This window comes from Paraburkholderia strydomiana, assembly GCF_046030495.1.
Lineage (GTDB): Bacteria > Pseudomonadota > Gammaproteobacteria > Burkholderiales > Burkholderiaceae > Paraburkholderia > Paraburkholderia strydomiana_A.
Genome location: NZ_JAQQCJ010000016.1, coordinates 1 through 55,879, shown reverse-complemented (window position 1 = coordinate 55,879; position 55,879 = coordinate 1). Strand labels below are relative to the sequence as shown.

General features: G+C 61.7%; 56 protein-coding genes and 1 other RNA gene. 30 read left to right on the top strand and 27 right to left on the bottom strand.

The features are described 5' to 3' along the window. Positions 1-267: 267 nt before the first annotated feature. The 10 genes from PQQ53_RS21405 (at position 268) to PQQ53_RS21360 (ending at position 8,319) form a co-directional block, all read left to right on the top strand. A complete protein-coding gene (locus PQQ53_RS21405; protein WP_408326010.1) occupies positions 268-1,407 on the top strand; it encodes a tyrosine-type recombinase/integrase in 1,140 nt (379 codons plus the stop codon). An 884-nt stretch (positions 1,408-2,291) separates the two neighbouring features. Next, positions 2,292-2,765 (top strand): hypothetical protein, encoded by a 474-nt coding sequence (locus PQQ53_RS21400; protein ID WP_408326007.1) that lies wholly within the window; start codon positions 2,292-2,294, stop codon positions 2,763-2,765. Between the two features lie 49 nt (positions 2,766-2,814). Continuing rightward, positions 2,815-3,030 (top strand): hypothetical protein, encoded by a 216-nt coding sequence (locus PQQ53_RS21395; RefSeq protein WP_408326006.1) that lies wholly within the window; start codon positions 2,815-2,817, stop codon positions 3,028-3,030. After that, a complete protein-coding gene (locus PQQ53_RS21390; protein WP_408326004.1) occupies positions 3,023-3,820 on the top strand; it encodes a hypothetical protein in 798 nt (265 codons plus the stop codon). The genes PQQ53_RS21395 and PQQ53_RS21390 overlap by 8 nt, the downstream gene beginning before the upstream one ends. 179 nt (positions 3,821-3,999) lie before the next feature. Further along, a complete protein-coding gene (locus PQQ53_RS21385; RefSeq protein ID WP_408326001.1) occupies positions 4,000-4,536 on the top strand; it encodes a hypothetical protein in 537 nt (178 codons plus the stop codon). Between the two features lie 609 nt (positions 4,537-5,145). Continuing rightward, positions 5,146-5,352 (top strand): helix-turn-helix transcriptional regulator, encoded by a 207-nt coding sequence (locus PQQ53_RS21380; protein WP_408325999.1) that lies wholly within the window; start codon positions 5,146-5,148, stop codon positions 5,350-5,352. Between the two features lie 165 nt (positions 5,353-5,517). Continuing rightward, positions 5,518-6,000: a hypothetical protein gene (locus PQQ53_RS21375; RefSeq protein WP_408325997.1), complete on the top strand. Its 483-nt coding sequence runs from the start codon at positions 5,518-5,520 to the stop codon at positions 5,998-6,000. Positions 6,001-6,063: 63 nt separating this feature from the next. After that, positions 6,064-6,396, top strand: coding sequence for a hypothetical protein (locus PQQ53_RS21370; protein ID WP_408325995.1), 333 nt, complete (start codon positions 6,064-6,066; stop codon positions 6,394-6,396). A 170-nt stretch (positions 6,397-6,566) separates the two neighbouring features. Further along, complete coding sequence (locus tag PQQ53_RS21365) at positions 6,567-6,809, top strand: hypothetical protein (protein ID WP_408325992.1); 243 nt, start codon at positions 6,567-6,569, stop codon at positions 6,807-6,809. A 388-nt stretch (positions 6,810-7,197) separates the two neighbouring features. Further along, on the top strand, positions 7,198-8,319 hold the full coding sequence (locus PQQ53_RS21360) for a hypothetical protein (RefSeq protein WP_408325990.1): 1,122 nt from the start codon (positions 7,198-7,200) through the stop codon (positions 8,317-8,319). Between the two features lie 142 nt (positions 8,320-8,461). Here the strand turns inward: PQQ53_RS21360 and PQQ53_RS21355 are convergent, their stop codons facing one another. Beyond that, positions 8,462-9,346: a DUF8164 family protein gene (locus tag PQQ53_RS21355; protein ID WP_408325987.1), complete on the bottom strand. Its 885-nt coding sequence runs from the start codon at positions 9,344-9,346 to the stop codon at positions 8,462-8,464. A gap of 63 nt (positions 9,347-9,409) precedes the next feature. Between PQQ53_RS21355 and PQQ53_RS21350 the strand changes: the two genes are divergently transcribed. The 4 genes from PQQ53_RS21350 (at position 9,410) to PQQ53_RS21335 (ending at position 11,400) form a co-directional block, all read left to right on the top strand. Continuing rightward, the gene (locus PQQ53_RS21350; RefSeq protein WP_408325984.1) at positions 9,410-9,661 is read left to right on the top strand and encodes a hypothetical protein; all 252 of its coding nucleotides are present in this window, start codon (positions 9,410-9,412) and stop codon (positions 9,659-9,661) included. A 296-nt stretch (positions 9,662-9,957) separates the two neighbouring features. Then, positions 9,958-10,212 (top strand): FHA domain-containing protein, encoded by a 255-nt coding sequence (locus tag PQQ53_RS21345; protein ID WP_408325982.1) that lies wholly within the window; start codon positions 9,958-9,960, stop codon positions 10,210-10,212. 173 nt (positions 10,213-10,385) lie between these two features. Further along, a complete protein-coding gene (locus PQQ53_RS21340) occupies positions 10,386-10,961 on the top strand; it encodes a recombinase family protein (RefSeq protein WP_408325980.1) in 576 nt (191 codons plus the stop codon). A 259-nt stretch (positions 10,962-11,220) separates the two neighbouring features. Beyond that, positions 11,221-11,400, top strand: coding sequence for a hypothetical protein (locus PQQ53_RS21335; RefSeq protein ID WP_408325978.1), 180 nt, complete (start codon positions 11,221-11,223; stop codon positions 11,398-11,400). A 114-nt stretch (positions 11,401-11,514) separates the two neighbouring features. On the opposite strand, the gene PQQ53_RS21330 is transcribed toward PQQ53_RS21335, so the two are convergent. After that, positions 11,515-11,946: a hypothetical protein gene (locus PQQ53_RS21330; protein WP_408325975.1), complete on the bottom strand. Its 432-nt coding sequence runs from the start codon at positions 11,944-11,946 to the stop codon at positions 11,515-11,517. A 206-nt stretch (positions 11,947-12,152) separates the two neighbouring features. Here PQQ53_RS21330 and PQQ53_RS21325 point away from each other — a divergent pair, with 206 nt between their 5' ends. Beyond that, entirely contained in the window at positions 12,153-12,356 is a 204-nt protein-coding gene (locus PQQ53_RS21325; protein ID WP_408325972.1) for a helix-turn-helix transcriptional regulator, read from the top strand. Next, positions 12,305-12,556 carry a helix-turn-helix transcriptional regulator gene (locus PQQ53_RS21320; RefSeq protein WP_408325970.1) on the top strand — a complete coding sequence of 84 codons (252 nt, stop codon included), beginning with the start codon at positions 12,305-12,307 and terminating at the stop codon, positions 12,554-12,556. The genes PQQ53_RS21325 and PQQ53_RS21320 overlap by 52 nt, the downstream gene beginning before the upstream one ends. Positions 12,557-12,777: 221 nt before the next feature. Here PQQ53_RS21320 and PQQ53_RS21315 read toward each other — a convergent pair whose 3' ends face one another. After that, a complete protein-coding gene (locus PQQ53_RS21315; RefSeq protein WP_408325967.1) occupies positions 12,778-13,914 on the bottom strand; it encodes an FRG domain-containing protein in 1,137 nt (378 codons plus the stop codon). 3 nt (positions 13,915-13,917) lie between these two features. Continuing rightward, positions 13,918-14,241, bottom strand: coding sequence for a hypothetical protein (locus PQQ53_RS21310; RefSeq protein ID WP_408325964.1), 324 nt, complete (start codon positions 14,239-14,241; stop codon positions 13,918-13,920). Positions 14,242-14,543: 302 nt separating this feature from the next. On the opposite strand from PQQ53_RS21310, the gene PQQ53_RS21305 reads away from it, so the two are divergent. Both PQQ53_RS21305 and PQQ53_RS21300 read left to right on the top strand, forming a co-directional pair. Beyond that, the gene (locus tag PQQ53_RS21305; RefSeq protein ID WP_007182106.1) at positions 14,544-15,170 is read left to right on the top strand and encodes a DUF47 domain-containing protein; all 627 of its coding nucleotides are present in this window, start codon (positions 14,544-14,546) and stop codon (positions 15,168-15,170) included. Then, on the top strand, positions 15,170-16,180 hold the full coding sequence (locus PQQ53_RS21300) for an inorganic phosphate transporter (RefSeq protein ID WP_408152546.1): 1,011 nt from the start codon (positions 15,170-15,172) through the stop codon (positions 16,178-16,180). The genes PQQ53_RS21305 and PQQ53_RS21300 overlap by 1 nt, the downstream gene beginning before the upstream one ends. A gap of 171 nt (positions 16,181-16,351) precedes the next feature. Here the strand turns inward: PQQ53_RS21300 and PQQ53_RS21295 are convergent, their stop codons facing one another. From PQQ53_RS21295 to PQQ53_RS21240, 12 genes are all read right to left on the bottom strand, one after another. Continuing rightward, positions 16,352-17,158, bottom strand: coding sequence for an SDR family oxidoreductase (locus PQQ53_RS21295; protein ID WP_408143245.1), 807 nt, complete (start codon positions 17,156-17,158; stop codon positions 16,352-16,354). A 119-nt stretch (positions 17,159-17,277) separates the two neighbouring features. Continuing rightward, the gene (locus PQQ53_RS21290; protein ID WP_408325962.1) at positions 17,278-18,525 is read right to left on the bottom strand and encodes an NlpC/P60 family protein; all 1,248 of its coding nucleotides are present in this window, start codon (positions 18,523-18,525) and stop codon (positions 17,278-17,280) included. 203 nt (positions 18,526-18,728) lie between these two features. Next, positions 18,729-20,582: a PhoH family protein gene (locus PQQ53_RS21285; protein WP_408325959.1), complete on the bottom strand. Its 1,854-nt coding sequence runs from the start codon at positions 20,580-20,582 to the stop codon at positions 18,729-18,731. Between the two features lie 347 nt (positions 20,583-20,929). After that, positions 20,930-21,391 (bottom strand): peroxiredoxin, encoded by a 462-nt coding sequence (locus tag PQQ53_RS21280; RefSeq protein WP_121318430.1) that lies wholly within the window; start codon positions 21,389-21,391, stop codon positions 20,930-20,932. A 163-nt stretch (positions 21,392-21,554) separates the two neighbouring features. After that, positions 21,555-22,448, bottom strand: coding sequence for a polysaccharide deacetylase family protein (locus PQQ53_RS21275; RefSeq protein ID WP_408325956.1), 894 nt, complete (start codon positions 22,446-22,448; stop codon positions 21,555-21,557). A 12-nt stretch (positions 22,449-22,460) separates the two neighbouring features. After that, entirely contained in the window at positions 22,461-23,507 is a 1,047-nt protein-coding gene (locus PQQ53_RS21270) for a bifunctional UDP-4-keto-pentose/UDP-xylose synthase (protein ID WP_408143159.1), read from the bottom strand. Beyond that, positions 23,504-24,439, bottom strand: coding sequence for a formyltransferase (locus tag PQQ53_RS21265; protein ID WP_408143161.1), 936 nt, complete (start codon positions 24,437-24,439; stop codon positions 23,504-23,506). The genes PQQ53_RS21270 and PQQ53_RS21265 overlap by 4 nt, the downstream gene beginning before the upstream one ends. Next, the gene (locus PQQ53_RS21260) at positions 24,436-25,479 is read right to left on the bottom strand and encodes a glycosyltransferase (protein WP_408143162.1); all 1,044 of its coding nucleotides are present in this window, start codon (positions 25,477-25,479) and stop codon (positions 24,436-24,438) included. The genes PQQ53_RS21265 and PQQ53_RS21260 overlap by 4 nt, the downstream gene beginning before the upstream one ends. Positions 25,480-25,485: 6 nt before the next feature. After that, positions 25,486-26,637, bottom strand: coding sequence for a DegT/DnrJ/EryC1/StrS family aminotransferase (locus PQQ53_RS21255; RefSeq protein ID WP_408143164.1), 1,152 nt, complete (start codon positions 26,635-26,637; stop codon positions 25,486-25,488). A 250-nt stretch (positions 26,638-26,887) separates the two neighbouring features. Continuing rightward, entirely contained in the window at positions 26,888-27,259 is a 372-nt protein-coding gene (locus tag PQQ53_RS21250; protein ID WP_408143166.1) for an SMR family transporter, read from the bottom strand. A gap of 25 nt (positions 27,260-27,284) precedes the next feature. Further along, the gene (locus tag PQQ53_RS21245; protein ID WP_408325953.1) at positions 27,285-29,006 is read right to left on the bottom strand and encodes a glycosyltransferase family 39 protein; all 1,722 of its coding nucleotides are present in this window, start codon (positions 29,004-29,006) and stop codon (positions 27,285-27,287) included. A gap of 394 nt (positions 29,007-29,400) precedes the next feature. Further along, on the bottom strand, positions 29,401-29,775 hold the full coding sequence (locus PQQ53_RS21240; RefSeq protein WP_408325951.1) for an Mth938-like domain-containing protein: 375 nt from the start codon (positions 29,773-29,775) through the stop codon (positions 29,401-29,403). A gap of 600 nt (positions 29,776-30,375) precedes the next feature. Between PQQ53_RS21240 and PQQ53_RS21235 the strand changes: the two genes are divergently transcribed. The 6 genes from PQQ53_RS21235 to moaE all read left to right on the top strand — a co-directional run bounded on the left by PQQ53_RS21235 (position 30,376) and on the right by moaE (position 36,870). Beyond that, complete coding sequence (locus PQQ53_RS21235) at positions 30,376-31,623, top strand: pyridoxal phosphate-dependent aminotransferase (protein WP_408152551.1); 1,248 nt, start codon at positions 30,376-30,378, stop codon at positions 31,621-31,623. A 91-nt stretch (positions 31,624-31,714) separates the two neighbouring features. After that, a complete protein-coding gene (locus PQQ53_RS21230; RefSeq protein ID WP_408152552.1) occupies positions 31,715-33,046 on the top strand; it encodes a homoserine dehydrogenase in 1,332 nt (443 codons plus the stop codon). 7 nt (positions 33,047-33,053) lie between these two features. Next, positions 33,054-34,505, top strand: a complete 1,452-nt coding sequence (thrC, locus tag PQQ53_RS21225; protein ID WP_408152553.1) for a threonine synthase — start codon at positions 33,054-33,056, stop codon at positions 34,503-34,505. A gap of 315 nt (positions 34,506-34,820) precedes the next feature. Beyond that, positions 34,821-36,059: a molybdopterin molybdotransferase MoeA gene (locus PQQ53_RS21220; RefSeq protein ID WP_408152554.1), complete on the top strand. Its 1,239-nt coding sequence runs from the start codon at positions 34,821-34,823 to the stop codon at positions 36,057-36,059. A gap of 34 nt (positions 36,060-36,093) precedes the next feature. Beyond that, on the top strand, positions 36,094-36,351 hold the full coding sequence (gene moaD / locus PQQ53_RS21215; protein WP_408143176.1) for a molybdopterin converting factor subunit 1: 258 nt from the start codon (positions 36,094-36,096) through the stop codon (positions 36,349-36,351). Positions 36,352-36,393: 42 nt separating this feature from the next. After that, positions 36,394-36,870, top strand: a complete 477-nt coding sequence (moaE, locus tag PQQ53_RS21210; RefSeq protein ID WP_408143178.1) for a molybdopterin synthase catalytic subunit MoaE — start codon at positions 36,394-36,396, stop codon at positions 36,868-36,870. 102 nt (positions 36,871-36,972) lie between these two features. Here moaE and PQQ53_RS21205 read toward each other — a convergent pair whose 3' ends face one another. Further along, the gene (locus PQQ53_RS21205) at positions 36,973-37,512 is read right to left on the bottom strand and encodes a group III truncated hemoglobin (RefSeq protein WP_408325948.1); all 540 of its coding nucleotides are present in this window, start codon (positions 37,510-37,512) and stop codon (positions 36,973-36,975) included. A 303-nt stretch (positions 37,513-37,815) separates the two neighbouring features. Between PQQ53_RS21205 and PQQ53_RS21200 the strand changes: the two genes are divergently transcribed. Beyond that, entirely contained in the window at positions 37,816-38,322 is a 507-nt protein-coding gene (locus PQQ53_RS21200) for an Rrf2 family transcriptional regulator (RefSeq protein ID WP_408143182.1), read from the top strand. A 120-nt stretch (positions 38,323-38,442) separates the two neighbouring features. Next, a complete protein-coding gene (clpB, locus tag PQQ53_RS21195) occupies positions 38,443-41,040 on the top strand; it encodes an ATP-dependent chaperone ClpB (protein ID WP_408143184.1) in 2,598 nt (865 codons plus the stop codon). Positions 41,041-41,189: 149 nt separating this feature from the next. On the opposite strand, the gene PQQ53_RS21190 is transcribed toward clpB, so the two are convergent. Then, positions 41,190-41,741 carry a YidB family protein gene (locus PQQ53_RS21190; RefSeq protein WP_408143186.1) on the bottom strand — a complete coding sequence of 184 codons (552 nt, stop codon included), beginning with the start codon at positions 41,739-41,741 and terminating at the stop codon, positions 41,190-41,192. 78 nt (positions 41,742-41,819) lie between these two features. Further along, positions 41,820-42,404, bottom strand: a complete 585-nt coding sequence (locus tag PQQ53_RS21185) for a ComEA family DNA-binding protein (protein WP_408326122.1) — start codon at positions 42,402-42,404, stop codon at positions 41,820-41,822. Positions 42,405-42,705: 301 nt separating this feature from the next. Here PQQ53_RS21185 and PQQ53_RS21180 point away from each other — a divergent pair, with 301 nt between their 5' ends. Both PQQ53_RS21180 and PQQ53_RS21175 read left to right on the top strand, forming a co-directional pair. After that, positions 42,706-43,203: a MerR family transcriptional regulator gene (locus tag PQQ53_RS21180; protein WP_408325945.1), complete on the top strand. Its 498-nt coding sequence runs from the start codon at positions 42,706-42,708 to the stop codon at positions 43,201-43,203. Beyond that, positions 43,155-43,589, top strand: coding sequence for a carboxymuconolactone decarboxylase family protein (locus PQQ53_RS21175; protein WP_408143190.1), 435 nt, complete (start codon positions 43,155-43,157; stop codon positions 43,587-43,589). The genes PQQ53_RS21180 and PQQ53_RS21175 overlap by 49 nt, the downstream gene beginning before the upstream one ends. Before the next feature lie 158 nt (positions 43,590-43,747). Here PQQ53_RS21175 and PQQ53_RS21170 read toward each other — a convergent pair whose 3' ends face one another. From PQQ53_RS21170 to trxA, 8 genes are all read right to left on the bottom strand, one after another. Then, a complete protein-coding gene (locus tag PQQ53_RS21170; RefSeq protein WP_408143191.1) occupies positions 43,748-45,127 on the bottom strand; it encodes an MATE family efflux transporter in 1,380 nt (459 codons plus the stop codon). Positions 45,128-45,129: 2 nt separating this feature from the next. Continuing rightward, entirely contained in the window at positions 45,130-46,887 is a 1,758-nt protein-coding gene (locus PQQ53_RS21165; RefSeq protein ID WP_408325942.1) for an ArnT family glycosyltransferase, read from the bottom strand. Positions 46,888-47,234: 347 nt separating this feature from the next. Next, positions 47,235-47,501 carry a type B 50S ribosomal protein L31 gene (locus PQQ53_RS21160; protein ID WP_168661969.1) on the bottom strand — a complete coding sequence of 89 codons (267 nt, stop codon included), beginning with the start codon at positions 47,499-47,501 and terminating at the stop codon, positions 47,235-47,237. 306 nt (positions 47,502-47,807) lie between these two features. Beyond that, complete coding sequence (locus PQQ53_RS21155) at positions 47,808-48,641, bottom strand: M90 family metallopeptidase (protein WP_408325940.1); 834 nt, start codon at positions 48,639-48,641, stop codon at positions 47,808-47,810. A 15-nt stretch (positions 48,642-48,656) separates the two neighbouring features. After that, positions 48,657-50,213, bottom strand: a complete 1,557-nt coding sequence (locus PQQ53_RS21150; protein WP_408143197.1) for an MFS transporter — start codon at positions 50,211-50,213, stop codon at positions 48,657-48,659. Beyond that, positions 50,210-50,746, bottom strand: coding sequence for a MerR family transcriptional regulator (locus PQQ53_RS21145; protein ID WP_408143198.1), 537 nt, complete (start codon positions 50,744-50,746; stop codon positions 50,210-50,212). Before PQQ53_RS21145 ends, PQQ53_RS21150 begins: the two co-directional genes overlap by 4 nt. 181 nt (positions 50,747-50,927) lie before the next feature. Further along, complete coding sequence (rho, locus tag PQQ53_RS21140) at positions 50,928-52,196, bottom strand: transcription termination factor Rho (protein ID WP_006048863.1); 1,269 nt, start codon at positions 52,194-52,196, stop codon at positions 50,928-50,930. 241 nt (positions 52,197-52,437) lie between these two features. Beyond that, positions 52,438-52,764 carry a thioredoxin TrxA gene (gene trxA, locus PQQ53_RS21135; RefSeq protein ID WP_006048864.1) on the bottom strand — a complete coding sequence of 109 codons (327 nt, stop codon included), beginning with the start codon at positions 52,762-52,764 and terminating at the stop codon, positions 52,438-52,440. Between the two features lie 441 nt (positions 52,765-53,205). On the opposite strand from trxA, the gene ffs reads away from it, so the two are divergent. Further along, positions 53,206-53,304, top strand: an RNA gene (gene ffs / locus PQQ53_RS21130) — signal recognition particle sRNA small type. A 239-nt stretch (positions 53,305-53,543) separates the two neighbouring features. After that, positions 53,544-55,879 (top strand): DNA polymerase III subunit gamma/tau (dnaX, locus tag PQQ53_RS21125; protein WP_408325937.1); only part of this gene is annotated, 2,336 nt, incomplete at its 3' end.

Below are 55,879 nucleotides of genomic sequence, written 5' to 3'. Positions count from 1 at the left end.
ACGGTACAATATGGCGGTTTTATGTCAGCCATTATGTGACCAATTTTCGGGATCCCAATGTTCGGTCGATTCATGCCCACCGAGGGCAAAAAATGGGGTTGCAGGCTGTTTCGATCGATGTCAAAAAATCCGGTAAGTGCTTGTAAACGCTGAATTTACTGTCTCTACCTGTTTCAGTACTTTTCTGAGTGTCTTTTCGTACAAAATTCGTACGGCCCAATTTTTCCTATATGATGGCCCGGTCCAAATACCCGGCTAGGGTCATTCATGACGACCAAAATCAAGATCGACAGCAAGACGGCCCGCGACAAACTCGCGCCGCGCCGGGAGCCGTACTTTGTCCGTCTATCGGCTGGCGTCTACTGCGGTTTCCGGAGGCTAGACTCCGGGGCTGGTACGTGGATAGGGCGGCGGCGCAACGATGCCGGAAAGCAGGAATTCAATTCATTCGGTCAGTTCGATACTTTTGATGCCGCCAGTAAGGCGGTAACGGAATGGGCGAACGGACTGAAAAGCGGCGTGCAGCACAAAAGCACGACCGTATCTGACGCCTGTCGTCTGTACGTGGCGAACCGGCGGAGCGAAAAAGGCGCAGCGAACGCGAACGACGCGGAGGGGCGCTTTAAGCGGCTGGTGTACGGCCACCGCATAGGCTCAATCGACCTGTCCAAGCTCCGCACGCTCGACGTTGAGAAGTGGCGCGACGAGCAATCCGCAATGGACGACGAAGCAGCCGACGAGGAAAGCGAGAAGCGCGCAAAGGATTCGGCTAACCGAAACCTTACGGCACTGAAAGCCGCCCTCAACTATGCGAAGAAACACCGGCTAGTCTCTACGGACATAGGCTGGAAGGAAGTAAACAAGCACAAGCAAGTAGGCGCGCGGCGCAACGGCTGGCTCCACGCGGAGGAGCGCAAGCGCCTACTTGATGCCATGCAGAACGATTTGCGAACGCTGTCGCTCGCGCTGCTGCACATTGGCGCACGGCCCGGTGAATTGGCGAACGCCGACGCGGCCGATTTTGACCGGAGTGCGGGAGTACTGAACTTGACCGGCAAGACGGGGCCACGCAAAGTCTATCTATCGTCAGCGGCGCTGGAGTTCTTTGCGGCGTTGACGAAAGACAAAATCGGAAATGCCCCCCTGTTGACGCAAGCTGACGGGCAGCGCTGGACGGCTCCCGCGTGGGGCGTGGCATTCAGAGAGGCGAGAGAGGCCGCTAAGCTCCCCGATGCGGTTCTCTACTGCATGCGCCATACCTACATAAGCGAAGCCATAGCGCGCGGTCTGGACGTCTTTACCGTGGCCAAGCTCACCGGCACTAGCGTTGCGATTATCCAATCGAACTATGGCGCGATTACGGACAACATCACCGAGCGGCTTAACCAGGTATCCGCGTTCCTCTGACGCTCGACGCTTGCTCGACCAAAACAGCCGTCCGCGTGCGGGCTTTTCGTATCTGCACAACGCACTCACCAAGAACAACCATGCTTGGCAAAATCGTAACCTGCTTCCATATCCCGTTTCTAACTTTCTTCTTGCTGCCTTCGCATCCGTCGCGGTCGGCTTTGCCGTTCGTGTGGCTGACGTTCATCGGGTCTGTCGTCATTGCTGTGGCGCTCTGTACGTATTGGCATCGCCGCGAGAAGGAGTCGCGTAGTTCTGATGCACACTAAATATTAGGGTTTGTCATAGGTATTGCGCTGTAACCTTTAACAGTCAGGGTTGTAGAGCGTTGCTGTACATTTTCTACGCTCAAATCGCGTTTCAGAGCGTTGCAGTGTGGCGGTCAAGGCGCTAATATCTTGTACATTGGGAGATTCGTACGGAAGGGCGGGGCCGAAAGGTTGCCGCCCTTCGTCGTTTACGGGCGCAAAACAGAGCACGCAGCACCCACACACAGAACCCGCCTAGTGCGGGTTTTTTTATGCCGTCAAAGCGGTTGCAAGCGCGTCTGGCTAAGCGCGTCGATATGACGAAGTCCGCTTTGCACGATCACTCGGACACTTTTTTATATCCCGCGAAAGCCCGCCAGTAACGGGATGGGGGGAATTTGGCGGTGCTAGGCAGAAGCTAATGCCAGGGTCAAAGCGTCCGACTAGACGAAAATTAGCCCTGTGGTTCGTTTTTCCACCGGCAACAAAGAGCAAAGAGAACCGTTGAGGGACGGTAAATGAAACTATGAGCAGATAAGGACTACTGAAAAGTAGTGAGAAACGATGACGAATACGGCAACGGGTGGATGCAGGGCGGGGCGGGGCGATAGGTTGTTCGCGACGGTGGAGCGGGGCTTGGAAAATATGTTCGAAACGATGGCGCTTTGCGATGCGATCAACGTTCCGGGATACGGCGAGTCTACGAGCCGTTGCACTGTGATTAACAAGGTATCGATGCAAGACCGCGTAATGGACGCGGTACACGTCACTCTAGCTACTCAGGCGGCGCTAAGTGAGGTCCAACACGCATGGGCTGTGAGCGCATACGATGGTGCTGGTAAGGCCCGCGAGCAGGCTACAGACACACTATGCGCGGCATTCGCCAGCTTGCACAAGAATGCGGACCTGTTGCGAGCCGTCATCGTGCGCGAGTTCGATCACGGCGAGACATGGTGTGAAAGCTTCCGCGAGATTGCGAAGCGCACAGGGCTATCGCACGTGACGGTAGGCAAGGTCGGCGAGCGCGTACGCGTTGCCGTTAGCGCGCTGCGTGTCGAAACGTTGGCAAGACTAAAAGACGCTTTCCAGGCTAAAGGCTGGTTGGCATGAAAGTACACGAACCCGCCTAATGCGGGTTTTTCAGTTTACGGGGTAGAGCATGACGAAGAAAACGAATTCGCCGCTAGTGACGCGCGAACCGGTAAAGGTGCGGGCGACTATAGAGCAAATCGCGCGGGACGCGGGGACTAGCACAAAAACCGTTGAGCGCTGCATTGCTAAGGCGGAAAGATCCGGATGGTTGGCCGTTAGCAAGATGATCGGCAAAGAGCGCGAATTTTCGCTGATGATTCCAGAGGGGTTCGCGCATGACTGATGAATGGGTAACACGTTGGGCATACGCCCAAGCGCTCAAACGCTCGCCGTTCAATGCGACGCAGCGGCATATTCTGCGAATCATTTCCGATTTTCAGAATGAGAAATACAAGCGCCTAGGGTTTGCAGGCCGCGAAACAATTGCGGCTGACGCGGGATGCGTTGAAAAGACGGTGGACCGTTGCGCCGCAGAAGCGAAAGAGGCGGGCTGGCTCGACTATTGGCCGAAAAATCCGAACAACCCAAAAAGCACCACAGAATACAGGCTGATGATTCCGAAAGGGGTAAAGGTGCCGGATAAAACCGATGATGATGAAGCGGATAGCGAAATGGGAGAAAGGGACTTTGTGACCCTTAGTAAGGGACATTGTGTCCAAGAGATAGGGACATTGAGTCCAGAGATAGGGTCACAAAGTCCCTCTAATATTGCTAGAAGGGTTGAAAGCAATGTTGTTGGCATTGCAGAAGTCACAACCCATTCATTCGCTATCGCTCATGAATCGTCTACGGTCGGAAAATCCGACGCTCCGACGATGATAGATGGAAGCGATCTAGGAATTAATGTGCGTTGCCTGGATTACTGCCGAACGCACGGCGTATCCGAACCCCGCGACCGATGGGAAGAATTTTGCAACATGGTTCTATTTCAACGCGAAGAACTTTTAGCGGAGCCGTACAGCGTAGCCACCAGCACAGCGTTTAGTAGCTGGCTCAAGGGGCGTAGGGAGTGGGCCAGAAGGTCAAGACCTTGGGTGTACGTGCAAGCGCAGACGCAAACCACAGTAGCGTGAACCGATTGTCCCTGTCGAGCCGCCGTTGATGGTTCGATACCGTCTTTGCGCGGCGTGCTGGGTTTACCTGACGTGCCGCCATAGTCACCGCGTCTCCATCTGGCTACCCGAGTGGCGACCGACCGACGCGAAGCCCGCTACAGAGCTATACGCGCTTTCGCGCAAACGACAAACACACCATGACAACGAAACAGACACTTACCGCAGGGCAAGCCGCAATGCTCGAAAAGCTCCGCGCACTGGATTTTGACCCTGACATGCCGATAGTTGACCGGACCACGCCTTGCCTACCATGGAAGGGAGCGAGCTTTTCAGATGGCTATCCGATGGGATGGCGCAACGGTTCCACCCGCCGTATGACGCGCGAGATTTATGCCATGAGCCGTTGCGTACCGACTGAAGCTCTAGACGGGCTGATTATCCGGCACTTCGTTTGCGATAACCCGAACTGCCACGAATTCACGCACCTAGCGGCAGGCACGACCACCGATAACATGGCGGACAGGGATAACGCAGGGCACACGGCGATAGGCGAGCGGCATGGTCTAGCCGTCCTGACCGCTGACTTAGTGCGCACCATACGGGCTATGTACGTTCCGAGAAGCCGCACGCATAGCGCGAAAGCGATAGCTAACACGCTGGGCTTTTCTCGCTCGACAGTGCGCGATGTGTTGATCGGGCGCACGTGGTCGCATGTGGATGCCGGGGCGGCGTGAGCGTTTTTTACGTACCGCGTCAGTATCGCGCGGCACGATCACGGCCAGATAAGGCGCTGACGCTCACCCAACTTGCCCACGTACGGCAAGTTTAACGAGGTCTAGGAAGTAGAGGGATTTACCAAATTAAGCTAACAAAATCGCCACAAGACAATGCAGTAAACGCTCGGCAGATTAACCGGACGGTACAAACGCTAGAAATGCGCGGAAATCGCGCTTGACGGTGTTGCATGTGGAAGGTACAATTTCTGTATTGGTGGATTATTGCGAAAGCAGTAGTGCCGCAAAGCAAAGCCGAACCCGAGAGGGCGCGGCTTTTTTCGTTTACGGGGAAAATTTGTTGGAAAGCGTTAGACGGCATCAAGACGGCTAGCGCGTGTTTGGCGTGAAGTGCATTGGTTTTGCCCCTGCTTGGGACTGTAGGCCGTTTGAGTCGAAAGATTCAGCGGCCTATTTTTTTGCTCGACGGTGGCGCATTCGAAATGTGCTGATGACTATTTGAACGGACGGACGGACGGAAGGAAGGGTTAGCGCTTGGCGACAGGCTCTAACCCTTCATTTCGTTAACCGGCTCGCTATACGGCGCGGCCATATATTGGAGTAACAAGCATGACAGAAGTTGAAAGCATCGCGCCTAAGCGGGTTCTAATCACTCTTGGCGAAGTAATCAAGCGCTTGGGCGTATCGCGCACAACCGTATGGCGACTTGTTAAGTCCGGAGACTTCGCCCCTGAATATCGCGTCAGTGCCGGAAAGAGCCATTTTGACGAAGCCGAATTAAACGCGTGGATTGACTCGCGCCGAGTATCCCTTTAAACCAAAGCAGCATAGACGGCATAACCGCCGTAACCCGCCGCACCATCCGCACCGCCTCACCAATCCCCACGCATCAATCGTACACGCGAGCCGCCAAAGGCACGCTATTCACGTTTCACCACACCTCCGCGCATACAAACGCGCATCACGTAAGGGCTTCGCACAATGTCTGAACAACACAATGCAATCACCGCCGCCGACAAGGCAGCAGCAGCGCACACCGAACTTCGCACCGCCGAGTACCGCATTGTCAAGCTGGAAGGTATCGAAGCGGAGCGAAGCAAGAGCATTTTAAACCTGAAGAACAGTCTGCTTTTCATCGCAGATACGGATGCTTCATCGCGCAAGCAGTTGGAAACGCTAATCGCAGATCAAAGCGCCGAACTTGATGCAGCAAAGGCGGAGCGGATCGGGCTTAAGGACTCGCTTACGCAGCTTCATATGAATGCCGCCAATTATTCACATGGCGAGGCTATCGCGCGCTCTGGTCGGCTCGTTGATGAACTGACTGCGGCACGTGCCGCGTGGGTGGACGCGATCACACCGTTACTTGCTGTGGCGGAACGGCTTCGCGTGGCATCGATGGATGCCGGTGCAGGACACCTTTTGACCGACGCGGAGTTGTTGAGCGGAGTTCGCAAGTCCTAATCCGGCACTACCTAACAGCGCGCCGCTGGCCCCGCTGGCGGCGCTCACCACTACGGGCACAAAATGACCACACCAACGAATGCGCGCACGCTCAGTGCCGACGAGTACGCCGCATCGAAGGCGGCATATCTGAAAGACGCGAGCAGCGGCAAGGTTTCGGCGACCACGCCGCAGGAATACACACCTGAGCAGCGACGCGCGCTTATCGACGCCGACATTGCAGCTATCGAGGCGGGCGGGCCGAAGTTCGCGGCGGTAACGGAAGCGACCGGCAACACGTCGAACACGGCGCAGAAGCCTAAACCGGGCGTCACAACGCCGACGAATGCGCGGGATATGTCGGACACGGTTTATGCGCAATGGAAGCGCGATTATCTGGCTAGCGCAAGGGGTTAAAAATGAACACGCAAACGAACGCCGCAGGGAATTGGGATTGCTGGAACCGGTTGTGCGCGGCGCTCGCTTGCGCATTCCCGCTTGGCTCTAGCATTGATGACTGGCACTCGCAGCCGGACGCCTACCGTCCTGCATACGCGTATTCGTGGCCGCGCTCCGCTGTGCTGACGATGGATAGCGACGAACACGAAATTACGCGCGAAGCTCGACGCATCGGCGCTGCAATGCTGGCCGTGTACAAACCTGGCAAGGTAGGCGCCGGGCTGGCCGCGCTCGCTCGCACGTACGGCATTAGCGCGCAGCGCGTGGAACTGGTTATGAAACGTGCGCGAGAACTTCAGATGCGGGGCGATCCAGCGTTTTCTCACCGAACGAAAGTGATGAACGAATGTTTTTGCGCGCACGAAACCTAAAACCCTCACTTACGTACAGGAGAAACCTACCTGAACGGAAGGGATCGTTTCTAGGCACTGTATGCAGACTGACGAACTGATTACGTCACCAACCCATTGAGCTTTTCGAAGCGCTACGACTTTTGCCGCCGTTCAAAATGTTGTCTGGTAATCAAAACGTGCAATTCAGGCTCAACATGAATTCGCCTTTGATTGTTGAGCATTGTCACCGCTTGACAGCGCAATGACGCGGTTTGCCCGCACAGTGCATATCCGCCGCACTATACCCAACACACAAAGGTTCTAGCGAGCGCGCAGCGGCACCATATGCAATCCGTACGTAATACGCGCGCCGCTCGACCAATCACCGCAACATCGCCGCCAAATCGGGCGCAGAGGAACGGATTAAATGAATCAATCAATAAGTAAGGCCCAGGCGGTTCGCGGTGCTGTGAAAGTAAACGGTACTCTGATTCAAGGGTGGACGGAGTTCGAGGTTAACAATAGCTCCTATTCGAGCGCCGATACATTCAATTGTACTTTCGCGGCCAACGCCCTGACCGACGACCGGAACGCTAGATGGTTTTCAGAACAGAAAGACATGTTCGTTGAGTTGTTTGTCGGGTTCCCGCCTGACCGTAACCGATTCACCGCCGACGAGTTGCCAAGCTGGATTTATGGGCATGTAGACAAAGTTAGCTATGACCCGGAAAACGCGGTAATCAACGTGTCTGGCCGCGACCTTACCCGCCTGTTCATTGACAACAAGACGACCGAAAAATTTCAGAATAAGACGGCATCGCAGATTGCAACGATGCTCGCTCTACGTCGAGGACTCACGGCTAATGTAGCGGCGACGACTACGCCGGTCGGCAAGTATTACGAGATAGACCACGAATTCATGCACGATGCAAAAACAGAATGGGATTTGCTTAACCACCTTGCGCGCGTTGAACAGTACGTTGTCCGCGTGCGCGGCAAGATCCTATTCTTTCAGCCAAAGACGGACCCGGCTACGACGAAGCCATACGAGATTAAGTGGACGCCGCCCAACGCTACAACTGGATACCCGACATGCAACGTTACCGGTCTGAAGCTCGACCGGGCGCTTACGGTTTCGCGCGGGATCATCGTCACAGTACGCTCGTTCAACGATGCCGCGCAGAAGGTATTCACTGCTACGTATCCGGTGAGTAAGCCCAAAGCTACAACGCCGGGTCAGTCGGCCCCGACTGGCAACGCGCAAAACTATTTCTACAACGTCGCCAACCTGACGCAAGAAAAAGTTTTGCAGTTTGCAAAGGCGAAGCATGCGGAAATTATTCAGCATGAAATGCTGGCGTGCTTCGACATTCCAGGCAATAGCGAGCTTGATGTAATGAGCGTTATCCGCCTGAACGGAACTGGCACGGCGTGGGATCAAAATTACTTCCCCGACTCATTGAAACGCAGTCTTAGCATTGATGACGGCTACCGGCTAAAAGTCGATTCAAAGAATCACGCGCCCGACTCCCAGGAGACCGGAGCGTAACGGAGACAGACGGGCTGTAGGACATTGGACGGGGCGTGCTGTATGGCGTCCCGTTCTCTCGTGGAACCCGATTTGACCCAAGACCAAAAGAGGGCGGTACTAACGCCTGCGAATTCTATGAGGACGAACGCTCAGCCGAGCGTCATAAAGGCGGCAAAAAGTAATGCCATAACGATGATGCAAAACTTACAGTTTTGTCCCAAGTATCGATAGCAGTTAGCAGCGCGGCCACGATAGTGGTGACCGCCGCAACAACGGCTGCTATACCGAAGCGTGTCTCGTGTCGCTGTAGGATGTTGCGGACGGTAAATGTCGAAGCTAGCGTAACGGTCAGCCAACTTGCTCCGTTGAAGTATGTGAAAACGAAGGTCAGCGGATATGTTCCCGGTCGCGCGTCCTTGCTGGTTTTTAATCTGAAGGTGATGGGAGGGCTAAGGGCTTGATCGGGCTCCGTTTGGGTGATGCCCTCTGTAGTCAACTGAAGCGTTGGCGGGCCATTGGACGGAATCTGAAAAAAGTAGTCGGCTATCGACCCGTCTAGTTGCTGCCATTGTGGAAACAAAATCGTTATACCTTGATCGTTTCCTACGAACTTGTGAATGGCGAATTCGCTGGTGTTTGATCCCTCGCGTAACTGAAGCGTGCGAAATTCGATGGTGCACCCGTCTACATCGAAGATTTGTGTGGCTGGATAAAAAACCATCTTCGCGCCACCGATCGTTCCGTAGCCGGTAAAGAACATAGCACCGGTAACCGTCTCTCCTGGGTCCACTATTTGGGTTTCTAAGCGCACGACCGGACTATAGCTGCCCGGTGCGTCTGCGTTCGGTGCGCCGCGAAGTTCGTTCCTGGGCGTCACATCTTGGTGATACTTCGACTCGTCCGCGGCCATATTTGCGTTATTGGGGGATGACGGTGCAGACATAATAGCTGAGCAGTGCCCTGGTATTGCTAATGGAGGCGAACGGGAAGCTGAGACTATCGAGGGAAATTTGCGGGGTTGTAACGGTGCTGCGATTTTTTTCATTGGACGCAGCGAATAGTGACGAAAAATTCGAATGCTCCCGGTCAACATCATAGAGACAAGAACATGACGGCACCTATTGCTGATCCGAGTTGGTCCCTGAAGATTGAGCGCGTTCGCAGGAAGATACGTGCGCTCGAATCGGGTAAATCTATGCTTGGAGCGGACCCAGCAGAGATTCTGGCCGCAATAGCCGTGTTTGAGGCGGAAATAAACGTGTTGCGCATGGCCTACGCGCGCGAGATGGTCGGTGACCTTGATGAGATGCGGGAGGCTGCGAAGGGGAGTATCTATGCGAGGCGTTTGGGCGCAGATTGACACCGCGCGCCGCGCAAAAGGTTCGGGGAAGATTTTCTATAGACGAGCCTATGACGCGCGCGCACGCGAGGCGATCAAACAGCGCAAATCGTATTTCGCTGTTGGCTTGCCCGTCGTAAAGCCATACTGTATTCGGCTGAGCGCGCGTGATGACCGTTTGCAAAACGAATCCCAAGATGCGCACGCGTAGCTCTGTTAGATGCGAGCCATGACGCTGCGCCGCCAGTCCCTAGAGTGACGGATCGGAGTTGCAGCAGGTAACATCCAATACACGCTTTTACAGGACACGGACGACCATGACACCTGGGCAAATTGTGAACCTTCTTTCTGCTGCCAACGGGGCTGTAGGAACTATTGTTTTGTTTGTTGGCAGCTATGCCATACAGCCGCTTGAGGGCGCGGTTTTCAATAGCCCGCAGGTAGAAAAATACAATGCACGAATCAAGTGTAAAAACAACGCGAGGATAGTCACTCAGAGAGTCGGGCTTGCTCTCTTGTGTCTTAGCTTTCTGTTTCAGGCAGTAGCCGTCTTTTTGCCGTCCGGCGAATAAGTCGAGCGAACATCAGATTGGTGCGTACCTAGACTTGGCTGTAAGGCATTGCGGGCGAAACCGAACGGTTTCGTGCATTTGAATTCGATCTGCACGAAAATAAGCCTTGCATTGTTTCGTGCAGGGTGTATATTCCGTTCATAGATTTCGTGCACCCCGACCGAGAAAACACCATGTCCCGCACATTCGCTTATGCCCGCGTCTCGACAGCAGACCAATCGACGGAAAACCAGCTACGCGAGATTCGCGCGGCAGGGTTCGCCGTAGATGCCAAGCGCGCCATCACTGAGAGCATATCCGGCAGCGTTGCAGCGTCGCAGCGTCCAGCGTTCGCCAAGTTGCTAGACCGGCTTGAATCTGGCGATGTGCTGATAGTGACAAAGCTTGACCGGTTGGGCCGCAATGCAATGGACGTGCGCGCGACGGTAGAGCGCCTGGACGGGCTTGGTGTTCGCGTCCACTGTCTAGCCCTAGGCGGGGTTGATCTAACCTCGCCAGCGGGCCGCATGACGATGCAGGTACTAAACGCCGTCGCCGAATTTGAGCGCGACTTGCTGATTGAGCGCACCAACGCAGGCATAGAGCGGGCAAAGGCGGAGGGAGTGCAGATGGGTAGGCCGTCCGCGCTGACTGACGAACAGCAAGCGGATGTACTGGCGAAGCTTGCGCATGGCGTGTCAGTGTCGGAGCTTGCTCGGACGCACAAAACAAGCAGAACGACGATACAGCGCATTCGCGACAAGGCATAACGCACATGTAGGACCGACGCCGGGACGGACTTCCGGCTACTTACAACACAGGGTATGGCGCCATAAACGCACAACAAGAGAAATCAGTAATGCTTACTGAAGCAGAGTTCGTGAAAATGCTCACGATGTTCCGACCGGATGAACGAGCCGCTGTGCTTGTTCAGATGGACAGGGCAGTGAACGGCACTCCGGCCACGTAACGTATCGCGGCAAAACTCATAGGGCGATTCCCCTGTATCTCACAATGGAACCGACGAAAATGACCTACCAAGAACCGACACAATCACCCGTATACGGCGAAAAAATCTTGAGCGCGAAGCGCGACTTTGAATGGATGCTTAGCACCGTCAAGGCCGAGGATATGGCGGCAATGTTGGAAAGCTTCACGATGCAACTTTCAAACCGCTTGTTTGGGCTAGGAGATAAACCCGCGTCATGATAGATCGTTGCACGCAACAGTAAACGCCTCGCCAGTGTGCGGGGCTTTTTCCGTTGCGTGGCGCGAAAAGCGGAAGGCTGACGCGCAAGAGAGCATGCTTTGCGCGGAGAATGGCTAGTTCAGCATTGCGCCTGTGTTGGCGTCCCAGCGCTGAATTTTGACAACATGGTTGCAGTCGTCACCTGTGCATATGCCGGGAATGTTCTGGATTCGGTCGAACGAGTTGCGGTAATTCGTTTCGCGATCCTTATCCGACAAGCCATCATTTGCGCCCCGTTGCGGATCGCACACGGCCAAAGCTACGGAATTGGCGTTCCACGGCTTTACCTTGGACGAGTACACCTTGTCCGTGATAGCGCTCTCCCATTGCCGATCCTCTGGCGCGTATTGGTTCGATTGCGCCAAGACGGCTTTCGTTTGATTTGCCGTGCTGCCCGAGTCACGGAACTCTGCGATTGTGGTCGCTTCGCTGGCGACGCTCATGCATGACGCGTGCACGGCAAACGATGCGATAGCGAACAGACCAGCAATGGCGGCGCGTTTCATGTCGAATCCCGTTGGTTATTGTTGGCGGTGTTTCCACAAGCACAATATCTCGATTCATCGCCGTATCCAAGCGTGAGCTTCGAGTGACTACCAGAAAGGTAGCATTCCTTTGCATTTTCACTGTTATCCGATACCGCACAGGTAGCAATCGCCCAAAATTCCTAAAGGTTTCGCTATGCTGTTTTTTTGCGCAGGCAAGGACCGGTATGAATCCCGTTTTTTTGGACCTGAAGCAGACCGCTGAATATGTCGCGCTATCAACTCGACAGGTTGAGAAACTATCGGCCATTGGCGAGTTTCCTAAATCCCGCCAGCTATCCGCGAAGCGTGTCGCCTGGTTGGTGCGCGAGCTTGACGAATGGGCCGAAGCGCGACCAATATCGAGCATCCTACCGGTAGGCAAATCATGAGCGTCAAACCCATCTTCCTTGATATACAAGGCGTTGCCGAAGCGCTCGCCTTGTCGGAGTCAAGCGTTCGCACGCTAATCAATCATGGAGACTTTCCAAAATCGCGGCTACTGACAGGGCGGCGAGTGGCGTGGTTGGTGCGGGAATTGGAGGAATGGGCGGAAGCTCGACCGATTTCTAACTTGCCACCTGTCGAGTAAAGTAGTGAGCGTCAAGCCAACGCGTTCCGCTTTGGGGCGGGTGTATGTCGTATGCTGCCAAGTCTAATGAGCAGTTCTCAGCCCTGCCATATGATCGTGATGCCATCTAAGGGCACGTTTTCAGCATACGAGGCGAGCGCAACGCCAGCACTGGAAAGGCTAGCCGCTTTCACTGCTGGCGTCGTACGAAAACGATACGCAAACCGTACTCAGGGGCTTGTCTAGATTCGCCCTATCAACATGTCATGTTTGAGTTTTCGGCAGATTCCGTCAATACCGGGAAACAGCGTCGCGGCGGTAATTCCCATGTAAGACAAGTCACTCATGGCCTTCTCAGCTTCCGTTATCGGAATGTCCACGGCAAGCAAAAAATCATTGTTTGGCGTGACAACGCGCGCAGTTAAATAGTGCTCAATGTCTTTGACCGTAGATAGGGTGAAAACTCCCTGCTGTGCGAGCAATCGCGGATTGTCGCGCGCGGATACTTTTAAGAATGCAATGCCAGGTTCGATTTCGGTAAGACCCACAATAGCGGGGGAGTATTTGCTCGCGAATTTCTCCGTTAGCGCGTAGATGCGCACATGGGTGGCGTCCGACGTCTGTCTTCGCTCCAGCGCGTCGGAAAAGGCGAAGTAGGCCGCAATGTAGGGAGATTGCGTCCAATCAAGCAGTGGTGTTGGGAACCCGTGGTGCTGTGCAATCGCAACTAGTCGGGCAAAGTCGGCGGGATTGTCGCGCTGGAGCACGATTCCTGCTGCTTCTAGATGCTGGTGAAGGTCTGTGATCGAGAGAGCGTTGTAGTACCAGAGGTCGCTCCTATCAGTTCGGTGATATGACGTTTCAAGTTTCCAGCGCCTGTCAGCATGGCCGCGAAACGCTGCTGCGGGGTTGTTACTCTGACGGATTTCAGCAGCCCATGTCTTGTAGTCACTCCACGAACCGCACACTTGCACGTCCGCTAAGCCATGCGAAGTCAAGACACGGCCGAACCCGGCGCGACCCGTCACCCCGTTGCTCGCCGACCACATGCCGAGAAAGGTTCGGCTGTTCTCATCGAAGCGGCCACGGACTTCGAAACTCAGCGGCTGATAGTCTTGGATGGGGAACGATGTCAGGAACGGACGCCCGATTGCGTCGCGATGGTAAATCGCCTCGGCCTGTGCAACGAACTCAGGTTGAACCGATGCGATCTTCACGACCATACCGAACGGAGTACCGCCAGACATTGGTTGGGCGACAAGAACACGGCCTCGATCAGTACGGTTTCTATCGACGTTAAATACGAAATGCGCTTCCTGAGGCGACGTCTCTCCTAGCGGACTATGGAAAACCCCAAAGAATTGCCCAAAGAACGGCATCACCTATCCCCTGAGGCTTCTTTGTTTGATCGCCGCAACCGTGAGAATTTGCTTTACGTCCGGGTAATCGCCACTGGTTTTCTTGGCAAATTCTTCGAGGTCTATTAGCGCGTGCTCGAACGTGCCGCCCTCGATGCAGACTTTCAGGGGGTAGCAGTTGGCAAGCTCCGTGTGCGTCACAACAGCATCCTCATAGTATCCGGCCATCGCGTCATTTATCTCGTCGTATGTTCCGGCTTGCTCGATTGCGTTGATTCTTTCGGCAGGCGTCATGCGAAACCCCTTTGTCTCTTGTTGAGAGATGCGGCGAGCCGCCTGCTCGATCATACGGGGTCGCGGCTGTTCTTGACGAGTCTGTTTGCGCATAGAGAGGACTAAAGAAAATAGCTAGCGCGAGAGGTAGTAGCCGTTGTACCGATCAAGGTAGGCGCAATGTTGGGTTGCGGGGATCGGACAAGCCGCCAGTGAGCGGGCGCTTTCCGATAGAATCGCGGTCTGTCATGAGTGTGTCACAGTGTATTGCTCAAAAACGCAATTTCGTACCGTTTTCGTATTGCCTCGGGCGGGTTGCGTATCGATTTTCGTAACTATTTGATTTTGCTGATAAATGTCGGCATTTCGGAGACCCAATGTTCGGTCGATTCATGCCCACCGAGGGCAAGTTCTTTGAAATTTTCAATGCACACGCAACGTGCATCGTCTCGGCGAGCCGCGAACTCGAGCTGCTGATCGACAATCTGCAAGACGCGGAAACCCACAAGCAAAACGTGCAAAAAGCCGAGAAGGCCGCTGACAAGCTCACGCACGAAACCATCGACCTGCTTCACAAGACATTCATCACGCCGCTCGACCGCGATGAGATCCACAAGCTGATCACCACGATGGACGACATCCTCGACCTGATGGAGGACGTCGCCACCGCTATCTCGCTGTACGACGTGCAGGCGGTGACCTCGGAAGCCAGCCAGCTCGCGCACATCTGCACGGCAACTTCGGAGCGCGTGCAGTTCGCCGTCAGCCTGCTGTCGGACATGAAGCAGGCCAGCCAGATCCTGAAAGCGTGCGAGGAAATCGACCGTCTGGAATCGGAAGCCGACCGTGTGCTGCGCTCGGCAATGTCCAAGCTCTTCCGCGAGGAAGACAACGTCAAGACCCTGATCAAGCTGAAGGCAATTTACGAATTGCTCGAAACGATCACGGACAAATGTGAGGATGTAGCGAACATCATCGAAGGCATCGTGCTGGAAAACGCATAATGCAATCGATACAACTCGCCATCTGGGTCGTTGCCGGCCTGGTCGCTGTCGCCCTGATTTTCGACTTCATGAACGGCTTTCACGACGCGGCGAATTCGATCGCCACGGTCGTTTCCACCGGCGTGCTGAAGCCGCAGCAGGCGGTGGCCTTCGCGGCAGCGTTCAACGTCATCGCGTACTTCGTGTTTCACCTGAAAGTGGCCGCGACCGTCGGCCGGGGCACGATCGATCCCAACATCGTCGACCACTACGTGATCTTCGGCGCGCTGGTTGGCGCGATCGGCTGGAACGTCATCACCTGGATTTACGGCATTCCTTCCAGCTCGTCGCATGCGCTGATCGGCGGGCTGGTGGGTGCCGCGCTCGCCAAGTCGGGCTGGGGCTCGCTCAACATGGACGGCCTGCTGAAGACGGTGGCCTTCATTTTCATTTCGCCGCTGCTGGGCTTCGTGCTCGGCTCGTTTTTCATGCTGGCGGTGTCGTGGATGTATTTCCGCACGCCGCCAAGCAAGGTCGACCGGCGCTTCCGGCGTCTGCAACTGGTGTCCGCAGGTTTGTATAGCCTCGGCCACGGCGGCAACGACGCGCAGAAAACCATCGGCATTATCTGGATGCTGCTGATCGCGACCGGTTTTGCGTCGACGTCCGCGGACGCGCCACCGCTGTGGGTGATCGGCGGGTGTTATCTGTCGATGGGGCTTGGCACGCTGTTCGGCGGCTGGCGGATCGTCCGCACGATGGGCCAGAAAATTACCAAGCTCAAGCCGGTCGGCGGTTTTTGCGCGGAATCGGGCGGGGCGATCACGCTGTTTACTGCGTCGTGGCTCGGCATTCCGGTGTCCACCACCCATACGATCACCGGCGCGATCGTCGGCGTGGGCGCGACGCAGAAGCTCAGCGCGGTGCGTTGGGGTGTGGCCGGCAACATCGTCTGGGCGTGGATTTTGACGATTCCTGCCTCGGCGGTGCTGTCCGCGGCGGGCTGGTGGTTCGGCCACCATTTTCTGTAATTCCTCGAGCGGCTGTGGGCGCGCGGGCCTGCGCGTGGCGTGATGCGTGCGGCGCTGACAGCACGTCGGGCGCTCGCCGCGGCTTGTGAGGCACAAGCGCCGCTCGCGCCCTCAGTAGGCAATCCTCCTCACACGTTTTCACGCACGCAGCCAGTCTTAGCCGCGCGTCGCTCAGATGAGCGGCGCGCTGCCCCCATCCATCGGGACAATCGCGCCCGTTACATAGCTCGCGCGGCGACTCGCCAGAAACAGCGCGACGTCGGCAATCTCCTCCGGTTTCGCATAGCGTCCGAGCGGCACCTTGGCCTGTCCGCGCGCCAGCGCGTCCGCGTTCTCGATGCCTTGTTGCGCCGCTTCCAGTTTGACCGCTTCCTCGACGCGCTCGGTCAGGGTCGCCCCCGGGTTGATCGCATTGATGCGGATGCCGTAGCGCGCGTAGTAGTGGGCGAGGCCGACGGTGGCGAGCATCAGCGCGGCATTCGCGGCGCCGCCGGCAATATGGATGTCGCTCGCGATCTTGCCGCCCATGCCGATGATGTTGACGATCGTGCCCGGTTCCGCGCCGCCGCCGGTTTTCGCGCGCTCCGCCATGCGGCGCAGAACTTCCTGTTGCGGATAGATGTAGGGGAAATACTTGGCTTCCATCGTCGCTCTGAACGCGTCGGCATCGAGCGTTTCCGGGTCATAGCGGCGCGCCGCGCCAGCGCTGTTGATCAGCACGTCGATCGGGCCCACTGCGGAGCTGACTTCCTCGACGATATCGGCGGCGCCGTGCGGTTCGTGCAGATCAGCGCGAGTCCGATGTACGTGCAAGCCTTCCTGCTTCAATTGCTCGTACGCGCGCGCGAGGTTGGCGGGGTCGCGTGACACGATCGCGACTTTGGCGCCCTCCTGAGCGAAGGCTCGGGCGCAGGCGAAGCCGATTCCCTTGCTGCCGCCCGTGATCAACACCACCTTGTCTTTCAGCCCGAGATCCATCGTCACCACCCGCTGTCGGAAGAATATCGATGACGATAGCAGATCGGCGGCGTTGCTGTGTCCCCCCGGCGCTGCGATACCGCGGGGGATGGCTTCGATGGTGCAGCGACGGTTACGAGTCAGAAGTTGCCGTTGGCGAAGCGGGCGATCGGATCGTCGTTTGTCTGGTTGGGGGCGGGTACGCCACGCGAGGATGTGGACGCTCGCATGATCTGCACGCTGCCATTCGCATCGGCTTGCTGTGCCTGCCGGGCCTGGCGCGTGGCCACCGAAGCGGGTGGCGGGGGCTCGAACGCATCGGCGGCGGCGTCGATGGCGTCCGGTGCGCGAGTAGCCGTGGTTTGCGGGATCGTCTGCGCGCCTGGCGCCGCTTGAACCGGTGAGCCGGCGGGAGCCTCATACGCGCTTGCCTGGGTAGCCGGAATTGTTGTCGGCGCCACGGCGCCCGCCGCGCGCGCCTGAATCTGCGCCGCGCTCATGCCCGGCGGCGGTGGCTCGAACGGGTCAGCTTGCGCTGCGGCCGCAGCTCCGGCCGTGGTGATTGTCCCGGCCGGCTGAGCCGCCTCTGTCGACGGGGCGCGCGGCATGGCCGCAACGCGGGCCGCTTGCTGCGGCTGTCCCCCTGGTTGCAACGCCGGCGACGCGGCAACATAGCCCGATCGCGCAACCGCGGCTCCCGCGCCTGCGCCCGGCGCCGCAGTCGAGCCCGCAGTCGAGCCCGCAGTCGAGCCCGCATACGCCGGCGCGACCTGCGTCACCGGCGCGCCGCTCTCCGGCTGCGGCGCCGCAGCCTGATAACTCGGCGTATCGAACGGCGTGGGTGTCGCAGCCGGGGCGGCCACCCGGCGAATGCCGTCGAAGCGCTTCGCCCAATAAGGATTGGTCAGATAGTCGAGCCGCACCGTGCCGCCAGTCGATGGCGCATTGACGAAGCGCAGCTTGCCCACGTAAATGCCGACATGCGAATGGGCGCGGCCGGTCGTGTTGAAGAAGATCAGATCTCCCGGCGCGATCTCGTCCGGTTCGATCGATTCGCCACGTCCGCTCATGTCCGCCGTGGTGCGCGGCAGATTCACCGACGCGGCGCGCAGGACCACATAGCGAACCAGCCCGCTGCAATCGAAGCCGCTGTCCGGCGTATTGCCGCCCCAGCGGTAGGGCACGCCCACCAGACCCATCGCCTGAATCGAGATTTCTTCGCGGCCGATGCTGTGATCGACGAAATGGGGAAAACCGGGCGGCGGCGCATGATACGCGCCGTTCGTCACCACGACCGAGCCGCCGGACCCGCGCGATGTCTTCTGCGGCGCGCCGGCACAGGCGGCGAGCAGCAGGAGGGTCAGCAGCGAAAAGGCGAGACGGCGCATGGGAAGCGAGGCGAGCGTTAAACGCTCGTTGACTGACGGACGATGTCCGGATGGTAGCCCGCCGCACATGGCGCGGGCAAGAATTGTTGATAAATTACTTGAAGATCGTGCGCTAAGTGTTGCCCGTTCAGCACGAGGAAGTAAAAAAGCCGCGTCAGGAAGGTTCCGGACGCGGCTTCGAGGTAAAGCTAACTGACTGAAATCTAGAGGATTTCCGACGCGTAATCGGCCAGACGGGAGCGCTCGCCGCGCGCCAGCGTCACGTGCCCGCTGTGCGCCCAGCCCTTGAAGCGGTCGACCACATACGTGAGCCCCGAACTGCCTTCAGTCAGGTAAGGCGTATCGATCTGCGCGATATTGCCCAGACAGATGATCTTCGTGCCCGGACCCGCGCGCGTGACCAGCGTCTTCATCTGCTTAGGCGTCAGGTTCTGCGCTTCGTCGATGATCAGATACTTGTCCACGAACGTACGGCCGCGCATGAAGTTCATGCTCTTGACCTTCAGACGCGAGCGGATCAGCTCCTGCGTCGCGGCGCGGCCCCATTCGCCGGCGGCGTCGTCGGTTTTCTGCAGGACTTCGAGGTTGTCGTCGAATGCGCCCATCCACGGCTGCATCTTTTCCTCTTCCGTGCCCGGCAGGAAGCCGATGTCTTCGCCGACCGGCACCGTCGCGCGCGTCACGATGATCTCGTTGTAGCGCTTGTCGTCGAGCACCTGCGCGAGGCCGGCCGCGAGCGCGACCAGCGTCTTGCCGGTACCGGCCTGGCCGAGCAGCGTGACGAAGTCGATTTCCGGATTCATCAGCAGGTTAAGCGCGAAATTCTGCTCGCGATTGCGCGCCGTGATGCCCCACACGTTGTTCTTGTGGTGGCCGTAGTCACGCAGCGTTTGCAGCAGCGCCGTCTTGCCGTTCAGCTCGCGCACCAGCGCATGGAACGCCGGCTCGCCGTTTTGCGGCTCCAGATAGACGAACTCGTTGACCAGCATCGACGCGCACAGCGGACCCGTCACCCGGTAATACGTGGTGCCTGTCTTGGTGTCCTGCCAGCTTTCCATGCCCTTCGCGTGCTTCGTCCAGAAATCCTGCGGCAGCGCGCGGATGCCCGAGTACAGCAGATCGCTGTCTTCGAGCACCTGGTCGTTGAAGTAGTCTTCGGCCGGCAGCCCGAGCGCGTGCGCCTTGATGCGCATGTTGATGTCTTTCGACACCAGTACGACCTGGCGATCCGCGCGATCGCGCTGCAGCGCGCGCACCACGCCGAGAATCTGGTTGTCGGCCTTGCCTTCCGGCAGACCTTCGACCGGCTCGATCGCGGTGAGCTTGGTCTGGAAGTACAGGCGCCCCGACGCCTCGCGGCTGCCCAGACGGGCGAGCGAAATGCCGTCGGACATGTTGCCGGCGTTCGCTACCAGCGCGTCCAGCGTGCGGCTCACCTGGCGGGCGTTGCGCGCGACTTCCGACATGCCCTTCTTGTGATTGTCGAGTTCTTCCAACGTCATCATCGGCAGATAGACGTCGTGTTCCTCGAAACGGAACAGACAGCTCGGATCGTGCATCAGCACATTGGTGTCGAGCACGAAGAGTTTCTGGACTTCGAGCGGTTCGGCGCCCACGCCGCGTTTCTTGCTGGTGCCACGGGTGCTGGGCGCGGCGGCCGGCGTATCGGCCGCGGGCTGTTTCGCGCTCGGCGCGCGCGCGACCACCGGCTGCGGATGAGCCGCGGGCGTAACCGGTTCGGCTTGCGGACGGGGGGCCGGCACCGGCTGCAGCAGCGCGGCGGTCTGCTTCGATTTGCGGCTGCGTGCCGGCGCGGCGGTTTCGGCCGTGGCAGGCGACGCGGATGCTGCGGGCACAGGCCGCAGTGTGGTTGCGGCGTTGGCCGCCTGCGCCATCGGTGCGGCGACGTTCGCGCGGCCGTAATCGGCCGGCTCTGCGGCTTCCCCGGCGCCAGCCTGTTTCTTCGCGGCGGAGCGCGCCGGCGTGGCGGCTTTGGCCTTGTATTCGTCAGGCGGCAGGAGATTGCCGAGCTTGCTGGGGGGAGTAGGCAAAGGCATGGTTTCCCTCGAATTAATCGGGTCACATATCGTGCGCCGCCTGTCGCATTCTGCCGGTGCCAGTGGATGCGCACGCAGTTTGCGCCCGGAGGCGCGCATTCGGTCTAGAGATGCCGGTTCGCCTGGTCTTCGATCGGCTCCTTGATGCAAGCGCGCGGCCGAGTGAGCGAACGGTTGCGCGCAATTAAAAAAGCCGCCGCCCCGGCGTACGGGGCAAGCGGCTCGCCTACGGTGCTCGCGTTGCGGCTCACGACTCCGACGGTCCGGGCGGAAGGGCCGTCAAGTCGGGTGCAGCGCAGGAAAATGTGGGGTGGACAGGCACTCATTGCAACCCAATATAACGCGCCTCAAAGCGCTTGTACAGCCACCAGAATATCGTCGACATGGCCGGGCACTTTCACGCCGCGCCACTCCTCGCGCAGCACCCCTTCGGCGTCGATGAGGAACGTGGAGCGCTCGATTCCCCGTACTTCTTTGCCATACATTTTCTTCATTTTGATGACATTGAAGAGGGCGCACAGGTTTTCTTCCGGATCGGAGATCAGCGGGAAGGGCAGTTCGAGCTTGGCCTTGAAATTGTCATGCGAGCGCAGGCTGTCGCGCGACACGCCGATGATTTCCGCGCCGGCCTTCCTGAACTTCGGATACAGATCGCGGAATTGCAGACCTTCGGTCGTGCAGCCCGGCGTGTTGTCCTTCGGGTAAAAATACAGCACCACCTTCTTGCCCCGCAGCTTGGACAGCGTGATCTCACCACCGGTAGCGGGGGCGGTGAAGTCGGGGATGGGTTGGTCGACTGCGATGGACACGAGGTTCTCCGGTTTGTTATGGCCGGCGCCGTTTTGCTGCTGCGGCGTCGGCCTGGCATCGAGGCTTATGGGGAGGTCGGCGCCTGCGCGCGCGGTGGTGGTTCCGGTTGTGGTTCCGTCTCGCGCGGCGGCCGGCGGTCAGGGTTGGCCGCCGATTGGTCGCTCAGGGCTGGACGATCAGCTCGCCGGAACGCCCTGGAATTTCGCCCCACGTAACAGGGTACGATGGCAGCGTGCTGCGGTCTAGCGTGGCGTAGTAATCACCCATCGTCGCGAAGGTATGGCCTTGCGCGCGCCACCCTCGCAGCAACTGTTCGAAAATCGGCGCCAGCTTTTGTCCTTCGAGTTCCGCGTGCAACGTGAACACCTGGTCGTGCGGATTGTTGGCCGTGTGCTTCAGCATCCATTGCGCGACGTTGTGCTCGTCGACCCCGTCCACGCCGAGCACTTCATCGAGCGTGGGCAGCGTCGTGGGCATCTGTACGTGGCTGAGCGTCCTGCCGCCGACCACCGGCAGATACGGCGAGTGGCCGCGCCCGTCGGACGCGTACTGCATGCCCCACGCGTCGATCTGCTCGAACGCATGGCCGTTCATCTGCCAGCCCGCCGCGCCGTGCGTGGCCGGCGGGCCGCCGAACACCTCGACGAAACGGTCATGGCTTTTCTGCATCTGCGCGCTGGTCCACGCGCGGTCTTTCGAGCGCACGTTGTCCTGCCAGTACACGTGATCCCACGTGTGGATGCCGCATTCGAAACCGGCTTCGTGGATCGCGCGCATCTCGGCGGCTGCCTTGGCGCCAATGTCCGGACCGGGCAGCAGCACGCCGTACATCAATTGCTTGACGCCGTAGTGCTCGACCACCGAGGTGCGCGACACCTTCTTCAGAAAGCCCGGCCGCAGCACACGGCGCATCGCCCAACCGGTGTGGTCGGGGCCGAGGCTGAAGAGGAAGGTGGCGCGCGCCTTGAAACGATCAAAGATGCGCGCGAGATTCGGCACGCCTTCGCGGGTGCCGCGCAGCGTGTCGACGTCGATCTTCAGGACGATACGAGCCAAGGCGATCCGCCCTTATTGCTGTTCGACGAGCGCGCGGGCTTCGCCGACATGGCCGCGATACGCTTCGAAAATCTTGCGCAGCGCTTCGTCGAAAGTCGACTTCGGCGCCCAGCCGAGTTCCTGCATCGTGTTCTCGATTTTCGGCACGCGGTTCTGCACATCCTGATAGCCTGCGCCGTAGTACGCGCCCGACGACGTTTCGATCAGCTGCACCTGCTTGGCCGTGTCCGCGTATTCGGGGAATTCGGCGGCGAGCGTCAGCATCTTGTGCGCGAGTTCCCGCACCGAGAAATTGTTGGTCGGGTTGCCGATGTTGTAGATCTTGCCGGTGGCGACGCCGTCCTTGTTCTCGATGATCTTCATCAGCGCGCCGATGCCGTCGTCGATATCGGTGAACGCGCGTTTTTGCGCACCGCCGTCGACGAGGCTGATGTTCTCGCCGCGCACGATGTGGCCGAGGAACTGCGTGACCACGCGCGAGCTGCCTTCCTTCGGCGTGTAGATCGAGTCGAGGCCCGGGCCGATCCAGTTGAACGGACGGAACAGCGTGAAGTTCAGGCCTTCCATGCCGTAGCCCCAGATCACGCGGTCCATCAACTGCTTCGAGCACGCATAGATCCAGCGCGGCTTGTTGATCGGGCCGTACGACAGTTGCGATTCTTCCGGATCGAACTGCTCGTCCGTGCACATGCCGTAGACCTCGGAGGTCGACGGAAACACGAGGTGCTTGCCGTACTTGACGGCCGAACGCACGATCGGCAGGTTCGCCTCGAAGTCCAGTTCGAACACGCGCAGCGGCTGCTTCACGTAGGTGGCGGGCGTCGCGATCGCGACCAGCGGCAGGATCACATCGCACTTCTTGACGTGATACTCGACCCACTCCTTGTTGATCGTGATGTCGCCTTCGAAGAAGTGCATCCGCTCATGATTGATGAGGTCGCCCAGACGTTCGGTCTGCATGTCCATCCCGAAGACTTCCCAATCGGTCGTTTCGAGAATGCGTTTGGACAGGTGATGGCCGATGAAGCCGTTCACACCCAGAATCAGGACTTTTTTCATGAAGGTCGGGGAGTTTGGATGAGCTGGGCGAATTCCGCCGGACTGACGACAGTTTCGCCGCCGTCGTGCTGGTGCCGCAATTCGTGGATGATGATCGAGCGGCCGTCGCCGCAGATCGCAAAAACGGCATTATCGCTTACGTGCAGGCCCGGCGGCAAATCCGGACGGAGCGCGCCGGGCGCGGCCAGCCGTGCGCGGGCGACGATAAAGCGGTGGCCGTCCAGATCGGTGAACGCGCCGGGATAGGGCGGCGCGACCGCGCGAATCAGGTTGTAGACCTGCTGCGCGGGCTGGCTCCAATCGAGCCGGCCGTCTTCCGGCTTGCGTCCGCCGTAGTAGCTGCCGTGCGCGAGATCGTTCGGCAGATGCGGCGCTTCGCCTGCCAGCAGTGCCGGCAGCACGCGCCACAGGGTTTGCTCGGCGGCGACCGTGACCTTGTCGAACACTTGCGCGGCGGTGTCGTCGGGCAGGATCGGCACAGGCGTCTGCGCGATGATCGCGCCCGCGTCGGGCTTGGCCGCCATTTCGTGCAGCGTCGCGCCGGTTTCGGTTTCGCCGTGGATCACCGCCCAATTGGTCGGCACGCGGCCGCGGTATTTCGGCAGCAGCGAGCCGTGCATGTTGTAAGCGCCCCGTGCGGCGAGCGCGAGCAGGTCGACCGGCAACATGTGGCGGTAGTAGAACGAAAAGATGAAGTCCGGGCGCGCGGCGCTCACCGCGGCGCGCAACTCCGCGCTCTTCGGATCGGCCGGCGTGAGGACCGCAATGCCGTGCTCGGCCGCGACCGAGGCCACGCTGCCGAACCAGATGTTTTCGCTCGGGTTGTCTTCGTGGGTGACGACCAGCGCCACGTCGACGCCGCGCGCGAGCAGCACCTGCAGGCAGCGCACGCCGACGTTGTGATACGCGAATACGACGGCGCGCGGCTTCATGGCGTCGGCCCCTGATCGGTCAGCGGCGCGGCTTGCACCGCCTGCACGACGGCCTGGCGCGGTACTTCGGCGACGGCCGCGCCGTCGCGCTCCTCAAGTATGGTTTGCACCAGATAGCGCGGCCGCGCGCGCACCTGCTGATAGATCCGGCCGATGTACTCGCCGAGCAGGCCGAGCGCGAAGATGATCACGCCGAGCAGGAAGAAGGTGATAGCGAACAGCGTGAACACACCTTGCACTTCCGCGCCGATGATGAAGCGGCGAATCAGCAGCAGCACGAACAGCGCGGCGGACCCGAGCGACAGGATCACGCCGATGAACGACAGCCATTGCAGCGGCACCACCGAGAAGCCGGTGACGAGATCGAAATTCAGGCGGATCAGCGAGTACAGCGAGTATTTCGATTCGCCGGCAAAACGCTCTTCGTGAGCGACTTCGATTTCGACCGGATTCTGCGCGAACGTGTACGCGAGTGCCGGAATGAACGTGTTGATTTCGCCGCAGCGATTGATCGTGTCGATGATGTGCCGGCTGTACGCGCGCAGCATGCAGCCCTGGTCGGTCATCTTGATGCGGGTGATGCGCTCGCGCAGCCGGTTCATCGCGCGCGAAGCCTTGCGGCGCCACAGGCTGTCCTGGCGTTGCAGACGGATCGTGCCGACGTAGTCGAAGCCTTCGCGCATCTTCGACACCAGCTTGCCGATTTCCTCCGGCGGATTCTGCAGGTCGGCGTCGAGCGTGATGACGATTTCGCCGCGCGATTGCTCGAAGCCCGCGAGAATCGCCATGTGCTGGCCGTAATTGCCGTTCAGCAGGATCACGCGGGTCGTGTCCGGCCGCGCGCGGAACTGCTCGGCGAGCAGGGCGGCGGATTTGTCGCGGCTGCCGTCATTGATGAAGATCACTTCGTAACCGGTGCCGAGCGCGTCGAGCGCCGGGTAGAGGCGCGCGAACAGCGCGGCCAGCCCGGCTTCCTCGTTGTACACCGGGATGATGATCGACACTTCCGGTGCGGCGGCGCGATGTTCCGAATAAATCATTTCCGCTTATTTTCCGTATTGTTCGCAAATTTCATTGACCGCGCGGCAGACGCGCTCCACGTCGTTTTCGTTCATCAACGTGAAGAGCGGCAGCGTGACGGTGCTCGCGCCGAAGCGCTCCGCATGCGGGAACATGCCTTCCTTGAAGCCGAGCGCGCGATACAGCGTGAACAGATGGATCGCCGGGTAATGCACGCCCGACCCGATGCCGCGTTCCTTCAGTTGCGCCATGAAACCGGCGCGGTCCAGCGAGAGTTTTTCCAGCGGCAGCGTGATCTGGAACATGTGCCAGTTGCTGTTCTCGAAGTCGGCAAACGGCAGGCCGACGCCCAGTTTCGCCGCCGCGCCGCCTTCGAAGCCCGCGAAATACGCGCGCACGAGTTTTTTGCGCTGTTCGAGAAAGCGCGCGAGATGCGGCAGCTGGCCGAGGCCGACGCGCGCGGCGACGTCCGTCAGATTGTATTTGCCGCCGAGCACGTCGCAGTCCATGCCGTCGAAGCCCGTGCGGGTGATGCCTTGCAGGCGGTATTTCTGGGCCAGCACGGCTTCTTCTTCGTTGTTCAGCACCAGCGCGCCGCCTTCGATCGAGGTCAGGTTCTTGTTCGCGTGGAAGCTGAACGACACGATGTCGCCGAGCTTGCCGATACGCTCGCCGTTCCACGTCGAGCCGAAGGCCTGCGCGGCGTCTTCGATTACGCGCAGCTTGTGCGCGCGGGCGATCGCGTAGAGGCGGTCCATGTCGACCGGCAGGCCGGACAGAAACACCGGCAGCAGCGCCTTGGTGCGCGGCGTGATGGCCTTTTCGAGCAGATCGAGGTCGATGTTGCGCGTCACCGGATCGATGTCGACGAACACCGGCGTAGCGCCGGTTTCGAGGATCACGTTGCTGGTCGAGACCCACGAGGCGGGCGTCGTGATGACTTCGTCGCCCGCGCCCACGCCGGCAATGCGCAGCCCGATCTCCAGCGTCGCCGTGCCGGAGTTGAACGTGCGCACCGGACGGCCACCGCAGAACTCGGAGAGCGCCGCCTCGAACTTCTGGTTCTGCGGACCGGTGGTGATCCAGCCGGAGCGCAGCACGTCGGCGACGCCCTGAATCGTTTCTTCATCGATTTCAGGTTTGACAAACGGCAAAAACGGGACTGTTGACTGGCTCATGAATGCTTCGCTCGATTGAAAAGGGCGCTACCCGAAGGGCGCGAAGTAAACCACAAACTACGCGCAAACCCAAGGTGGCGGCGAAAAATGCGCAACCGCAAAGGATACTGGGATCAACCTTAGGTCATGCTTAGTCCGTCCACAGGCTGCGCTTACGGCATCTTGCTCCCGGCCGGCCCGCGCCGGCCCGGCGCGGACGATAAACGGTAATAAAAACGTTTCCGCCAGCACGCAGCCGCGGTGTTCGCGTCTAGCTGCGCGCGACGATGATTACGCCGATCAGGATGATGCCGATCCCGACCAGCTTCTGCACCGACAACACTTCGCCGAACAGGTACCACGCCGCGAACGCGTTGACGACATAGCCGAGTGACAGCATCGGATAGGCGATCGACACGTCCACTCGTGACAGCCCCACCACCCAGACTACCAGGCTCACGACATAGCACGCGAGCCCGGCGATGAGCGGCGGCTGGGTTGCGAGCCGCCAGCCGATGGGCAGGATGTTCGCACGGGTGAATTCGAAGTGTCCAACGGCATTCGTGCCGGCTTTGAGCAGCAACTGGGCGGCGGCGTTCAACGTCACGCCGGCGAGGATGCAAAAGAGGGAAATCGGGTTCATCGAACGAGTGAATGTTGAGATGGGGTCATTGTTGTGGTTTTTCCACGGCCGCCGGCGCGTCGGCGGCCGCGAGCGGCTTCATCACCACCACGCGGCGCGAATCGCGCGCGATCACCTGCATCGGCAGGCCTTCCTTGAGCAGGCGCTCGTAGGTCGGCGGCGGGATCAGCGCGAGCGCGTAGCGCTCGGCCTTCCAGCGTTGGATCCACGCGTCGATGGACGGCACCCACTTCTGCGGTTCGACGGACACGCCGAACGCCAGTTCGTCGGGATGCTCGACCATGATCATCGTGTGGTCGATATAGAACGGCAGCGTGTGGTCGAGCACGCCGACCGAGTAGAACGGCGTATCCGCAGGCAGCTTCGCGAGTTCGGCCTTGATCGCGGGGGCGAGCGGCGCGCCTGAGCTGAGGCGGCCGAACACGTCGTGACCGGTGCCGGCGATCGTCCCGAGCAGCAGCCACGCCGCGCCGAAGCAGGCGATCGCACCGAGGCTGCCGGCCCGGCTGCGGCGGTTCAGCCACAGCGCGCCGAGCGTCAGCGCGAACGCGACGCCGAGCGCGCCCAGCACCCAGCCGCGGTACTCGGCGTACAGCTCGGCCGGGTTGCGCGCGCTGCCCAGACGCGTCATGAACAGCGCGGCAAACGCGGCGACGACGAGAAACAGCGCATAGCCCGCCAGATGCCGGCGCAACTGATCGCGCGTGAGGAGCGGCAGATACATGCCGATCAGGAGCGCGATCGGCGGGGCGATCGGCAGCGTGTAGGAGAGCAGCTTCGAATGCGACGCGCTGAAGAACAGGAAAATGAAGGCGATCCACACGAGCATCAGCGTGACCGGCGCGAAGCCGTTCGGCTGGCGCGGCTGGCGCCACGCGTGGCGCACGCTTTGCAGCGTCACCGACAGCCACGGTAGAAAGCCCACCAGCAGCACCGGCACGAAGTAGTAGAACGCGCCGGGGCGGTTCTGCTCGGGCGTCAGGTAGCGCTTGAACTGCTGGACGATGAAGAAGAAGTTCAGGAATTCCGGATTGCGTTGCTGCACCAGCACGAACCACGGCGTGACGATCACGAAGAACACGATCAGGCCGCCGATCAGATGCAGGCGTTTCCACAGCGCCCAGTCGCGCGCGATCAGCGTGTAGAGCACCAGCACGGCGCCCGGCAGGATCACGCCGACGAGCCCCTTGGATAGCACCGCCAGCGCCATCGACCCCCAGCACACCCACATCCAGCCGCGCACGCACGAGCCCGGCAGGTTGGGGCGTTGCGCGAGCATCAGCGCACAGAGCGTCAGCGCCATCCAGAACGACAGGCCCATGTCGAGCGTGTTGAAGTGGCCCATCAGGTTCCAGTACGGCGAGCACGCCAGCACGATCGCGGCGAAAACGCCGGTTGCCGTGTTGAACACACGCGCGCCGGTGAAGCCGATCAGCAGCACGCCGGCGAAGCCCGTCAGCGCGGTGTACAGACGCGCCTGCCACTCGCCGATGCCGAACCACGCGAACGTGAGCGCGTTCGCCCAGGTTTGCAGCGGCGGCTTCTCGAAGTACTTGTAGGCGTTGTAGCGTGGCGTGATCCAGTCGCCGGTGACGAACATCTCGCGCGCCATTTCGGCATAGCGGCCTTCGTCGCTAGGCAGCAGATGGCGCCAGCCGAGCGGCACAAACCAGATCACGGCTAGAGCCAGCACCAGCAGCAGGATCGTGGTGCGGTTGAGCGGTAGCCTCGACGGCGTATCGTTCATGAGTTTCAACCTTTATGGCGACGCCGCGTGGGCGGCGAAGCGATGTTGTCTGGAAATGGCGACCGGTCGTTCGCGGAGCGGCCATTCGCGGAGTACTGCGCGCGGAGCTGCGGCGACACGCCGGCCGCAGTCGGCTTCGGCGGTGGGCGCTCGGGCGTCGGCTGCCGTGTGCGCGGCGCTACGACGCTGCGCATGACCAGGCGCGATTTGCCGGCTCCACACCGATGGCGCGCAGTGTACGTTATCGGCCGTGATGCGGCGAGGGCGCGAGGGCGGCGCGGCGCCGTGAGCGTGCTTTCGCGGGACGGCAGCGGGCAGCGTGCCGCCCTTGCGAAGCCCGACGGGATGGCACTGCGGCCACACCGCGACCGTACCGGCGCGTGATCGCAGCGCGCTACGCCTCGATCAGCAACGCGGCGGCGACCTTGCGGCCCTCGGCCATCAGAATGTTGTAGGTGCGGCAGGCGGCCTTGAAGTCCATCGTTTCGACGCCGATGCGCTTCGCGGTGAGCGCGGCCGTCAGGCGCGGGTGCGGAAAGCGCAGCCGCTCGCCGCTGCCGAATATGACTACTTCGGGCGCGGCGTCGATCAGCATCGCAAAGTGCTCGGCGCTCAGCTGGTCGAAAGACGAGACGGGCCAGGGGATGACCGGCGCCTCCGGCAGCACGAGGAGGCTGCCCGAATGGCGGACCGCATTGATTTCGACATAGTCGGCGCCGTAGCCGGTGACGGTGTTGAGGGAGCCGCTGGAATCCTGATGTAATTTCAAATTGGTTTTCCGAAGTCGTCGTGAGACATCATGCGTGTTGGCGGCCTGTTGGCCGGAACCAGCAAGGCGGTTCGACGCGATTGGACACAAGGGGCCAAAAAGAAGAAGGGGCCGAAAAGGCTTGCCGTTGCGGTTGGTGCATTGCGGAAGTCGGCCAAAATCCGCTAAATTATAACTTTTTAGCCGCTTTGCGGCGCCTCTCGCTCATATGCCGCCATAAGCGGCACTGAGTTCATCGGCGCGACCCACCGGCTACCTGCCCTGGTTTTGTCCGCTGTCACCGGATTTTTGTCCGTTTTTTGGCTGTTTTGCCCGAATTTTGTCCGATTTTTGTCCGTTTCGTGGCTCTGCCGGCGCAATCTGCCGCAGGCGCGACCAACGGGCGTGGGTGAAACTGCAGTCGAACGCCGAAAAGCGGCACGCAGGCGTGCTCAGGAAATCGCGCCGGCTGGGGTGAGCAGCGGCGGCTCGACAAAGCGGCCCAATCCGCGTTTGGCAGCCTTCGCCGGCCCTGCGCGTTCCGAACCCCGTACGGCGAACTTGCCCGGCCTGGCGTTTTTTAGCCCGTGTCTGTCCGCCCAAGCTATCAACCAGGATGAAGTGCCCGCCGTGAAACCGATTCTCAAATCCAATAAGTTGTTGAATGTCTGCTATGACATTCGCGGGCCCGTCCTCGAACACGCGAAGCGGCTCGAAGAAGAGGGCCACCGCATCATCAAGCTGAACATCGGCAATCTCGCGCCGTTCGGCTTCGAGGCGCCCGACGAAATCATTCAGGACATGATCCTGAACCTGCCGGGCTCGTCCGGCTACTCGGACTCCAAGGGTGTGTTCGCCGCGCGCAAGGCGATCATGCATTACACGCAGCAAAAGGGCGTGCACGGCGTCGAGCTGGACGACATCTACATCGGCAACGGCGCGTCCGAGCTGATCGTGATGGCGCTGCAGGGCCTGCTGAACGACGGCGACGAAGTGCTGCTGCCCGCGCCCGACTACCCGCTGTGGACGGCGGGCGTGAGCCTCGCGGGCGGCACGCCGGTGCACTACATCTGCGACGAGTCGAACAGCTGGATGCCCGACCTCGATGACATCCGCGCGAAAATCACGCCGAACACGCGCGCGCTCGTCGTCATCAACCCGAACAACCCGACCGGCGCGCTGTACTCGGACGAACTGCTGCTCGGCCTCATCGAAATCGCGCGCCAGCACGGCCTCGTGATCTTCGCCGACGAGGTCTACGACAAGATCGTCTACGACGGCAAGACGCACACGTCGATGGCCGCGCTCTCCGAAGACGTGCTCACGGTCACGTTCAACAGCCTGTCGAAGAGCTACCGCTCGTGCGGCTACCGCGCCGGCTGGATGTTTATCTCGGGCCTGACCGGCGAGAACCGCCGCAACGGCCGCGATTATTTCGAAGGTCTCGGCATCCTCGCGTCGATGCGGCTGTGCCCGAACGTGCCCGGCCAGTACGCGATCCAGACCGCGCTCGGCGGCTATCAGAGCATCAACGACCTGATCGTGCCGAGCGGGCGCCTGTACAAGCAGCGCGAACTCGCGTATGACATGCTGACGGCCATCCCCGGCGTGAGCTGCGTGAAGCCCGAAGCGGCGCTGTACATGTTCCCGCGCCTCGATCCGAAGGTGTACCCGATCAAGGACGACCAGCAGTTCATCCTCGATCTGCTGCTCGAAGAGCGCGTGCTGCTCGTGCAGGGCACCGGTTTCAACTGGAAGTCGCCGGATCACTTCCGCGTCGTGTTCCTGCCGAACGTGGACGACCTCGCGGATTCGATCAACCGGATCGCGCGTTTCCTCGACGGCTACCGCAAACGTCACACGGCCTAGCGCACAATGTGGCGCACGGCGCGGCAAGCACTGCTGCGCCCGCCACCGGCACTCGTCTCTTTTTAATCACCTACTCGAAAACACACGCTGCATGGAACCGATCAAAGTTGGACTGCTGGGCTTCGGCACGGTAGGCAGCGGCACCTTCACGGTACTGCGTCGCAATCAGGAAGAAATCAAACGCCGCGCGGGCCGCGGCATCGAGATTGCGCGCATCGCCGTGCGCAATCCCGCGAAGGCGACGGCGGCGCTCGGCACACAAGCGGGCACCGTGGCGCTGACCGATGACTTCAACGCGGTGGTCGACGATCCGTCGATCGATATCGTGGCCGAAATGATCGGCGGCACCGGCGTGGCGCGCGAGCTCGTACTGCGCGCGATCAAGAATGGCAAGCACGTGGTCACCGCCAACAAGGCGCTGCTCGCGGTGCACGGCACCGAGATTTTCGAAGCGGCGCGCGCCAATGGCGTGATGGTGTCGTTCGAGGCGGCGGTGGCGGGCGGCATTCCGATCATCAAGGCGCTGCGCGAAGGGCTGACGGCCAACCGCATCCAGTACATCGCGGGCATCATCAACGGCACCACGAACTACATCCTCTCGGAAATGCGCGACCGCGGGCTCGACTTCGCGACCGCACTGAAGGCCGCGCAGGAACTGGGCTATGCCGAAGCCGATCCGACCTTCGACATCGAAGGCGTGGACGCCGCGCACAAGGCGACGATCATGAGCGCGATCGCGTTCGGCGTGCCGGTGCAGTTCGACAAGGCGTACGTCGAAGGCATCAGCAAGCTTGCCGCGATCGACATCAAGTACGCCGAGGAACTCGGCTACCGCATCAAGCTGCTCGGCATCGCGCGCCGCACCGACAAGGGCATCGAACTGCGCGTGCACCCCACGCTGATTCCGGAAAAGCGCCTGCTGGCGAACGTGGAAGGCGCGATGAACGCGGTCGTCGTGCATGGCGACGCGGTCGGCACCACGCTGTACTACGGCAAGGGCGCGGGCGCGGAGCCGACGGCCTCGGCCGTGGTGGCCGATCTGGTCGACGTGACGCGCCTGCATACGGCTGACCCGGAGCATCGCGTGCCGCATCTGGCGTTCCAGCCGGACAGCCTGTCGAACACGCCGATTCTGCCGATCGACGAAGTGACGAGCGGCTACTACCTGCGTCTGCGGGTGGCGGACGTGACCGGCGTGCTGGCGGACATCACGCGCATTCTGGCCGACACCGGCATTTCGATCGATGCGCTGCTGCAGAAGGAATCGGAGCAGGTCGACGCGAACGGCAAGGGCGAAACCGACATCATCCTGATCACGCACGAAACGGTCGAAAAGCACGTCAACGCCGCGATCAGAACGATCGAAGCGCTGAAGACCGTCGTCTCGCAAGTCACGAAGCTGCGCATGGAAGCGCTGAACTAGGCCCACTATGAACTACCTCTCCACGCGCGGCGCCGGAGCCGGCGAGCGCCATACCTTTTCGGACATCCTGCTGGGCGGTCTCGCGAAAGACGGCGGCCTGTACCTGCCGGCCGAATACCCGCGCGTCAGCGCCGACGAACTGACGCGCTGGCGCACGCTGCCTTACGCGGACCTCGCCTTCGAGATCCTGTCGAAGTTCAGCGACGACATTCCCGCCGAAGATCTGCGCGCACTCACGCGCAAGACCTATACGGCCGCGACGTACTGCAACGTGCGCGACGACGAAAGCGCCGCGCAGATCACGCCGCTGAAAACGCTGGGCGTCGAGAACGGCGCGCCGCTGTCGCTGCTGGAACTGTCGAACGGTCCGACGCTCGCGTTCAAGGACATGGCGATGCAGCTGATCGGCAACCTGTTCGAGTACGCGCTGGCCAAACATGGCGAGACGCTGAACATTCTCGGCGCGACCTCGGGCGACACCGGCAGCGCCGCCGAATACGCGATGCGCGGCAAGAAGGGCATTCGCGTGTTCATGCTGTCGCCGCACAGGAAGATGAGCGCGTTCCAGACCGCGCAGATGTACAGCCTGCAGGACCCGAACATCTTCAACATCGCCGTTGAAGGCGTGTTCGACGACGCGCAGGACATCGTCAAGGCGGTGTCGAACGATCACGAGTTCAAGGCGAAGTACAAGATCGGCACGGTCAATTCGATCAACTGGGCGCGTGTCGTCGCGCAGGTCGTGTATTACTTCAAGGGCTACTTCGCGGCGACGAAGTCGAACGACGAGCGCGTGTCGTTCACGGTGCCGTCGGGCAATTTCGGCAACGTCTGCGCGGGTCACATCGCGCGGATGATGGGGCTGCCGATCGAGAAGCTGGTGGTCGCGACCAACGAAAACGACGTGCTCGACGAGTTCTTCCGCACCGGTATCTACCGCGTGCGCAAGGCGGCGGAGACGTATCACACGAGCAGCCCGAGCATGGACATTTCGAAGGCGTCGAACTTCGAGCGCTTCGTGTTCGATCTGCTGGGCCGCGATCCGGCTCGCGTGCTGCAACTGTTCCGCGACGTCGAGGAGAAGGGCGGTTTCGACCTCGCGGCGAGCGGCGATTTCGTGCGCGTGAAGGAGTTCGGTTTCGTGTCGGGCCGCAGCAGCCACGATACTCGCGTGGAGACGATCCGTGACGTGTTCGAGCGTTACGACACGATGATCGACACGCACACGGCCGATGGTCTGAAGGTGGCGCGCGAGCATCTGCAACCGGGCATTCCGATGATCGTGCTGGAGACCGCGCAACCGATCAAGTTCGGCGAAACGATCCGTGAGGCGCTGTTACGCGAACCGGAGCGGCCGGCTGCGTTCTCGGGGCTGGAATCGTTGCCGCAGCGCTTCGAAGTGCTGCCGGCTGATGCGCAGCGCGTGAAGGACTTCGTCGTGGCGAACACGGGCGAGTAACCTGGGTGGTTGTCGTGCTGCGTGAGTCCAGGCGGCTCGCGCGGCACAGGTGGCGTGGCCGGGCCAAGGCGGCTGGATTCATGGCGACGCGCGTCGGGAAGCGTCGACTGGCCCGTCATACGACAGTACTTGCCGCGCAGTTCGCGGCGCCGCGTGCCGCGAAGCTCACGGCTCACGCCGCACAGCCCCGCATCACACCAGGCCGAACCCCCACCTCACACCCGGCCGCCCAGGCCGATCGCATCGACCGCTACAATGTTCTTTTAATCTGCGGCTTCGACACCTGAGATGTCCACACCAACGCCCCGCGCTCCCATGCTCGCCACTGCCGAAGCGTTGGCGACCCTGCTTGGCGCCGCGCGCCCGATCGACGGCACTGAATCCATTCCCACGCTCGAGGCGCTGAACCGCGTGCTGTCGGCCGACGTCACGTCGCCGCTCGACGTCCCGCCGATGAACACCAGCGCGATGGACGGCTACGCGATCCGTATCGCGGACCTTGCCGGCGAAGGCGCGAGCCGCCTGCCGGTGTCGCAACGCATTCCCGCAGGACACGCGCCCACGCCGTTGCAGCCCGGCACCGCGGCGCGCATCTTCACCGGCGCGACGGTGCCGCCCGGCGCGGACGCGGTCGTGATGCAGGAGCAAACCGAAGCCGCCGGCGATCAAGTCACGATTCTCCACGCCCCGCAACCCGGCGAATGGATCACGGCGCAGGGCGCGGACATCCGCAGCGGCTCGGTTATCCTGCCGGCCGGCACACGGCTCTCGCCGCAGGCGCTCGGGCTGGCGGCGTCGGTCGGCTGCGCGGAGCTGGCGGTGCGCCGGCGCGTCAAAGTCGCCGTGTTTTTCACCGGCGATGAGCTGACCATGCCGGGCGAGCCGCTCGAGCCCGGTGCGATCTACAACTCGAATCGCTTCACGCTGCGTGGTCTGCTGGAAAAGCTCGGCTGCGAGATAACCGATTACGGCATCGTCGCCGACAAGCTCGACGCGACCCGCGCGACGCTGCGCGAGGCTGCCCAGGCTCACGATCTGATCCTGACGTGCGGCGGCGTGTCGGTCGGCGAGGAGGATCACGTGAAGCCGGCTGTCGAGGCGGAAGGACGTCTTTCGATGTGGCAGATCGCGATGAAGCCGGGTAAGCCGCTCGCATTCGGCGCGGTGCGCCGTGCCGCATCGCGCGAGAGTGCGGGGGCATCGGCATCGGCCGAAACCTTCTTCATTGGCCTGCCGGGCAACCCGGTGTCCAGCTTCGCGACCTTCCTGCTGTTCGTGCGTCCGTTCGTGCTGAGCCTTGCCGGTGCCCGGAGCGTCGCGCCGCGTGCGCTGTCGCTGCGCGCGGACTTCACGCAGAGCAAGGCCGACCGCCGCAACGAATTCCTGCGCGCGCGGGTCAACGAAACCGGCGGCCTCGATCTGTTTCCGAATCAGAGCTCGGCCGTGCTGACTTCGACGGTGTGGGGCGACGGCCTGATCGACAATCCACCGAATCACGCGATCAGCGCCGGCGAGACCGTGCGCTTCATTCCCTTTTCCGAATTGCTGAACTGAGGCCGGCCATGCATCGCAGACCGGTAACATTCCGATGAAAATTGAACTCCGCTATTTTGCGAGCGTGCGCGAAGCGCTCAACCTGGCCGACGAAACCGTCGAGCTGCCCGACGGCATCGCGACCGTCGGCGACGTGCGCGCCTGGCTGCGCGTGCGCGGCGGCATCTGGGCCGAGACGCTCGCCGAAGGCCGCGCGCTGCGCATGGCCTGCAACCACGTGATGACGGGCGCCGGCACCCGCGTCACCGACGGCTGCGAAGTCGCGTTCTTCCCGCCCGTCACCGGCGGCTAGGCGCGCCGCCGCTCGCCTGCCCACACCCCCCAGGAGCCGCCGATGCCCGTTCGCGTTCAGACCGAAGACTTCGACCTCAGCACCGAGGTGGCCGCGTTGCGCGCGCGCAATCCGAAGATCGGCGCGGTTGCCTGTTTCGTCGGCACCGTACGTGATCTGAACGACGGGAGCGCGGTCGAGACCATGGAGCTCGAGCATTACCCCGGCATGACGGAGAAGTCGCTGGAGGCGATCGTCGTGAGTGCGCGCGAGCGCTGGCCGGGCATCGAGGTGCTGATCGTGCACCGGGTCGGCAAGCTCTATCCGCTCGACCAGATCGTGCTGGTGGCGACGACGGCCGCGCATCGCGGCGACGCGTTCGCGTCGTGTGAATTCGTGATGGATTATCTGAAGACCCAGGCGCCGTTCTGGAAGAAAGAGAAGACCGGGAGCGGCGAGCGCTGGGTAGACGCCCGCGTCACCGACGACGCCGCGCTCGCGCGGTGGGACAGCGACTCGGCGAATCAAACGCGGGAGTAGTCGCGCGCCGGGGCACGGCTGGACTGGACGGGCGGCGGTGCCAGCAGGTGCTCAATGTGCACCGGGCGCCCCGACCACCCACGACGCCCCGAACCTTGTCATTCACTCGTCGCGCGGCTGCCCGATGATCCGCGTCGGAAACGGCTCGCCCGCCGGACGTGCGGCATGGGCGTCGTCATCATGCGGCCGCCGCTTCGGCGCCACGCGTTCGAGCAGCGCCTGCTGCTCCGCCGGAATCTTGTAATCCCAACCGAAGCGGCTCAACTGCAGGCTCTGCGCGATACGCAGCGCCGGCTCCATGAAGCGCACTGCCGCAGCTGGCTGATAGCGGGACTCCACGGTGTCCAGAAACAGATACAGCCAGCGGCTGAAGTGCTGCGGTTCGACCCCGTCGAGCGGCTGATGCGCTTGCTGCACGTTGCCGCGGTACTGCTTCGCACCCAGCACGAGACTGCCCCAGAACGTGCACATCTTCGGCAGATGATCGTCCCAACGGCCCGCCAGCGTGGCGTCGAACACGGGGCCGAGCAGCGGATCGGCGCGCACGCGGTCATAAAAGCCATAAACGAGTTCGCGGATGTTCGCTTCGGTTGGCTCGGCGGCGCGCTCGACCACCGGCGCGGCGGGGAAAGACGGGTTCATGCTGATTCCAGAAAAAGGCGGCTTCGAATGGCGGCGCGTCACTCGGCGCGACAGGCGACCGGGCGCGAAGTGAAACCGTTTGCGAAGAAAGGAAGAGGACGGCGAATACCCTGCTTTTCTTACAAATGACCGAGGCGGGAAACGTTACCATTGCTACCGGTACATTAACGCCGCCTGTCGAGGAAAAATTACCAAACATGCCTATTGTCTGCATCTTAGGGTGAAGCGGCGGCCACCGGCAACCCTTGCATCGACGCGGTTATCTCCACGATCGCGGCTTGCGTCCATCGTGATACCTGCCCTATGAGACTGACGGATTATACGGATTACTCACTACGCGTCCTGCTGTACCTCGCGGTCCAGGGGGACGCGTTGTCGACGATTCAGGACATTTCGCAAGCCTACGGAATATCCCGGAACCATCTGATGAAGGTTGTGCAGCAACTCGCGGAACGTGGCTGGGTCGAAACCGTACGCGGGCGCAACGGCGGTCTGCGGTTTGTCGAGCACACCCGCGAATTGACCGTAGGCGAGGTGGTGCGCGCGACGGAAAGCGACTTCGCGCTGGTCGCCTGCTTGCCCGACCAGCGTGGCGAACACCGTCCGTGCGTGATCTCGCCGCAATGCCGTCTGCGCGCGGCGCTCCAGGCGGCGCGCGATGCCTTTCTTGCCGAGCTCGACCGGCATACGATCGGCGAGGTCACGCAGCCGCGAGGTGCACTGGCCGCGCTGCTCGGCATGAACGGTGCGATCCCGATCATGCCGGTCGTGCCGGTCGCGCCGGCCGACGGCGGCGCGTCGGCGACCTGAAACGGGGCGCAGACAGTTGTTTCGTTCAAATGTTAAATAGTTGCCGTTGGACGCAAAAAAGCGCTTGAATCCTGAATAAAACGCCTCATTTTGGTGGTAATCGAAATTGGAGGTCTCTTGATGAGAGTCGACAAACTCACCACTAAATTCCAGGAAGCGCTCGCGGATGCGCAGAGTCTGGCCGTCGGTCACGACAATCAATACATCGAGCCGGTTCATCTGTTGTCGGCGCTCGTCGCCCAGCAGGATGGTTCGGCGCGCTCGCTGCTCTCGCGTGCCGGCGTGCACGTGCAGGCGCTGCAAACGGCACTCGGCGACGCAATGACGCGGCTGCCGCAGGTGCAAGGCACCGACGGCAACGTGCAGATCGGCCGCGAACTGACCGGCTTGTTGAATCAGGCGGACAAGGAAGCGCAAAAGCTCAACGACACGTTCATCGCGAGCGAGATGTTTCTGCTCGCGGTCGCGGACGACAAAGGCGAAGCAGGGCGCCTCGCGCGTCAGCATGGCTTGTCGCGCAAGTCGCTGGAAAGCGCGATCGCGGCGGTGCGCGGCGGCTCGCAGGTGCATAGCCAGGACGCCGAAAGCCAGCGCGAAGCGCTGAAGAAGTACACGGTCGACCTGACCGAGCGTGCGCGGGCCGGCAAGCTCGACCCGGTGATCGGCCGTGACGACGAAATCCGTCGCTCGATCCAGATCCTGCAACGTCGCACCAAGAACAATCCGGTGCTGATCGGCGAACCGGGCGTGGGTAAGACCGCGATCGTCGAAGGGCTCGCGCAGCGCATCGTCAACGGCGAAGTGCCGGAGACGCTCAAGGGCAAGCGCGTGCTGTCGCTCGACATGGCCGCGTTGCTGGCCGGCGCGAAGTATCGCGGCGAGTTCGAAGAGCGGCTTAAAGCCGTGCTCAGCGACATCGCGAAAGACGAAGGCCAGACCATCGTCTTCATCGACGAAATTCACACGATGGTCGGCGCGGGCAAGGCCGAAGGCGCGATGGACGCGGGCAACATGCTCAAGCCGGCGCTTTCGCGCGGCGAACTGCATTGCGTCGGCGCCACCACACTGGATGAATACCGCAAGTACATCGAGAAGGATGCCGCGCTCGAACGCCGCTTCCAGAAGGTGCTCGTCGACGAGCCGTCGGTGGAGGCGACCATCGCGATTCTGCGCGGTTTGCAGGAAAAGTACGAACTGCATCACGGCGTCGACATCACCGACCCGGCGATCGTCGCGGCCGCGGAACTGTCGCATCGCTACATCACGGATCGTTTCCTGCCGGACAAGGCGATCGATCTGATCGACGAAGCCGCGTCGAAGATCAAGATGGAAATCGACTCGAAGCCGGAAGAGATGGACCGGCTCGACCGTCGTTTGATCCAGTTGAAGATCGAACGCGAAGCCGTGAAGAAGGAGAAGGACGAAGCGTCGCAAAAGCGTCTGCAATTGATCGAGGAAGAAATCGAGCGTTTGAATCGCGAATACTCGGATCTCGACGAAATCTGGACTGCCGAAAAAGCCGCGGTACAGGGCAGTGCGCAATTGAAGGAAGAGATCGAGAAAACGCGTGCGGAAATCACGCGCCTGCAGCGTGAGGGCAAGCTCGAAAAAGTCGCCGAGTTGCAGTACGGCAAGCTGCCGGGACTCGAAGCGCAACTGAAGGAAGTGACGCGGGCCGAGGCGGAAGAGCAGAACAGCCCGCAGCGTCGGCGGCTGTTGCGCACGCAGGTCGGGGCGGAAGAAATCGCGGAAGTCGTGTCGCGTTCTACGGGCATTCCGGTCTCGCGCATGATGCAGGGCGAGCGCGAAAAGCTGCTGCAGATCGAGGAGAAACTGCACGACCGCGTGGTCGGTCAGGACGAAGCGATCACTGCGGTGGCCGATGCGATCCGCCGCTCGCGCGCGGGTCTGTCAGACCCGAACCGTCCGTATGGTTCGTTCCTGTTCCTCGGGCCGACCGGTGTGGGCAAGACCGAACTGTGCAAGGCGCTGGCTTCGTTCCTGTTCGATTCGGAAGATCATCTGATCCGTATCGACATGAGCGAATTCATGGAGAAGCACAGCGTCGCGCGCTTGATCGGTGCGCCGCCCGGCTATGTCGGTTACGAGGAAGGCGGTTATCTGACCGAAGCCGTGCGCCGCAAGCCGTATAGCGTGATCCTGCTCGACGAAATCGAGAAGGCGCATCCGGACGTGTTCAACGTGCTGCTGCAAGTGCTCGACGACGGCCGCATGACCGATGGTCAGGGCCGTACCGTGGACTTCAAGAACACGGTGATCGTGATGACTTCGAACCTTGGTTCGCAGGTGATCCAGGCGATGGTCGGCGAGCCGCAGGAAGCGGTCAAGGATGCGGTGTGGGAAGAGGTGAAGCTGCACTTCCGGCCCGAGTTCCTGAACCGGATCGACGACGTCGTGGTGTTCCACGCGCTCGACCGCTCGAACATTCAGTCGATCGCGCGTATCCAGCTCCAGCGTCTGCATGAACGGCTTGCCAAGCTCGACATGCAACTCGTGGTGTCCGACGAGGCGCTCGAACACGTCGGCAAGGTCGGCTACGATCCGCTGTTCGGCGCGCGGCCGTTGAAGCGCGCGATCCAGCAGGAGATCGAGAACCCGGTCGCCAAGCTGATTCTGGCCGGCAAGTTCGGTCCGAAGGATGTGATTCCGGTCGAAGTGGAAGACGGCAAGCTGGTGTTCGAACGCGTCGTGCATTGACCAGTGAGGCGCGGGTGCGGCGGTGGTCGAGCCGCCTCGCACCGCCCACATGCAAAAGCGGCAACGAAGGTGACTTCGTTGCCGCTTTTTTTTGTCTGATCGACTAGCCAGCCGCTCAGGCGAGGCCGCCCGCTTGCTGAGGCGTGCTTTTATGCGTTCTTGTTGCCGAACAGCGCCGACAGCCCGCCGAGCGCGCCGAGCACGGTGGTGGCATTGAGCTTGCCCTCGGCCGGCACTTCGCCTTCGGGGGTCGCCGCGTTGACGACATGCGGCAGAATCTGCGACAGCAGGCCTGTGACCTGGTCCGGTTCCACGCCGGCTTTCGCCGCGAGGTTAGTCACGGTTTCCGAGCCGAGTACGCTATGCAGCGCATCGGGTGCGATCGGCTGATTCTCGCCATTGCTGACCCATGACGAAACCACGTCGCCGAGGCCCTTTTCCTTGAAGCGATCGATCAGCCCATTCAGGCCGCCCGGCTGGTTATTGACGAATTCGAGTGCGGCTGTGATCAGCGCTTGCTGGCCACCGCCGCCTTCGGGCGATTTGCCAAGCAGGGAACCGATAGTGTCGAGTAGGCTCATGACGGTCTCTCTTGAATGCCGACACGTGCGTGACGGGTCAGCGGGTGAAAACGCCGCGCGGTTGCGCGGCGCGGTGGAAAAGGCGGACGGTCGGCAGCGGGACGGTTTCGGTGCGCGCATGCCATGGAGATCATGCAGATCATGCGCGCACCTGGGAGTCCTCGCGATGCCGTCGCCACCACTTTGCGCATCGTTGCGTTACGCGCCAGAGGCCGCCGCGGCCGAGGCGGCCTTGCTCTTCTTTGCCTTCTTCTTCGATGCCTTGGTGCCGGACGCGTCGGCCGGCGCGGTGGCCGCAGGTGCGGCGGCCGGTGCGGAAGCCGCTGCTGCTTCGGATGCCGCGGCCTTGCTCTTCTTCTTCTTCGACTTCGATGCTTTCGCGCCCGACGCTTCCGCGGGAGCCGGGGCTGCGGTCGTGGCCGGAGCCGGGGTGGTCGCCGCGGGCGCTGCTGCCGGTGCCGCCTTCGTGCTGCTGGTCGACTTCGTCGCAGGCTTGGCGCCGGTCGGGGGCGCGCCCGAGCCGTTGATCGTCAGGCCGGCCGCTTCGAGGTTGGTGACGGACTTGGCGCCGATGCCCTTGACGCGGGTGGCGAGATCGTCGGCGTCCTTGAACGGGCCGTTTTTGGTGCGTTCGTCGATGATCGCCTTGGCGTGAACGGGGCCGATGCCCTTGACCGATTCGAGCGCCGCCTGATCGGCGGAATTCACTTCGACGGCCGCCGCAAATCCGGCCGACAGCGACAAAGCCACAGCAACGCAAAGCATTAAAAGCTTCTTCAGCATGGCAAGCACTCCATTGAGGGCAAGTAAGTAAGCCGGGAACGGACGACGCATCCTGTCAGCAGGCGCTGCGTCTAAGCATAGAACAAATCGCGCGCCCTTATTTGTGAACGCCGCCGATTTATACCGATCGATTCGTGACAAGTAAATCAGGCCGCACAATATTTAAACCTTTTGCTTAGCCATTAGGCTGTTCTGAGTTTATCCATTCAATGCTGTCCGCTATAAAAAATCACACCGCAGACACATGACAGCGGTGAGCGCTTGACTTAGAGTGCACTCGAAGTCCTAACCTGAGTCCGTCATGTCGAAAATCTCAACCGCACTCACCATCGGTCAGGTGGCCGAAACGATCGGCGTCTCGACGCATACGCTGCGCTATTACGAACAGGCCGGGCTGATCCGCGAGGTCGGGCGCACGCAGGCGGGGCATCGCCTGTATTCGCCGGCCGATCTCGACTGGCTGCGCTTCGTGATGCGTCTGAAAGCGACCGGCATGCCGATCGCCGGTATGCAGGCGTTCGCGGCGCTGCGTGCACAAGGCCAGCCGACGATGGGCGCGCGCCGCGACCAACTGGTGGCGCACCGGGATGCGGTTTTGGCGCGGATCGCCGAATTGCAGAGCAATCTGGGCGCGATCGTCGACAAGATCGCGTACTACGAGACGGCCGGGCGCAACGGCGGCGCGGTTGATGAGCCGACACGACAGGGCGGTGCGACCGCATCGTTTTCACATTCGGAAAAGGACTCACCATGGACTACGCACAAAACGACCGCTACACCCGGGGCTGGGACAAGCTGAAGGAGATCGACGGCGCGGCCGGCGAACAGGTGATCGCCGCGCTCGCGCCGATCGCGCCGGATTTCGGGCGGCTACTGATCGAGTTTGGTTTCGGCGATATCTACAGCCGGCCGCAGCTCGATCTGCGGGCGCGTGAAATTGCGACGATTGCGTCGCTCGCGACGCTCGGGTGTGCGCAGCCGCAACTCAAAGTGCATATCGAGGCGGCGTTGAACGTCGGTTGTACACGCGAGGAGATCGTCGAGGTGTTCATGCAGATGGCGCTCTATGCGGGTTTCCCGGCGGCGCTGAACGCGCTGTTCGCCGCGCGTGAGGTTTTCGAGCGACACGATCGGGCGGGGGAGGCGGGGCTGCGGGAGATGGCTGAGGAAGTGGAGGCGGGGTAACCGATGTGACGTCGGTGGGACAAGCGGTGCCTGTAGGGGCCGCTTTTTCTGTGGGCTAAAAAGCAACTAACCGTCTGCTTCTGATAGTGTCGTCGACGGGACGCGAGCGGCTAAGCCGCGAAGTACTGGTCAGCGAGGCGCGGCCGCCAGCTAGACCCTCAGCTCGCCGAGTCCACCACGCCCACCAGCTCCGCCCGCAAATACCGCTTGCTCACCACCCGCCAGTACGCCAGCAAACCAAAACCGGCAATCGCGAGACTCGCCGTATTCGCGACCCAGAAGCCGCGCGCGCCGGTCAGCCATTCCGGCGTGACGCCGCTTACGTTGAAGCCGAGCAGATATCCGCCACCCAGCCCCACGCCCCACAACGCAACCGCATAGATGACGGTCGGCACGACTGCCACCTTGTACGCGCGCAGCACGAACGCGGTGGTGATCTGCAACGCATCGAACAGGTGGTAGCACACGACGATCAGCACCAGCGGCAGCGCTGCCGCCACGACCTGCGCATTCGGCGTATAGCCTTCGATGATGTACGGCCGCAGCACCAGCACGATCGCACCGTAACAACAGGCGATCGCGACCGCCATCATGATGCCGTGACGCGACAGCGTGCGCGCCGCTTCCGGCCGATGCGCGCCGAGCGCCTGCGCGACCAGCGTCGACGAAGCGATGCCGATCGACAGCGGCGTCATGTACAGCACCGCGCCGATGTTGCCGGCGATCTGATGACCCGCGAGCGTCGTCGTGCCGAAGCGCGCGATGAAGAGCGCCATGAACGTGTAGGACGTGACTTCGATCAGATACGACAGGCCCATCGGAATGCCGAGCCGCAACTGCGCCGTCTGACGCCGCCAGACCGGCCAGCAGAAGTGGGCGAAGATCGCGAACGGCCTGAACACGTCGACGCGCGTGAGCAGCACCATGCCGAGCACCGCGAGTCCCCAGTTGATCGCCGTGCTGGCGAGCGCGCAGCCCGGGCCACCGAGCGCCGGCACGCCGAGCCCGCCGAAGATGAACCAGGTGTTGAGCGGAAACTTGAGCAGCAGCGCGCCGATCTGCAGGATCATCACGAGCCGCGGTTGGCCGACCGCATTGGTGATCGAACTGTAGACGCGAAACGCGAGGCCCGCCGGCAAGCCGAAGGCCAGAATCCGCAAATAGGCGACCGTGCGTTCGTGCAGCGCGTCGGGCACGCGCGCCAGATGCAGCACCGGCCCGGGGAAAAACAGAATCAGAAAGCCGATGACGGTCAGCGCGAGCGCGAGCCACAAGGATTGACGCACTTCCTCGCCGATCTCGGCATAGCGGCGCGCGCCGTACAGTTGCGCGGCGATCGGCTGCAGCGCGGTGAGAATGCCGGTCAGCCCGATGTAGACGGAGATATAGATCGACGAACCGAGGCCGAGCGCGGCCAGATCGATCGCCGAGTAACGGCCGACCATCGCCGTATCGATCACGCCGAACGCGATGATCGCCAGTTGGCCGATCAATACGGGCCATGCCAGCGCGGCGATTTTCCGTACGTCGGCGAACATGGTCAGTCGAGCTTCTTGTGCCAGCTGCGGCGTTTGACGACCGGCGGCTTGGGCCGGTCGATCCGCACGTACAGGCGGAAGCGTTCATCGCGGTCGGCCACGCGGCGGCCTTCCCACACCAGTTTCCAGATGTAGTCCGGCAGCGCGCTCGGGTCGCCGTATTCCTGCGAGTCCTGACGCAGGATCACGTCGCAATCCTGGTCGAATGAGAAGTGCATGTCGCCGAAATAGGCGAAGGTCGCTATCTGCGCATTACCCAGGCGCACTGGCGAGATGCACGTGTAGTCGTCAGGCAGGTGGCTGGCGATCTGTTGCGCGACGTCCTTGTAGGTCCGGCTGTAGTTGACGACCGGCAGCCACAGCGTCATCAGCAGCACCCACATCAGCGTCGTGCCGGCGCTCGAGAGCACCACGCTGCGCCACAGGACCTTCGGATGACGCGCAAGACGCCAGCGCACCAGCATGAACCAGCACAGGGTCACCGCGACCGCGCACACGAACGACAAGATCTTGAACTGCGGCGCGAAGCCGGGCGCGAGACGCGCGAGGTTGCGCGCGAGCGGATGCGGGAAACCGGTCAACCCGGCCAGATACACCAGCCAGACGAAGCTGCCGAGGATCGTGAAGCTCAGCAGCGCGAACCAGTCGATCGCGTTGATCGCGCCGCGTTTGAGCGTGGGCAGCGCAAACGTGGCCAACACCGCGAGCGGCGGCAGCAACAGCATGTAGAGCCGGTTCGACTGGTGGCTCTGCAGGATCACCAGCACCAGCAGCGGCCCGATCACCGACAGTGGGATCGCCACGTGCGGCCCGCGCCGCAGGCCCTTCCAGCTGAACCACGACCACACCGCGAGCGGCCACGCCGGCCATGTGAAGAGCGGCAGGTTCTTTAGCGCATACGCGGCGACCGAGCCGGGCGGCCCGGCGAACGAACTCAGGCTGACGTGCAGCCATTGATTCAGATACCAGACGGCGTCGTCGGGGAAGGCGGCGAGCGCCGCGATCGGCCACGATACCGCCACCACGAGCGCGATCGGCAAACCGGCCAGCAGCAGCCAGCGGCAGCGCGTTTCGCGCACGATCAGAGTCATCGCCAGGGTGCCGAGCAGCAGCGCGCCGACCAGCACCGGGCTGCTTGCCAAGGTAACGAGGCCGATTGCGAGGCCCCAGATCGCCGCGCCTTGAATCGGCTTGTCGATCATGCGCACCAGGCCGTACACGAGCATCGCGATACAGACGAACTGCGCGAGTTGCGGCGTGGTCTCGTGGCCGCGTTCGGCGAGACCGAAGCAGGCGAGCAGGATCAGCAGGGCGCCGTCGGCGAGCGTGCGGCCGTAGTCGCGCGGTTCCGGCTCGCCGCCGAACGCGTACTTGAACGGCTGCACTTCAGCGCGCCGGCCGAGCAGGTAGGCGGCATACCAGACGAACGCGCAACCCGCGCAGAACAGCAGGCCGGTGAACACGCGCGACGCGTTGCTCGCGTCGACCCACGGCGCGAGCACGCGGATCGCACTGGCGCCGAGCCAGTAGCCGAGCGGGCCGTCCTCGGTCAGGTACTTGCCGACCAGATTCGGCAGCAGCCAGTCGTGTGCGCCGCCGTTCGCCATGGTCCACATGACACCGAAGCCGGCTGCGTCCTCGTTCTTCCACGGATCGCGGCCGAATAGTCCGAACGACGCGTAGACGATACAGATGGCTAGCAGCAGCCAGCGCGGCAGCGCGCTGGTCGCAGAGGCAGTGAGGCGAACGACAGGTCTCATGCGGTGTGTGGAAATTGGATAAGCGGTGCGGCCAGGACCGGACGGCGGGTCCGGCCGGCATGGCCCTTCTGAAGCATCCGGCATTGTAGTCGTGCCGTGCGATGCGCGTCACGACCGGTAACGGCCCGCAACGTCGTGGTGAATGCTGTAACACGGCCCCGCAGGGGAACGCCGGAGGGTTGATCCCCGCCCAGGCCAGCGCTGACGCACGAAGCGATCAACGCGGCTTCGCGCGGGACTTCAAACCGGGCGCAGGCAATGTGCCGGTCGAGGCGACAAAAAAGGGCAGCTCACGCTGCCCTTTTTCGCTGCTTCGCTGTCGGCCAAAGCCGGCGACGACGCGGGTATTACTTCGCTGCTGCCTTGCCGGTAGCGCGCGTGCCGAACTTCTTGTTGAACTTCTCGACGCGGCCTGCCGTGTCCATGATCTTTTGTTGGCCGGTGTAGAACGGATGCGATTCCGACGACACTTCGATCTTGGCGAGCGGGTAGGTGTTGCCGTTGAATTCGGCAGTTTCACGCGTCTGGATGGTCGAGCGCGTCACGAACTTGAAGTCGTTCGACATATCGACGAACAGGACTTCGCGGTAATTCGGGTGAATGCCTTCTTTCATGATCTTTCCTTTAATCTGGCGGTAGCCAACCCGCGTGCGAGCCGCAATGAGCGCGAAACGCATCTAGGCGCGAGCCACTTGCCTATGGTCGAAAAACGGTGATTATGCCAGAAAATCAGTCGCTTGACGACTTTTCTGCCAGCTTTCTGGCAGCTCGTTCGCGTTTGCCGTGGCCTTGGCCGGCGGTGGCCGCGGTCCAGGGCGATCGCGGGCACCGTGTGCCGGAACTTCCGGGGCCGCGCGGTGCCGGCAATCCGACTCGCAACGCCTTCGCCAGCGGGTGCCGGGCCTCAAGTGCCCGACGCGTCAGGCCGGCGCGAAGCTCATCCCGACGCGCGCCGGATCCTGCCGATAATAGCGCGCCAGCAGCCGGTACAACTCCGGATACTCCGCCTCGAACGCGTGCGGCTGCACGAACAGCGCCTCGCTGCACACGGCAAAAAATTCCGACGGATGGTCCGCCGCATATGGATCGATCAACGATTCGCGCTCGAAACGCGCCCAGCGGCGCTCCGGCACCGCGTCGACCTGCGCGCAGAAGTGGTCGTACGCGTGGTCGAACACGTCGGCCCAGGCCTGCGAATCGAGCGGCGCGTGCCAGCGGCGCATCAGGGGCGGGTGGCCGTCTGCTTCACCGTTGAGCATGTCGATCTTGTGCGCGAATTCGTGGATCACGACGTTGTAGGCGTCCGGGCCTTCGGTCATTTGCGCGTCTTCCCACGACAGCACCACCGGGCCGCCTTCCCACGCTTCGCCGCTCGCGTCGTGTTCGACCTCGTGCACGACGCCGTCTTCGTCCTCGACCGTCTTGCGGATCACGAATTCGCCCGGATAAACGATCACGCCGACCCAGCGCCGATACAGATCGAGGCTCAGGTTCAGCACCGGCAGACACGCCTGAGCGGCGATCGCCACGGTCATCGCGTCGGTCAGCTCCAACTCGTGCGCGGTCGAGAATTCCTTTTGCGCGATGAACAGGCTGGTCAGTTCGCGCAGACGCGCGAGGTCCGGGGCGTCCAGGTGCGCGAGAAAGGGCAGGCCGTCGAGCGTGGCTTGCCACAGCGCGTCGTCGATCGCGTAGTCGCGCAGCGCGCGGTCGCGGCGGCGCGTGCCCAACCATTGAGTGAGTTTCGAGAGCATGGCCTGATGCAACCTTTAGTCGATCTGTTTTTGCCACGCGGCGAAAAGGCCGCCGCATATCGCTACGCCGATCAGAAAATAGAAGCCGTCCAGCGAGGCCAGAAAGCTTGCCTGCTGCGCGAGCGACCGGCTGATTTCGACCATCGCCAGCGAGTGCGCGTCGGACGCGGTGCGGCCCGCGGCGGCGAGGCTATTCGTCAGCGCGGTGAGCGAGTTCTGGAACACTGGATTGTACGGATTCACGAACTCCGCGAGGCGAGTTTGATGCAGTGCCTGCCGATGCTGTTCGACGATGATCACCGAGGCCGTGGCGAACGAGATCGTCAACTGCCGCACGATGTTCTTCAACCGGTAGCCATGCGTAAACTCTTCGATCGCAAAAATTCTGAAGGTCAGGTTGGCGACCGGCAACACGATGAACAGCAACAACAGTCCGCGCAGCAGCAGTGGCACGATCAGCGCCGCTTCGCCGACGCCCGGCGACATACGTGTCATCCATGCGGCGGCGAACGCGGCCACAGCGAAACCGGGCACGATGATCCACTTCTTGCGCGGCAGCAGCTTCGCATAGCGCAGATAGACGAACAGCGCGCTCGCGGAAATCAGCGACGTCGTGCCGACCAGCCGCCCGGTGTTCTCGACCGGGAAACCGAGGCCGCTCTCGAGAAAGCGCGAGATCAGGTAGCTGAATACCGTTGAGACGTAGTAGTAGAACATGTACAGCACGAGCCCGACCTGGAAGACCTTTTCGCGCAGCGCATGCAGGCGCATCAGCGGCGCGGGATGGTGCCACTGCTGATAGATGAACCAGCCCAGCGCGACCAGGCCGGCGAGCGTCAGCAGGATCAACCCCGGCGATGCGCTGAACAGCTGGAAGCGTACCTGTTGCATCACGATCTGCAGCGCGCCCTGGGCGAACGCGAAAATCAGATAGGGCCAGAAATGCGCCGACCCGCGCTCTTCGGGCAGACGGTTGCCGGAGTCGGGCAACGCGAGCAGAGCCAGCACGGCGAACAGCACACCCACGGGCGCCGTGCACGCGAATAACGCGCGCCAGTCGAAATGCGCGACCAGTTGGCCGCCGATCAACGGCGCGAGCGCGCTGCTCAACACGATCAGCAAAAGAAACGCGCGCGTGGCCGCCGGCCGCTGCTGCGGCGTGAAACTCATCTGGATCAGGATGCGGCAGGTGCCCATCATCGGACCGATGAAGTAGCCTTGAAAGCCGCGCGTCAACGCGAGTTCGATCGACGATTCGCAGAGTGCGGCGGCCACCGCGCCGGCGGAATAGAGCAGCATGCAGCCGGCTACATAGCGCCGGTAGCCGACGCGCTCGACCCACCACTGTTGCTGAAGGATGCCGAGTACCGCAGCCACCGCGTAGGCGCTCGAGGCCCACACCAGTTCGTCGGGCGACGCGTTGATGCCGCCGGCGATATAGCTGGTGAAAAAGGAGAAGATCGCGTTGTCGAAATAGTCGAGGCCGGTCACGACCGCCAGCACCCATGGGAAAAAATCGCCGCGCAGCTTGTCGACGCTGAACAGCGCGACGCGGGATGACGCGGCGTTCATGACGATTCGTCCGGCGCCGACGTGCGTGATTTTCTGGTGCGCCTGGCAGGCGATGCGCCGGCCGCTTTGACCAGCGCGTGGCGGCGTTGCTCGAGCAGCGCGTCGGCGTTCTCGCCGGCGAGGCGTCGTTCGAGATAGTCGAGATCGGGGCTCAGTTCGGCGCGCTGCTTCTGCGCTTCCTTGAGTTCGCGGCGCATCGTTTCGATATGGGCGTCGAGCGCTTCGACCTGCTGTGCGATGGCGTCGCGAATCTGCTGCAACGATTCGGTTGAAAAGCGATGGCCACCGTCGACCGCTTCAAGCGGCCGCTTGAGCATTTCGGTGATGCCCTGCAGCGAAAAGCCGAGCGAGCGCAGACGGAGGATGCGGCCGAAGCGCTTCAGGTCCTCTTCGTCGTACAGCCGGTAGCGGCCTTCACTGCGGGTGGGCGAGACGAGGCCGCGTTCCTCGTAGTACTTCAGCGTGCGCGGCGTGACCCCGAGGCGTTCGGCTGCATCGCGCACGGTCAGCAGGGTGGGTGAGTCCTTCGACATGAGTAATGGACAGGTAGGGCGGACCGGCCGCATTGTACTCTAACGTGTACGTTCACGTTCATGTTGTGGGCGCAGGCGGGACTCAGGGTGCAAACTCTGCGGACGAAAAAAAAACCGCTCGTCGATGACGAGCGGTTTTTTTCATGCAGTACGGTCGATGCAGCTATGCCGGCGCAAGGCCTTAGCTGCCGCCACCGCGACGCATCATGTCGAAGAACTCGGAGTTGCTCTTCGTCTGGCGGATCTTGTCGAGCAGGAATTCCATCGACTCGACTTCGTCCATGTCGTGAATGAATTTGCGCAGCACCCAGATCTTTTGCAGGACCTCGGGCTTGATCAGCAGTTCTTCACGGCGCGTGCCGGACTTGTTCAGGTTGATCGACGGGTAGACGCGCTTCTCGGCGAGACGACGTTCCAGGTGCACTTCCATGTTGCCGGTGCCCTTGAATTCTTCGTAGATCACGTCGTCCATGCGGCTGCCGGTTTCGATCAGCGCCGTACCGATGATGGTGAGCGAACCGCCTTCCTCGATATTGCGCGCCGCGCCGAAGAAGCGCTTCGGGCGTTGCAGCGCGTTGGCGTCGACACCACCCGTGAGCACCTTGCCCGAGGCCGGCACGACGGTGTTGTAGGCGCGCGCGAGACGCGTGATCGAGTCGAGCAGAATCACCACGTCGTTCTTCATTTCGACGAGGCGCTTGGCTTTTTCGATCACCATTTCTGCGACCTGCACGTGACGCGCAGCGGGTTCGTCGAACGTGGAGGCGATCACTTCGCCGGCCACCGAACGCTGCATTTCGGTCACTTCTTCAGGGCGTTCGTCGATCAGCAGCACGAACAGCACGACGTCGGGATGGTTCTGCTTGATCGCATGAGCGATGTGCTGAAGCATCACGGTCTTGCCGGACTTCGGCGAGGCGACCAACAAGCCGCGCTGGCCTTTGCCGATCGGCGCGATCATGTCGATGATGCGGCCCGTGACGTTTTCCTCGCCGCGCATTTCGCGCTCGAGCAGCAGCACCTTGTTCGGGTGCAGCGGCGTCAGGTTTTCGAACATGATCTTGTGCTTCGAGGCTTCCGGCGGCTGGCCGTTGACCTTGTCCACCTTCACCAGCGCGAAATAGCGTTCGCCGTCTTTCGGCGTACGCACTTCGCCTTCGATCGTGTCGCCCGTATGCAGATTGAAGCGGCGGATTTGCGACGGGCTGATGTAAATATCATCCGTGCTGGCGAGGTACGAGGTTTCCGGCGAACGCAGGAAGCCGAAGCCGTCCGGCAGCACTTCAAGCGTGCCGTCGCCGAAGATCGTGTCGCCCGTTTTGGCTCGTTTTTTTAGAATGGCGAACATCAGTTCCTGCTTGCGCAGGCGGTTCGCACTTTCGATCTCGAGGCCATTGGCCATCTCGATCAATTCGGACACGTGCAGAGTCTTAAGCTCGGATAAATGCATACGGAGAACCCGCAGGAGAAGGTGCGACGAAATGAAATCTGGGAGGAGAGTGAGCGGAACCGCTCAAGGACTTACACGTCTTTTCGACGTTTTGCGGATTCTAGCATAGCACAGGCCAATTTCCGCCAGTGTGGCGGCATGGCATCTTTCTTGTCGAGCGTGTTGCCGGCTGACAACATGCTCATCTCGACGCGCTCGCAAGTCTCGCGGACTGCGGGCGCGCCGCTATGCGCCGCTTGCTTTACAGGTTGCCGTCGAGGAACGCGGTCAGTTGCGACTTCGACAATGCGCCGACCTTCTGCGCGGCGACCGCGCCGTTCTTGAACAGGATCAGCGTGGGGATACCGCGCACGCCAAACTTGACCGGCGTCGATTGATGCTCGTCGACATTGATCTTGGCGATTTGCAGGCGATCAGCGTAATCCTTCGCGACTTCGTCGAGGATCGGCGCGATCATCTTGCACGGACCGCACCATTCGGCCCAGAAATCGAGCAGCACGGGTTTGTCGGATTTCACGACGTCCTGTTCGAACGATGCGTCGCTAATATGCTTGATTTGTTCGCTCATTGTATGAATACCTCTATCGGTTCGAGGCCCGCCTGAATTGCTCGCCACGATACGTCAAAACCTAAGGAAACTTCTGTTCGCTTTGCCGCACCCGGAGCCTTGTCGACACGCCAGGAAAACATGATGCCTTCTCCTGGAATGTGCGCAAGGCACGCGCATGCGGGTCATCCGTACGGCAGTTTAGCTTAATTCGCTATGCGTTGCCGGGGGCGATAGTACTCATCAGGGGCAGTGGGGCCAACGGCTGCCGGTGAAGTGCCACGACGTTCCAATCACTGCGATGCACTGTATCTGGTGGCTGGCGCGGCGAACTCAAGTGTCTGCGCAGACGCCCGCGCCGGGCGACTGCTATAAGGAGCAAAGAGCCTGATTCGCGCATCGAGGTCGATTTGCTCGTATTAACAGTCGCACGATGGGCCCGGCGGTGATAGAATGTTTCGTGACGGGCCTCCTCGCATGGAGGGATGGTCAATCTGGTCAGGTCGGGAACGAAGCAGCCACAGCCGTTTTCCACCAGTGCCGAGGGTCGGGCTCGTCACCTTCCTTTTCTTTGCATTGTCTGTTTCTTCTGTTTGTGTCTCCGCGGGTTTCTCCGCACCCTCTTCGAACTCGTGATTTACCCTTAGCGTCGCCATTTCAGGTGCATGCGGTCATGTCGCGGTTGTATTTCGCGCGCCCCATCTATTTTTTTCTATCAGTCCGTTAGCCGGTTTCGATGAAGCGGCGAGGCGCCTTCATGTGCTGGTTTTGAGCGGCATCGTTACTGATACAATTTCCGGATGACCTATCAAGTTCTCGCACGCAAATGGCGGCCGAAGGATTTCGCGTCGCTCGTCGGACAGGAGCACGTGGTGCGCGCGCTCACGCATGCGCTCGACGGCGGCCGTCTGCACCATGCCTATCTGTTCACCGGCACGCGCGGCGTCGGCAAGACTACGCTGTCGCGTATCTTCGCCAAGGCGCTGAATTGCGAAACCGGCGTGACTTCCACGCCGTGCGGCGTGTGCCGTGCATGCCGTGAGATCGACGAGGGGCGCTTTGTCGATTATGTCGAGATGGACGCGGCGAGCAATCGCGGTGTCGACGAAATGGCGGCGCTGCTGGAGCGCGCGGTGTATGCGCCGGTCGACGCGCGCTTCAAGGTCTACATGATCGACGAAGTGCACATGCTCACCAACCACGCCTTCAACGCGATGCTGAAGACGCTGGAAGAGCCGCCGTCACACGTCAAGTTCATTCTCGCCACCACCGACCCGCAGAAGATTCCGGTCACGGTGCTGTCGCGCTGTCTGCAGTTCAATCTGAAGCAGATGCCCGCGGGTCATATCGTCTCGCATCTCGAGCACATTCTCGGCGAGGAAAAAGTACCGTACGACGCCCAGGCGCTGCGCCTGCTCGCGCGTGCCGCCGACGGTTCGATGCGCGATGCGTTGTCGCTGACCGATCAGGCCATCGCCTACTCGGCCAATCAGGTGAATGAAGAGGCGGTGCGCGGCATGCTCGGCGCGCTTGATCAGAGCTATCTGATCCGCTTGCTCGACGCGCTCGCGGACGGCGACGGCGCAGCGGTGCTAGCAGTCGCCGACGAGATGGCATTGCGCAGCCTGTCGTTTTCGACAGCCTTGCAGGATCTGGCGAGCTTGCTGCATCGGATCGCGTGGGCGCAGTTCGCACCGTCGTCGGTGCTGGACGAATGGCCCGAGGCCGGCGATCTGCGCCGCTTTGCCGACGCGTTGAGCGCCGAGCAGGTGCAATTGTTCTATCAGATCGCGACGATCGGCCGGAACGAGCTGGGCCTCGCGCCGGACGAATACGCCGGCTTCACGATGACACTGCTGCGGATGCTGGCGTTCGAGCCCGCGCCTACCGGTGGCGGTGGCGCGGCGGGTGGGGCGAGTGCGGCTGGTCCGGCGAATTCTGGCGGTGCGAAGCGCGCGGGGGCATCGACGGTGGCGGCTTTGCGAGCCTTGTCGGGTTCGCCGGTGGCGGCTGCGACGATGCCGATGAGTGCGCCAGCGAACGCGCATGAAGCGGCAGGCGCCAATCCGGCGGTTCGTGGTTCGCAGGCTGGTGGCGCGATGGCGGACAACGGCGCGATGTCGCGTGCCGCGGCCGAATCCGCGGCGGCTCCAGGGGAGCAGACCACGCATGCAATCAGCGCGCGGTCGGTGTCGGAAAATACTGCGCAAGACACCGCGACGCTGCAATCACCTAACGCCGAGGCGGGAGTCGTTGCCGAGCCGATCAAGGTTCACGGAGAAGCGGTTGCGGCGCCGAGCGTTACACCCGCCACCACTGTTGCGAGCGCGCCACCCGCGTTAGCTCCGTGGGACGACGCGCCTGCCGATGCGGCTTCTAACAAGGGTTCCGCCAATGCGAGCCTCGCCGACGCAGCGGGCAATCCACCCGCCACGAACGCTCGCTTCGACGACGCAAACGCAAACGCAAACGAAGCCGCCGCGGCAAGTGTCACCCTCAACCACGCGAGTTCAAACGAAGCGTCCGTCGCGCCCGCTCTCAACGACCCGACGCCAGCCTCCGCGCTCACGGCACCGGCAACTGCCGCGCTCGCCCGCACGGAGCAAGCCGCAACCGCACGACAAGAGCCCTCCGAACGAACAGCGGCCGTAGCCGAATCCGCGCCGCGCCGCGCCGGCGGTGCGAGTGCCGCACTCGACGTCTTGCGCAGCGCCGGTCTGAAAGTATCGTCGGACCGTGGCCGCGCCACTTCGGCAGCGGCTGCGAAGCCCGCAGCGCCGGCCGCGCCGAAGCCGGCCGCGCCGCGCGTGGTCGTCCCGGTGCCGACGCCTGGCGCGCCGCGCCGCGCGCAGCAGCAGGATGCCGCGCCGGCCGCCCGTGCGCCGTCGTCGCCGGCTCAGCGCGGTGGCGCAGAGCAGAACGGCGCGTCGATGCCGCCGTGGGATGACATGCCGCCCGACGATTACATGCCGATCTCGGCATCGGACGATGGCTATTTCGGCCCGCCCGACGACGACTACATGCCCGTGTTCGACCGCGGTCCCGACGACGTCCGCGTAAGCGCCCCGGCAGCGGCCGCGCCCCCGCCGGGGGGGGGCCCGCGGGCGCGGGCGCCCCCCCGGGCCCGCGGCCCCCG

What these genes read in the sequence shown, in the direction of transcription:
- PQQ53_RS21175 (WP_408143190.1), top strand. Translation starts at nt 43,155, where the DNA reads ATGGACTACGCACAAAACGACCGCTACACCCGGGGCTGGGACAAGCTG.
- PQQ53_RS21335 (WP_408325978.1), top strand. Translation starts at nt 11,221, where the DNA reads ATGACCTACCAAGAACCGACACAATCACCCGTATACGGCGAAAAAATC.
- PQQ53_RS21380 (WP_408325999.1), top strand. Translation starts at nt 5,146, where the DNA reads ATGACAGAAGTTGAAAGCATCGCGCCTAAGCGGGTTCTAATCACTCTT.
- PQQ53_RS21320 (WP_408325970.1), top strand. Translation starts at nt 12,305, where the DNA reads ATGGGCCGAAGCGCGACCAATATCGAGCATCCTACCGGTAGGCAAATC.
- PQQ53_RS21300 (WP_408152546.1), top strand. Translation starts at nt 15,170, where the DNA reads ATGCAATCGATACAACTCGCCATCTGGGTCGTTGCCGGCCTGGTCGCT.
- PQQ53_RS21355 (WP_408325987.1), bottom strand. Translation starts at nt 9,346, where the DNA reads ATGAAAAAAATCGCAGCACCGTTACAACCCCGCAAATTTCCCTCGATA.
- PQQ53_RS21155 (WP_408325940.1), bottom strand. Translation starts at nt 48,641, where the DNA reads ATGCTCTCGAAACTCACTCAATGGTTGGGCACGCGCCGCCGCGACCGC.
- PQQ53_RS21255 (WP_408143164.1), bottom strand. Translation starts at nt 26,637, where the DNA reads ATGAGCCAGTCAACAGTCCCGTTTTTGCCGTTTGTCAAACCTGAAATC.
- PQQ53_RS21350 (WP_408325984.1), top strand. Translation starts at nt 9,410, where the DNA reads ATGACGGCACCTATTGCTGATCCGAGTTGGTCCCTGAAGATTGAGCGC.
- PQQ53_RS21360 (WP_408325990.1), top strand. Translation starts at nt 7,198, where the DNA reads ATGAATCAATCAATAAGTAAGGCCCAGGCGGTTCGCGGTGCTGTGAAA.
- trxA (WP_006048864.1), bottom strand. Translation starts at nt 52,764, where the DNA reads ATGAGCGAACAAATCAAGCATATTAGCGACGCATCGTTCGAACAGGAC.
- PQQ53_RS21315 (WP_408325967.1), bottom strand. Translation starts at nt 13,914, where the DNA reads ATGCCGTTCTTTGGGCAATTCTTTGGGGTTTTCCATAGTCCGCTAGGA.
- PQQ53_RS21385 (WP_408326001.1), top strand. Translation starts at nt 4,000, where the DNA reads ATGACAACGAAACAGACACTTACCGCAGGGCAAGCCGCAATGCTCGAA.
- PQQ53_RS21310 (WP_408325964.1), bottom strand. Translation starts at nt 14,241, where the DNA reads ATGATCGAGCAGGCGGCTCGCCGCATCTCTCAACAAGAGACAAAGGGG.
- PQQ53_RS21150 (WP_408143197.1), bottom strand. Translation starts at nt 50,213, where the DNA reads ATGAACGCCGCGTCATCCCGCGTCGCGCTGTTCAGCGTCGACAAGCTG.
- PQQ53_RS21250 (WP_408143166.1), bottom strand. Translation starts at nt 27,259, where the DNA reads ATGAACCCGATTTCCCTCTTTTGCATCCTCGCCGGCGTGACGTTGAAC.
- PQQ53_RS21405 (WP_408326010.1), top strand. Translation starts at nt 268, where the DNA reads ATGACGACCAAAATCAAGATCGACAGCAAGACGGCCCGCGACAAACTC.
- PQQ53_RS21180 (WP_408325945.1), top strand. Translation starts at nt 42,706, where the DNA reads ATGTCGAAAATCTCAACCGCACTCACCATCGGTCAGGTGGCCGAAACG.
- PQQ53_RS21345 (WP_408325982.1), top strand. Translation starts at nt 9,958, where the DNA reads ATGACACCTGGGCAAATTGTGAACCTTCTTTCTGCTGCCAACGGGGCT.
- PQQ53_RS21160 (WP_168661969.1), bottom strand. Translation starts at nt 47,501, where the DNA reads ATGAAAGAAGGCATTCACCCGAATTACCGCGAAGTCCTGTTCGTCGAT.
- PQQ53_RS21220 (WP_408152554.1), top strand. Translation starts at nt 34,821, where the DNA reads ATGCTCGCCACTGCCGAAGCGTTGGCGACCCTGCTTGGCGCCGCGCGC.
- PQQ53_RS21330 (WP_408325975.1), bottom strand. Translation starts at nt 11,946, where the DNA reads ATGAAACGCGCCGCCATTGCTGGTCTGTTCGCTATCGCATCGTTTGCC.
- PQQ53_RS21185 (WP_408326122.1), bottom strand. Translation starts at nt 42,404, where the DNA reads ATGCTGAAGAAGCTTTTAATGCTTTGCGTTGCTGTGGCTTTGTCGCTG.
- PQQ53_RS21245 (WP_408325953.1), bottom strand. Translation starts at nt 29,006, where the DNA reads ATGAACGATACGCCGTCGAGGCTACCGCTCAACCGCACCACGATCCTG.
- PQQ53_RS21170 (WP_408143191.1), bottom strand. Translation starts at nt 45,127, where the DNA reads ATGTTCGCCGACGTACGGAAAATCGCCGCGCTGGCATGGCCCGTATTG.
- thrC (WP_408152553.1), top strand. Translation starts at nt 33,054, where the DNA reads ATGAACTACCTCTCCACGCGCGGCGCCGGAGCCGGCGAGCGCCATACC.
- moaE (WP_408143178.1), top strand. Translation starts at nt 36,394, where the DNA reads ATGCCCGTTCGCGTTCAGACCGAAGACTTCGACCTCAGCACCGAGGTG.
- PQQ53_RS21205 (WP_408325948.1), bottom strand. Translation starts at nt 37,512, where the DNA reads ATGAACCCGTCTTTCCCCGCCGCGCCGGTGGTCGAGCGCGCCGCCGAG.
- PQQ53_RS21200 (WP_408143182.1), top strand. Translation starts at nt 37,816, where the DNA reads ATGAGACTGACGGATTATACGGATTACTCACTACGCGTCCTGCTGTAC.
- PQQ53_RS21270 (WP_408143159.1), bottom strand. Translation starts at nt 23,507, where the DNA reads ATGAAAAAAGTCCTGATTCTGGGTGTGAACGGCTTCATCGGCCATCAC.
- PQQ53_RS21190 (WP_408143186.1), bottom strand. Translation starts at nt 41,741, where the DNA reads ATGCGCGCACCGAAACCGTCCCGCTGCCGACCGTCCGCCTTTTCCACC.
- PQQ53_RS21290 (WP_408325962.1), bottom strand. Translation starts at nt 18,525, where the DNA reads ATGCGCCGTCTCGCCTTTTCGCTGCTGACCCTCCTGCTGCTCGCCGCC.
- PQQ53_RS21365 (WP_408325992.1), top strand. Translation starts at nt 6,567, where the DNA reads ATGGATAGCGACGAACACGAAATTACGCGCGAAGCTCGACGCATCGGC.
- PQQ53_RS21230 (WP_408152552.1), top strand. Translation starts at nt 31,715, where the DNA reads ATGGAACCGATCAAAGTTGGACTGCTGGGCTTCGGCACGGTAGGCAGC.
- PQQ53_RS21145 (WP_408143198.1), bottom strand. Translation starts at nt 50,746, where the DNA reads ATGTCGAAGGACTCACCCACCCTGCTGACCGTGCGCGATGCAGCCGAA.
- clpB (WP_408143184.1), top strand. Translation starts at nt 38,443, where the DNA reads ATGAGAGTCGACAAACTCACCACTAAATTCCAGGAAGCGCTCGCGGAT.
- PQQ53_RS21265 (WP_408143161.1), bottom strand. Translation starts at nt 24,439, where the DNA reads ATGAAGCCGCGCGCCGTCGTATTCGCGTATCACAACGTCGGCGTGCGC.
- PQQ53_RS21340 (WP_408325980.1), top strand. Translation starts at nt 10,386, where the DNA reads ATGTCCCGCACATTCGCTTATGCCCGCGTCTCGACAGCAGACCAATCG.
- PQQ53_RS21375 (WP_408325997.1), top strand. Translation starts at nt 5,518, where the DNA reads ATGTCTGAACAACACAATGCAATCACCGCCGCCGACAAGGCAGCAGCA.
- moaD (WP_408143176.1), top strand. Translation starts at nt 36,094, where the DNA reads ATGAAAATTGAACTCCGCTATTTTGCGAGCGTGCGCGAAGCGCTCAAC.
- PQQ53_RS21285 (WP_408325959.1), bottom strand. Translation starts at nt 20,582, where the DNA reads ATGCCTTTGCCTACTCCCCCCAGCAAGCTCGGCAATCTCCTGCCGCCT.
- PQQ53_RS21260 (WP_408143162.1), bottom strand. Translation starts at nt 25,479, where the DNA reads ATGATTTATTCGGAACATCGCGCCGCCGCACCGGAAGTGTCGATCATC.
- PQQ53_RS21395 (WP_408326006.1), top strand. Translation starts at nt 2,815, where the DNA reads ATGACGAAGAAAACGAATTCGCCGCTAGTGACGCGCGAACCGGTAAAG.
- PQQ53_RS21295 (WP_408143245.1), bottom strand. Translation starts at nt 17,158, where the DNA reads ATGGATCTCGGGCTGAAAGACAAGGTGGTGTTGATCACGGGCGGCAGC.
- PQQ53_RS21165 (WP_408325942.1), bottom strand. Translation starts at nt 46,887, where the DNA reads ATGAGACCTGTCGTTCGCCTCACTGCCTCTGCGACCAGCGCGCTGCCG.
- PQQ53_RS21325 (WP_408325972.1), top strand. Translation starts at nt 12,153, where the DNA reads ATGAATCCCGTTTTTTTGGACCTGAAGCAGACCGCTGAATATGTCGCG.
- PQQ53_RS21305 (WP_007182106.1), top strand. Translation starts at nt 14,544, where the DNA reads ATGTTCGGTCGATTCATGCCCACCGAGGGCAAGTTCTTTGAAATTTTC.
- PQQ53_RS21370 (WP_408325995.1), top strand. Translation starts at nt 6,064, where the DNA reads ATGACCACACCAACGAATGCGCGCACGCTCAGTGCCGACGAGTACGCC.
- rho (WP_006048863.1), bottom strand. Translation starts at nt 52,196, where the DNA reads ATGCATTTATCCGAGCTTAAGACTCTGCACGTGTCCGAATTGATCGAG.
- PQQ53_RS21390 (WP_408326004.1), top strand. Translation starts at nt 3,023, where the DNA reads ATGACTGATGAATGGGTAACACGTTGGGCATACGCCCAAGCGCTCAAA.